The sequence below is a fragment of the Actinomyces oris genome (assembly GCF_006546825.1).
Taxonomy (GTDB): Bacteria; Actinomycetota; Actinomycetes; order Actinomycetales; family Actinomycetaceae; genus Actinomyces; species Actinomyces oris.
In genome coordinates, this window is record NZ_VICC01000007.1 from 1 (window position 1) to 57193 (window position 57193).

General features: G+C 70.1%; 51 protein-coding genes and 2 tRNA genes (1 of these 53 cut by a window edge). 33 read left to right on the top strand and 20 right to left on the bottom strand.

Features of this window, described 5'->3' with window-relative positions; translation table 11 throughout:
• From FK267_RS10820 to FK267_RS10830, 3 genes are all read left to right on the top strand, one after another.
• The coding region (locus FK267_RS10820; protein ID WP_141407208.1) for an alpha/beta hydrolase at positions 1-1238 on the top strand (1238 nt) is incomplete at its 5' end.
• A gap of 178 nt (positions 1239-1416) precedes the next feature.
• Positions 1417-3159: an alpha/beta hydrolase gene (locus FK267_RS10825; protein WP_232622448.1), complete on the top strand. Its 1743-nt coding sequence runs from the start codon at positions 1417-1419 to the stop codon at positions 3157-3159.
• Between the two features lie 87 nt (positions 3160-3246).
• A complete protein-coding gene (locus FK267_RS10830; protein WP_141407209.1) occupies positions 3247-4854 on the top strand; it encodes an alpha/beta hydrolase in 1608 nt (535 codons plus the stop codon).
• Between the two features lie 145 nt (positions 4855-4999).
• Here the strand turns inward: FK267_RS10830 and FK267_RS10835 are convergent, their stop codons facing one another.
• Together FK267_RS10835 and FK267_RS10840 are read right to left on the bottom strand one after the other, a co-directional pair.
• Positions 5000-5998 (bottom strand): asparaginase, encoded by a 999-nt coding sequence (locus tag FK267_RS10835; RefSeq protein ID WP_101558927.1) that lies wholly within the window; start codon positions 5996-5998, stop codon positions 5000-5002.
• A gap of 19 nt (positions 5999-6017) precedes the next feature.
• On the bottom strand, positions 6018-7565 hold the full coding sequence (locus FK267_RS10840) for an amino acid permease (RefSeq protein ID WP_141407210.1): 1548 nt from the start codon (positions 7563-7565) through the stop codon (positions 6018-6020).
• Between the two features lie 317 nt (positions 7566-7882).
• On the opposite strand from FK267_RS10840, the gene FK267_RS10845 reads away from it, so the two are divergent.
• The 3 genes from FK267_RS10845 (at position 7883) to FK267_RS10855 (ending at position 9908) form a co-directional block, all read left to right on the top strand.
• Positions 7883-7955: transfer RNA gene (locus FK267_RS10845), tRNA-Thr, on the top strand.
• Between the two features lie 616 nt (positions 7956-8571).
• On the top strand, positions 8572-8901 hold the full coding sequence (locus FK267_RS10850; protein WP_003787869.1) for a histone-like nucleoid-structuring protein Lsr2: 330 nt from the start codon (positions 8572-8574) through the stop codon (positions 8899-8901).
• 269 nt (positions 8902-9170) lie between these two features.
• Positions 9171-9908, top strand: coding sequence for a phosphoglyceromutase (locus tag FK267_RS10855; protein WP_075253629.1), 738 nt, complete (start codon positions 9171-9173; stop codon positions 9906-9908).
• Positions 9909-9998: 90 nt separating this feature from the next.
• Here the strand turns inward: FK267_RS10855 and phoU are convergent, their stop codons facing one another.
• Entirely contained in the window at positions 9999-10679 is a 681-nt protein-coding gene (phoU, locus tag FK267_RS10860) for a phosphate signaling complex protein PhoU (RefSeq protein ID WP_003787867.1), read from the bottom strand.
• Positions 10680-10881: 202 nt separating this feature from the next.
• On the opposite strand from phoU, the gene FK267_RS10865 reads away from it, so the two are divergent.
• The 5 genes from FK267_RS10865 to FK267_RS10885 all read left to right on the top strand — a co-directional run bounded on the left by FK267_RS10865 (position 10882) and on the right by FK267_RS10885 (position 15969).
• Positions 10882-12117 carry a sensor histidine kinase gene (locus tag FK267_RS10865; RefSeq protein ID WP_141407211.1) on the top strand — a complete coding sequence of 412 codons (1236 nt, stop codon included), beginning with the start codon at positions 10882-10884 and terminating at the stop codon, positions 12115-12117.
• Between the two features lie 95 nt (positions 12118-12212).
• Entirely contained in the window at positions 12213-12944 is a 732-nt protein-coding gene (locus tag FK267_RS10870) for a response regulator transcription factor (RefSeq protein ID WP_141407312.1), read from the top strand.
• A 142-nt stretch (positions 12945-13086) separates the two neighbouring features.
• Positions 13087-13569 (top strand): CarD family transcriptional regulator, encoded by a 483-nt coding sequence (locus tag FK267_RS10875; RefSeq protein WP_003779424.1) that lies wholly within the window; start codon positions 13087-13089, stop codon positions 13567-13569.
• Positions 13570-13616: 47 nt separating this feature from the next.
• The gene (locus FK267_RS10880; RefSeq protein WP_141407212.1) at positions 13617-14462 is read left to right on the top strand and encodes an IspD/TarI family cytidylyltransferase; all 846 of its coding nucleotides are present in this window, start codon (positions 13617-13619) and stop codon (positions 14460-14462) included.
• A 61-nt stretch (positions 14463-14523) separates the two neighbouring features.
• Positions 14524-15969: an MFS transporter gene (locus tag FK267_RS10885; protein WP_141407213.1), complete on the top strand. Its 1446-nt coding sequence runs from the start codon at positions 14524-14526 to the stop codon at positions 15967-15969.
• Between the two features lie 105 nt (positions 15970-16074).
• Here the strand turns inward: FK267_RS10885 and FK267_RS10890 are convergent, their stop codons facing one another.
• The 3 genes from FK267_RS10890 to FK267_RS10900 form a co-directional block, all read right to left on the bottom strand.
• Positions 16075-16503: a DUF2218 domain-containing protein gene (locus FK267_RS10890; RefSeq protein WP_141407214.1), complete on the bottom strand. Its 429-nt coding sequence runs from the start codon at positions 16501-16503 to the stop codon at positions 16075-16077.
• A 437-nt stretch (positions 16504-16940) separates the two neighbouring features.
• On the bottom strand, positions 16941-17270 hold the full coding sequence (locus FK267_RS10895; protein ID WP_003787857.1) for a heavy metal-binding domain-containing protein: 330 nt from the start codon (positions 17268-17270) through the stop codon (positions 16941-16943).
• A 38-nt stretch (positions 17271-17308) separates the two neighbouring features.
• Positions 17309-17863, bottom strand: coding sequence for a SprT-like domain-containing protein (locus FK267_RS10900; RefSeq protein ID WP_141407215.1), 555 nt, complete (start codon positions 17861-17863; stop codon positions 17309-17311).
• 151 nt (positions 17864-18014) lie between these two features.
• Between FK267_RS10900 and FK267_RS10905 the strand changes: the two genes are divergently transcribed.
• From FK267_RS10905 to FK267_RS13755, 3 genes are all read left to right on the top strand, one after another.
• Positions 18015-19133, top strand: coding sequence for a hemagglutinin (locus tag FK267_RS10905; protein WP_232622447.1), 1119 nt, complete (start codon positions 18015-18017; stop codon positions 19131-19133).
• A gap of 425 nt (positions 19134-19558) precedes the next feature.
• A complete protein-coding gene (locus FK267_RS10915; RefSeq protein WP_075379098.1) occupies positions 19559-21085 on the top strand; it encodes a phospholipase D-like domain-containing protein in 1527 nt (508 codons plus the stop codon).
• Between the two features lie 119 nt (positions 21086-21204).
• Positions 21205-21336 (top strand): hypothetical protein, encoded by a 132-nt coding sequence (locus FK267_RS13755; RefSeq protein ID WP_256694815.1) that lies wholly within the window; start codon positions 21205-21207, stop codon positions 21334-21336.
• A 466-nt stretch (positions 21337-21802) separates the two neighbouring features.
• Here the strand turns inward: FK267_RS13755 and FK267_RS10920 are convergent, their stop codons facing one another.
• A complete protein-coding gene (locus tag FK267_RS10920; protein WP_081379397.1) occupies positions 21803-22741 on the bottom strand; it encodes an ABC transporter permease subunit in 939 nt (312 codons plus the stop codon).
• A gap of 327 nt (positions 22742-23068) precedes the next feature.
• A complete protein-coding gene (locus FK267_RS10925) occupies positions 23069-27850 on the bottom strand; it encodes a DUF3418 domain-containing protein (protein ID WP_141407216.1) in 4782 nt (1593 codons plus the stop codon).
• Between the two features lie 106 nt (positions 27851-27956).
• Between FK267_RS10925 and FK267_RS10930 the strand changes: the two genes are divergently transcribed.
• Entirely contained in the window at positions 27957-29528 is a 1572-nt protein-coding gene (locus FK267_RS10930) for a hypothetical protein (protein ID WP_232622446.1), read from the top strand.
• Positions 29529-29597: 69 nt separating this feature from the next.
• Here FK267_RS10930 and FK267_RS10935 read toward each other — a convergent pair whose 3' ends face one another.
• From FK267_RS10935 to FK267_RS10945, 3 genes are all read right to left on the bottom strand, one after another.
• Positions 29598-30419: an alpha/beta hydrolase family protein gene (locus FK267_RS10935; RefSeq protein WP_141407217.1), complete on the bottom strand. Its 822-nt coding sequence runs from the start codon at positions 30417-30419 to the stop codon at positions 29598-29600.
• Between the two features lie 294 nt (positions 30420-30713).
• Positions 30714-31625, bottom strand: coding sequence for a copper homeostasis protein CutC (locus tag FK267_RS10940; RefSeq protein WP_178389389.1), 912 nt, complete (start codon positions 31623-31625; stop codon positions 30714-30716).
• 65 nt (positions 31626-31690) lie between these two features.
• Entirely contained in the window at positions 31691-32605 is a 915-nt protein-coding gene (locus FK267_RS10945) for a cation diffusion facilitator family transporter (RefSeq protein ID WP_141407218.1), read from the bottom strand.
• Positions 32606-32833: 228 nt separating this feature from the next.
• Between FK267_RS10945 and FK267_RS10950 the strand changes: the two genes are divergently transcribed.
• A complete protein-coding gene (locus FK267_RS10950; protein ID WP_075414057.1) occupies positions 32834-33613 on the top strand; it encodes a trimeric intracellular cation channel family protein in 780 nt (259 codons plus the stop codon).
• Between the two features lie 46 nt (positions 33614-33659).
• Here the strand turns inward: FK267_RS10950 and FK267_RS10955 are convergent, their stop codons facing one another.
• The 7 genes from FK267_RS10955 to FK267_RS13760 all read right to left on the bottom strand — a co-directional run bounded on the left by FK267_RS10955 (position 33660) and on the right by FK267_RS13760 (position 40522).
• Positions 33660-33977 (bottom strand): hypothetical protein, encoded by a 318-nt coding sequence (locus tag FK267_RS10955; RefSeq protein WP_010613035.1) that lies wholly within the window; start codon positions 33975-33977, stop codon positions 33660-33662.
• Positions 33978-34136: 159 nt separating this feature from the next.
• Positions 34137-34475, bottom strand: coding sequence for a hypothetical protein (locus tag FK267_RS10960; RefSeq protein WP_141407219.1), 339 nt, complete (start codon positions 34473-34475; stop codon positions 34137-34139).
• 241 nt (positions 34476-34716) lie between these two features.
• On the bottom strand, positions 34717-35979 hold the full coding sequence (locus FK267_RS10965) for an App1 family protein phosphatidate phosphatase (RefSeq protein WP_075379102.1): 1263 nt from the start codon (positions 35977-35979) through the stop codon (positions 34717-34719).
• 142 nt (positions 35980-36121) lie between these two features.
• Positions 36122-37480: a glycosyltransferase 87 family protein gene (locus FK267_RS10970; protein WP_373693225.1), complete on the bottom strand. Its 1359-nt coding sequence runs from the start codon at positions 37478-37480 to the stop codon at positions 36122-36124.
• Positions 37481-37540: 60 nt separating this feature from the next.
• Positions 37541-38794 carry an MFS transporter gene (locus tag FK267_RS10975; RefSeq protein WP_141407220.1) on the bottom strand — a complete coding sequence of 418 codons (1254 nt, stop codon included), beginning with the start codon at positions 38792-38794 and terminating at the stop codon, positions 37541-37543.
• Positions 38795-38898: 104 nt separating this feature from the next.
• Positions 38899-40200, bottom strand: a complete 1302-nt coding sequence (locus FK267_RS10980) for a variant leucine-rich repeat-containing protein (RefSeq protein ID WP_141407221.1) — start codon at positions 40198-40200, stop codon at positions 38899-38901.
• Between the two features lie 196 nt (positions 40201-40396).
• Positions 40397-40522 (bottom strand): hypothetical protein, encoded by a 126-nt coding sequence (locus tag FK267_RS13760; protein WP_269781165.1) that lies wholly within the window; start codon positions 40520-40522, stop codon positions 40397-40399.
• A 90-nt stretch (positions 40523-40612) separates the two neighbouring features.
• Between FK267_RS13760 and FK267_RS10985 the strand changes: the two genes are divergently transcribed.
• The 14 genes from FK267_RS10985 to FK267_RS11050 all read left to right on the top strand — a co-directional run bounded on the left by FK267_RS10985 (position 40613) and on the right by FK267_RS11050 (position 54608).
• On the top strand, positions 40613-41479 hold the full coding sequence (locus FK267_RS10985; protein WP_141407222.1) for a PP2C family protein-serine/threonine phosphatase: 867 nt from the start codon (positions 40613-40615) through the stop codon (positions 41477-41479).
• Entirely contained in the window at positions 41476-42912 is a 1437-nt protein-coding gene (locus FK267_RS10990) for a hypothetical protein (RefSeq protein ID WP_141407223.1), read from the top strand. The genes FK267_RS10985 and FK267_RS10990 overlap by 4 nt, the downstream gene beginning before the upstream one ends.
• Positions 42913-43011: 99 nt before the next feature.
• Positions 43012-43845 carry an FHA domain-containing protein gene (locus tag FK267_RS10995; protein ID WP_009405622.1) on the top strand — a complete coding sequence of 278 codons (834 nt, stop codon included), beginning with the start codon at positions 43012-43014 and terminating at the stop codon, positions 43843-43845.
• Between the two features lie 16 nt (positions 43846-43861).
• Positions 43862-44779, top strand: coding sequence for an LmeA family phospholipid-binding protein (locus FK267_RS11000; protein ID WP_075379108.1), 918 nt, complete (start codon positions 43862-43864; stop codon positions 44777-44779).
• Positions 44780-44992: 213 nt separating this feature from the next.
• Complete coding sequence (locus FK267_RS11005; protein WP_075379109.1) at positions 44993-46339, top strand: AAA family ATPase; 1347 nt, start codon at positions 44993-44995, stop codon at positions 46337-46339.
• Positions 46340-46362: 23 nt separating this feature from the next.
• Positions 46363-47364 carry a DUF58 domain-containing protein gene (locus FK267_RS11010; protein ID WP_141407224.1) on the top strand — a complete coding sequence of 334 codons (1002 nt, stop codon included), beginning with the start codon at positions 46363-46365 and terminating at the stop codon, positions 47362-47364.
• A gap of 3 nt (positions 47365-47367) precedes the next feature.
• Entirely contained in the window at positions 47368-47889 is a 522-nt protein-coding gene (locus FK267_RS11015) for an alpha-amylase (RefSeq protein WP_075414026.1), read from the top strand.
• Positions 47883-48995 carry a VWA domain-containing protein gene (locus FK267_RS11020; protein ID WP_003787792.1) on the top strand — a complete coding sequence of 371 codons (1113 nt, stop codon included), beginning with the start codon at positions 47883-47885 and terminating at the stop codon, positions 48993-48995. Before FK267_RS11015 ends, FK267_RS11020 begins: the two co-directional genes overlap by 7 nt.
• The gene (locus tag FK267_RS11025; RefSeq protein ID WP_141407225.1) at positions 48992-50095 is read left to right on the top strand and encodes a VWA domain-containing protein; all 1104 of its coding nucleotides are present in this window, start codon (positions 48992-48994) and stop codon (positions 50093-50095) included. Before FK267_RS11020 ends, FK267_RS11025 begins: the two co-directional genes overlap by 4 nt.
• Entirely contained in the window at positions 50095-51120 is a 1026-nt protein-coding gene (locus FK267_RS11030; RefSeq protein WP_232622444.1) for a tetratricopeptide repeat protein, read from the top strand. Before FK267_RS11025 ends, FK267_RS11030 begins: the two co-directional genes overlap by 1 nt.
• Positions 51117-51614 carry an NUDIX domain-containing protein gene (locus tag FK267_RS11035; protein WP_070510432.1) on the top strand — a complete coding sequence of 166 codons (498 nt, stop codon included), beginning with the start codon at positions 51117-51119 and terminating at the stop codon, positions 51612-51614. The genes FK267_RS11030 and FK267_RS11035 overlap by 4 nt, the downstream gene beginning before the upstream one ends.
• Before the next feature lie 134 nt (positions 51615-51748).
• Entirely contained in the window at positions 51749-52441 is a 693-nt protein-coding gene (locus tag FK267_RS11040) for a TetR/AcrR family transcriptional regulator (RefSeq protein ID WP_070510430.1), read from the top strand.
• A 54-nt stretch (positions 52442-52495) separates the two neighbouring features.
• Positions 52496-53203, top strand: coding sequence for a M50 family metallopeptidase (locus tag FK267_RS11045; protein ID WP_141407227.1), 708 nt, complete (start codon positions 52496-52498; stop codon positions 53201-53203).
• Positions 53204-53390: 187 nt separating this feature from the next.
• The gene (locus FK267_RS11050) at positions 53391-54608 is read left to right on the top strand and encodes a sugar ABC transporter substrate-binding protein (protein ID WP_141407228.1); all 1218 of its coding nucleotides are present in this window, start codon (positions 53391-53393) and stop codon (positions 54606-54608) included.
• A 267-nt stretch (positions 54609-54875) separates the two neighbouring features.
• On the opposite strand, the gene FK267_RS11055 is transcribed toward FK267_RS11050, so the two are convergent.
• Positions 54876-55352 (bottom strand): OsmC family protein, encoded by a 477-nt coding sequence (locus FK267_RS11055; RefSeq protein WP_060956838.1) that lies wholly within the window; start codon positions 55350-55352, stop codon positions 54876-54878.
• A 362-nt stretch (positions 55353-55714) separates the two neighbouring features.
• Positions 55715-55788 (bottom strand) — tRNA-Gly (locus FK267_RS11060).
• 167 nt (positions 55789-55955) lie between these two features.
• Between FK267_RS11060 and FK267_RS13675 the strand changes: the two genes are divergently transcribed.
• A complete protein-coding gene (locus FK267_RS13675; RefSeq protein ID WP_232622443.1) occupies positions 55956-56474 on the top strand; it encodes a TM2 domain-containing protein in 519 nt (172 codons plus the stop codon).
• Positions 56475-56557: 83 nt separating this feature from the next.
• Positions 56558-57193, top strand: coding sequence for a dCTP deaminase (dcd, locus tag FK267_RS11070; RefSeq protein ID WP_009406034.1), 636 nt, complete (start codon positions 56558-56560; stop codon positions 57191-57193).
• Positions 57190-57193, top strand: the 5' end (the start) of a protein-coding gene (locus FK267_RS11075) for a hypothetical protein (protein WP_141407229.1). Its footprint extends 1124 nt past the window's final position; 4 of the gene's 1128 nt are visible here — the first part of the coding sequence; the start codon lies at positions 57190-57192; its stop codon lies beyond the right edge, outside the window. The genes dcd and FK267_RS11075 overlap by 4 nt, the downstream gene beginning before the upstream one ends.

Genomic DNA, 57193 nt, shown 5'->3' on the forward strand with positions numbered 1-57193 from the left:
GCCCCGGCGGATCCGGGGTGGACAACGTCGGCGCGATGGCGACGACGACCTTCGCCGGAGTGCAGAGCGCCTACGACATCATCGGCTTCGACCCCCGCGGCATCGGCTCCTCCACCGCCATCACCTGCAGCACCGACGCGGAGGCGAAGGCGATGGAGGGGGTCTCTCCAGTCGATGGCGCAGGCGCCCCCGTAGCATTCGAGAAGCGGGCCGCCGTCATGTCCGAACGCTTCAAGCAGCTGGAGGCCGACTGTGCCTCCCGCACCAAGCCGACCGAGCTGCTCGACCATGTGGACACTGTCTCGGTGGCCCGGGATCTCGATATTCTGCGGGCGCTGTCCGGCGACCAGAAGCTCAACTACACGGGTTTCTCCTACGGCACCTACCTGGGGGCCACCTACGCCGAGCTCTTCCCCGCCAATACTGGGCGGCTGGTCCTCGACGGCGCCCTGGATCCCAGCCTGAGTTACAGTGAACGCAGGCAGGGGCAGGCCCGCGGCTTCGAGCGGGCGCTGCGCAACTATGTCGTCTGGTGCCAGTCGGGACAGAGTTGCCCCCTGACCGGTGACACTGACGCGGGCGTCAAGCAGATCGGGGACGTCTTCACCTCAGCCAACCAGTCGCCCGTGCCGTCCTCGGACCCGAACCGCCCAGTGACGGGCGAGGAGATGAAGCGGATCGTGGGGTTCATACTCTATTTCCCGGAGAGCTCGTGGAGCGCCGTCAGTGAGGCCCTGGGGCAGGTCATCAACGAGCACGACGCCTCGGCCTTCAGGGCCATGGCGGACCAGATCGCCGCGCAGCCCCAGGTCAACACCGGAGCGAACATCGGCATCAACTGCCTGGATTACCGGGTCGAGGGCAACATGGCCACCTGGACGGCGCAGAGCAAGGAGCTGGAGAGGATCGCCCCCCGCTTCGCAACCGTCACGGAGGCCGGCGACCTCGGCTGCCAGGCCTGGGGGCACACCGGCACTCAGCCGTCCAAGGCGCTCCACGCCAAGGGGGCCGCGCCGATCCTCGTGATCGGGACGACCGGCGACCCGGCCACTCCGTACGAGTGGGCGGAGGCGCTGGCAGACCAGCTGGACTCCGGTCAGCTCCTCACCTGGGAGGGCAACGGGCACGCGGCCTACACCAACTCCGGGCACGGCCCCTGCGTCACCCAGGCGGTCGACACCTACCTGCTCACCGGCACCATGCCTAAGAAGGGACTGACGTGCCACGGCAAGCAGTGAGCTCTCGAGGAACCGCCGCCTTCCCGCCGGAGTCCCGCTGAGGGGCGTCAGGGGCTGCGGGTACGCATCACCGTGGTTGGGGAGCCGGAGGCAGGCGCCCCAACCACGGTTCTTTTCTTCTCTCAGATGCCTGCTCATGACGCGGACACGTCCGTTTACTGTTTGTAATATAACGGTTATGAAAAATAGCGTGAATGAATTGTCTGGTCCGCGACGAGTCGGCCCGGGGCGCCGTCGGGTGTCTGCTGGGGTGCTGGCGGCGGTGGCGGGTGTGTGTCTGGGGGTGGGGGCCGGTGCGGTCCCCGCTGCTGCGCTGCCCGCCGCAGGGCCGGCTCCGGCAGCCTCTTCCAAGGCGGCGGTTCCCCAGGGGCTGGAGTCCTTCTATGGTCAGAAGGTCGAGTGGTACGACTGTGTGGGCACCGGCGGGATGGAGAAGTCGGCTGAGAAGACCGGTTTTCAGTGCGCCAAGGTCACCGTGCCACTGGACTACTCCCAGCCGGACGGGCAGACCATTGAGATCGCGATGAAGAAGCACCTGGCCACCGGCTCGGTGCGCCAGGGCACCCTCTTCGTCAACCCCGGCGGCCCCGGCGGATCCGGGGTGGACAACGTCGGCGCGATGGCGACGACGACCTTCGCCGGAGTGCAGAGCGCCTACGACATCATCGGCTTCGACCCCCGCGGCATCGGCTCCTCCACCGCCATCACCTGCAGCACCGACGCGGGCCAGCAGCCCGCCAAGGCCGCCCAGGGGGGCATGGGCGTCAACGACCTCCAGCCCGGCTCCCTCGTCGCCGACGTCGCCGGGGACGACCCCACCCCCTTCCGGGACGCTGAGAATCCTGCCGCCGACGGCGGAGTAGAGGCCAATGTCGCCTTCCCGACCCTGATCGAGGAGATCTCCAAGGACTTCAAGCAGGAGGAGGCCAACTGCGCCGCCCACACCAAGCCGGCCGGGCTGCTCGACCATGTGGATACCGTCTCGGTGGCCCGGGATCTCGATATTCTGCGGGCGCTGTCCGGGGACCAGAAGCTCAACTACCTGGGCTTCTCCTACGGCACCTACCTGGGTGCTCACTACGCCGAGCTCTTCCCCGCCAACACCGGCCGCATGGTCCTCGACGGCGCCGTCGACCCCTCCCTGTCGCTGGGGGGCCGGGCCTCCGGGCAGGCCCAGGGCTTCGAGACCGCACTGCGCACCTACGTCCAGCAGTGCCAGTCCGGCCAGGCCGTTCAGGAGGGCCAGAGCTGCCCCCTGACCGGTGATGCCGACGCCGGAGTCCAGCAGGTTCGCACCCTCATCTCCTCGGCCGACCAGGCGCCGCTGAAGACCTCAGACCCGAACGTCACCGTGGACGGCAGCACGATCCGCAGCGTCGTTCGCCGATTCCTGTACACCTCCGAGTACTGGCCCCTCCTCACCTACGCCCTCGACCAGGCCATCACCCAGAAGGACGGCTCCTACATCCAGGTGCTCTACGGCAAGGTGGCGGCCGGAGGCAGCGCTCCGACCTTCTATGCCGTCAACTGCCTGGACATCCCCGTCCAGGGCGATATGACCAGCTGGGAGAAGGAGTACCAGCAGATCCTCCAGAGCTCGCCCACCTTCGGCGCCTCCTTGGGCAACCAGGATGCGCGCTGCCAGGCCTGGGGGCACAACGGGACCCGCAAGCCCGCACCCATCCACGCCAAGGGGGCGGCCCCCATCCTGGTGGTGGGCACCGCCGGCGACCCGGCCACGCCCTACGCCTGGTCCCAGGCCCTGGCCGATCAGCTCGAGTCCGGCCGACTCCTGACCTGGGAGGGCAACGGCCATACCGCCTACGGGCGCTCGGGGGCCTGCGTCCAGAAGGCCGTCGACACCTACCTCATCAGCGGGACCATGCCCGAGGAGGGGCTGACCTGCAAGAACGGACAGTGAAGCCGGACCGTCCCCGCCCCGGGGGCCTCGATGGGAACTTCTTCCCACTCCGTCTCCAGGAGGAGGCCCCCGGCGGCACGGCAGCATATGGTTCACATCGTGACTACTGCGACCTCGCCTCGGCCTCGTATCAAGCCTCTGCTCGTGGCGCTCTCCGCGCTTCTGGTGTGCGGGGGCCTGACCGCCTGCCAGGACGACACCGATATCAAGGCAACGCCGGCAACGGCGTCGGCCACGGCAACGATTCCGGCCGGGCTGGAGAGCTTCTACAAGCAGAAGGTCTCCTGGTACGCCTGTGACAAGAAGGGGATGGGCGAGGCGACGTCGGGGAAGGACACCGGCTTCACCTGCGCCAAGGTCAAGGTGCCGCTGGACTACGACAACCCCGGTGGCGAGACGATCGAGATCGCGGTGAAGAAGCGGGCCGCTAGCGAGGACTCCGTCGGCTCGCTGTTCGTCAACCCGGGTGGGCCGGGAGGGTCGGGCATCGAGCTGGTCGAGAGCGCCGGTTCCTACTTCTCCAAGAACCTCACCAGCTCCTACGACGTCGTCGGCTTCGACCCGCGTGGCGTGGGCGCCTCCACGGCGGTCGACTGCCTGACCGACGCCGAGCTCGACGCCGAACGAGCCGGGGCGAACGACCCGGCGACCCCCTCGGCCGCCGCCACCCAGGAGCGGGCTCAGAAGATGGGGGAGGCCTGCGCGTCGAAGACCAGTCCCGCGGGGCTCCTGGACCACATTGACACCATCAGTGCCGCCAAGGACCTCGACATCCTGCGGGCGGTTGACGGCCAGCAGGCGCTGACCTACCTGGGCTTCTCCTACGGCACCTACCTGGGGGCCACCTACGCCGAGCTGTTCCCCGCCAACACCGGGCGGCTGGTCCTCGACGGCGCCGTCGACCCCTCCCTGAGCGCCGCGGACCTGGCCCTGGGGCAGGCCAAGGGCTTCGAGGCGTCGCTGCGGGCCTACGTGCAGAACTGCCAGAGCTCCAAGCTGGGCTGCCCCCTGAGCGGGGACGTCGACTCCGGAGTCTCCCAGGTCCGCGAGTTCCTCGAGTCCACGAAGGCGGCGCCCCTGCCGACCTCCGACGACAAGCGGCCGCTGACCTACGACCTGGCCGTCTACGGGGTGCTGGGCTCGATGTACCAGACCCAGCTGTGGCCCTCCCTCACCCTGGCGCTGTCCCAGGCGATGGGCAAGGTGGGCAGTCCGGACGGAAGCGCGCTGCTGGCCATCGCCGACGCCGTCTCCTCCCGTCAGAGCGACGGCAGCTACTCCGGTAACGGCGCTGAGGCCCTCATGGCGGTCAACTGCCTGGACTACCCGGTCGAGGGGGACAACACCTCCTGGGAGGAGGAGGCCAAGGCCGTCAACGAGGCCTCGCCCACCTTCGGCTCCCAGCTGCTCTACCCCGACGCCTACTGCCAGGGCTGGGGCCACACGTCGAGCCGCAAGCGCGAGAAGATCACGGCCTCCGGTGCCGCGCCGATCCTCGTGGTGGGCACCACCGGCGACCCGGCCACGCCCTACGCCTGGTCCGAGGCGCTGGCCGATCAGCTCGAGTCCGGTCAGCTCATGACCTGGAAGGGCAACGGGCACACCGCCTACGGGCGCTCCAATGACTGCGTCAAGAAGGCTGTGGACACCTACCTGCTCAACGGGACGATGCCGGCCAAGGGACTCACCTGCTGACCCTCGCCAGGCCAGCCGGCCCTCCAGGTTCCCGCAGGCCATGAGATCGGCCCCGGACGACAGTCGCGTCGTCCGGGGCCGATTCGTCAGTGGGCAGTGGAGGGAGTGGAGGGTCCGGCACCGCGAGGCTTACGGGCCGCTCGCCTTACTGGCTGAGCTCACCGGCGATGGAGCGTCCCATCCAGCCGGCCAGGTCGTCTCCCGTCAGTCCCTGCGAGAGCAGGAACTGGACCTTGGCGTAGGCGGCCTCCAGGGTCATGTCGCGGCTGCCGACGGCGCCACTGCGGGCCAGTGCGTCCCCGGCCTCGTAGTGCCCCAGGAGGACCTCGGACTCGTGGCACTGGGAGGTGACGATGACGGCCGTCCCGGCATCGATCACTCGCTCGACGACGTCGGTCAGCCCCGGCTCCTGGGACGGCACGTTGCCGACTCCGAAGGCCCGCAGGATCACGGCCTCGGGCAGCGGTGTCAGTAGCGCCTCCAAGCGGGCCGCGGTGATGCCCGGCACCAGGTCGACCACGACGACGTCGTGACGGGCGTAGGGGGCGACGTTCTTCCAACCGGCTCCGCCCCGGGTGCTTGGGGCCCACTGCCACGGGGCGCCAGTGGTGGCTAGAGGAGCCGCATTGGGGGACTCGAAACCGGTGAAGGCCCACGAGGAGGACTTCGTGACCCGGTTCCCGGCCAGGAGCCGATGTCCGAAGAACAGCGCCACCCCGCTCAGGCGCCCGGAGGTGGCGGCCTTGAGCGCCCCGGTGACATTCGCTGCGGCGTCGGTTCCCAGTTCTCCGAGGGGGAGCTGGGAACCGGTGACGACGACCGGAACGCTCAGATCCGTCAGTGCATAGGACAGGGCGGCACTGGTGTAGGCCATGGTGTCGGTCCCGTGCAGGATGACGAAGGCGGTCTGCGGGTCGGCCGCGGCGTGGGCGCGCAGGTCGTCCACGATCGCCTGCCAGGACAGCGGGGTGGCGTTCGAGGAGTCGATGAGCGGGGTCAGCGAGGTCACGGACACCGAGCGTGCCAGGGGCGTGCCCGCCAGCAGCGAGTCGAGCCACCCCTCCAGATCCGCACCGGGAACGAGGCCGTGAGGGGAGCCCACCATCCCGATGGTGCCCCCGGTGTAGATGATGTGAACGTGCATGGGCTCAGCCTCCTGTCGCTCAGGCCTCGTGCGACGGGGCGGATGCGGCTTCGTCCACCTCGTCGGCGAGGACCTCGTCGAGCAGGTCGCCCCGAATGCGTCCCCGCACCGCGTACCAGCCTGCCACCATCATGACGGCGACGATGGCGAATAGGGCCAGAGTCCAACGTCCGGCCGGGTCGGCCACGTTCGAGACGACGACGATGGTGAAGAAGGCCAGGGCCGCGTAGTTGGACCAGGGGGCCCAGGGCATCCGGTAGGCCGGGCGCACCTCCTTGCCCTCCTGCACCCGCCGCAGGAAGGCGAGGTGGGTGACGAGGATGGCTCCCCAGGTCCCGGCGATGCCGATGCCGGCCAGGTTCATGACGATGTCGAAGGCGTCACCGGGCAGGTAGGCGTTGAGGACGACGCCGAGCAGCCCCAGGGCGGAGGTGATGATGATGCCCCCGGCAGGAACATGGTGCTTGTTGAGTCCGGCCGCCACCCGAGGGGCCTCGCCGGCCACCGCCATGGAGCGCAGGGTGCGTCCGGTGGCGTACAGGCCGGCGTTGAGGGAGGACAGCGCGGCGGTGAGGACCACGACCTGGATGATGTCGCCGGCATAGGGCACACCGATCCCGGAGAAGAAGGTGACGAAGGGCGACTCGGTCTTGGAGTAGGACGTGTAGGGCAGGACCAGCGCCAGCAGCATGACCGAGCCGACGTAGAAGACGAAGATGCGCAGAATCATCGAGTTGATCGCCTTGGGCAGGATTTTCTCCGCGTCCTTCGCCTCTCCGGCCGCCACGCCCACCATCTCCGTGCCACCGAAGGCGAAGACGACGCCGAGGGTCAGGGCGAAGACGATTGGGAATCCCTCGGGGAAGAACCCACCGTTTCCGAGGATGTTGTGAGCCCCCGCGGTGATTGCGCCTCCGTCGGGATCCGTTCCGGTGTGAAGCCCGAGAACAATGGCGACGATGGCCACCACCATGAAGGACACGATGGCGGCGACCTTGATGAGCGCGAACCAGAACTCGGCCTCACCGAACATCTTGACGTTGAGCATGTTGAGGATGAAGACCAGGACGAGCGCGATGAGCGCGAAGACCCACTGCGGGACAACCTTCAGAGCCGTCCAGTAGTGGAGGTAGAGGGCCACGGCCGTGATGTCGGCCATGACGGTGACCGACCAGTCCAGGAAGAAGAACCAGCCGGTGATGTAGGCGCCCTTCTCGCCGAGGAACTCACGGGCGTAGGAGACGAATGCTCCGGAGGAGGGTCTGCGGATGGCGAGCTCGCCCAGAGCGCGCACCATGAGGAAGGCGAAGATTCCGCAGACGGCATAGGCGAACATCAGTCCCGCCCCGCCGTCCTTGAGTCGCCCGCCGGCACCCATGAAAAGACCCGTGCCGATGGAGCCGCCAATGGCGATCATCTGCAGGTGACGGTTCTTCAACGACTTGTTGTAGCCGGCGTCGCCGCGGTCCCGGATCTGGTCGTGCTGGGAAGCTCGGGAGGGTGACGGTGAAGCACCCGTCTGTGGTGATGGAGAGGTGGGGGAGTGGGTGGACGGAGACTCGCTCATGGGGATCCTTACGGAGAGGGAGACCTGTTGAATGACGTGCGGAGAATACCGGGCTCGGGTGCTGCGGGTGATGCGGGGCGGCTGTCGAGCTCAGGCGCACTCCTGTCCGGGATGTGCCACGACGTCGTCATGATCCAGTGCTGAGTCGGGGGAATCCGGGGAGGTCTGGGGGTTTGGAGGGCTCTTTGTCCTCGGCGATGGTGCCGATGCGGCGAGGCGGACGGTTAACTGTGTCGAGGAACACGGTTCTCCCCACGGTGCTGGATTGCGGTGGCGGCCGCGGGGCCGGTATGTTCGGCTCTGCTGCTTGTGCCAGCGCCGCCTTAGCTCAGTCGGCAGAGCGATTCACTCGTAATGAATAGGTCGTGGGTTCGATTCCCACAGGCGGCTCGATCAGCCCCGGGAGGTCATGCCTTCCGGGGCTTTTGGGTTTCCAGCACCTCGCCTGCGGGCTCTTGGTGTGCTGTCCGGCACATTTGATGGCTGTGGTGGTCGTTCCTGGCCCGGGTTTTGGGGATGACCGCATGGCTGAAATCCTTCGCTGCCGAGCGACAAGGGGGCGTCGCGGCTTGAATGGAAGGATTCTCCTGGGTTGACGTGATGTTCCTCAGGATGAGAGTGGTGGCGCTCCAGGCATTGTCTTCCGGCTGAGAGAATCCCCCACCGCTATCTGAGAGTCATCTGGGAGATTGGCTGCCTCGGATTGACTGGTCGTTGGATACCTCTATGCGGCTGGAGGAGGTGTGGTGCCATGCCTGGATTGTTCCGTCGGGTCTCGTGGGGATCTCCAAACAGGACCTCAGTGCTTTCACAGTTTTCGTCTCAGTCATCAAGACCTTCGGGGTGGTATGTCGTCGCGCATCACTGTGTGATTGGAGGGCGGGGCGGCTGGTAATGAGGGCGACGAATAGCCGTGTTGCATTGGGAGCAACTATTGTTTAATCTAACGTTGTCCGCAGCGGGATACATCCTTCGGGCCCGCTCCCTCCACTCAGAATGAGGAATCATGGCACAGAAGACTCAGGTCATCCTCGTCGACGATGTCGACGGGTCCGAGGCCAATCAGACCGTCACCTTCGCCCTTGATGGCGTCTCCTACGAGATCGACCTGAACGACGAGCACGCAGCCGCTCTTCGTGAGTCCCTTGAGGAATGGATTGGAAAGGCTCGTCGCACCGGCGGCCGCCGTAGTTCCGGTCGTCGTCGTTCCAGCGGCCCCTCTGACACCCAGAAGATTCGCGAGTGGGCCCGTGAGCAGGGCCTTGAGGTTTCTGACCGCGGCCGCGTCTCTGCTGACGTGCGCAAGGCCTACTACGAGGTCAACCCCGGCAACTGAGGGAACGTGGGGCGCCTGGCTCAGATGCTGCCGGCACCCCGCATCGGGTCATTCTCGAGCTGACTGCCACCTCGCACCACGACTCTGGTTGTGCGCTCAGGCGCATTACCGGGGTCGTTGTGTTTTCAATACGTGAATTCGCCCCGTGAGCGGGCGGTATCGCTGCCAGTCGTGCCTTTGGGGGCGATGCGCCGGTACCCCACCATGGAGGCGCTCTCCTGGGCCTCTTGGGCCTCGCGCCATGCCCGCGATCCTGGCAGGATAGGGCCATGGCTTACACCCTCGTACTGCTCCGCCACGGCGAGAGCGAATGGAACGCGAAGAACCTCTTCACCGGCTGGGTCGATGTCCCACTGTCAGACAAGGGCCGCGCCGAGGCCGTCCACGGTGGCGAGCTGCTCAAGGAGGCCGGCGTCCTCCCCGAGAAGCTCTTCACCTCGATGCTGCGCCGCGCCATCATGACCGCCAACCTGTCCCTGGACGCCGCGGACCGCCACTGGATCCCGGTGGAGCGCAACTGGCGCCTCAACGAGCGCCACTACGGCGCCCTGCAGGGCAAGAACAAGAAGGAGATCCGGGACGAGTACGGGGAGGAGCAGTTCATGCAGTGGCGCCGCTCCTACGACGTGCCGCCGCCGCCCATCGAGGCCGGCTCGGAGTTCTCCCAGGACGCCGACCCCCGCTACGCCGGTGAGCCCATCCCGGCCACCGAGTGCCTCAAGGACGTCCTCGAGCGCCTCCTGCCCTACTGGGAGGGCACCATCGTCCCCGAGATCAAGACCGGCAAGACCGTCATGATCGCCGCCCACGGCAACTCGCTGCGCGCCATCGTCAAGCACCTCGACGACATCTCCGACGACGACATCGCCGGCGTCAACATCCCCACCGGGATCCCGTTGGTCTACGAGCTCGACGAGGAGACCCTCAAGCCCCTCAAGAAGGGCGGCCGTTACCTCGACCCCGAGGCCGAGGCCAAGATCGCGGCGGTGGCCAACCAGGGCAAGTGAGCCCCGGCGGCCTGCCGCACCCTCCATGATGCGGGCGGCGTCGGACCTCAAGGAAGGTCCGACGCCGCCCGCGTCATTGGTTCCAGGCGCTCAGTGGAGCGCGTCGGCGTCCTCGGCGTCGTGCGTCTCGGGCATGGAGGCGCCCGAGACGAGGTAGGCCACGCGGCTGGCCACCGACGTGGAGTGGTCGCCGAAGCGCTCCAGGAAGCGGCCCATGAGGACAGCGTCGATGACCTGCTGGCGGCTCAGGTCGTGAGCCGGGTCCAGGATCATCTGGAAGGAGCGGCGGTGCAGGGCGTCGAGCTCGGCGTCGTTGGTCTGAATGACGGAGGCCAGCTCCAGGTCCCGCGTCGAGATGAGGCGGGCGACGTCCTTGCCGGCGCGCACCGCCAGGTCCGCCATCTCCAGGATGAGCCCCAGGACCGGCTCGGGCAGCGGCGGCTCGGGGTAGCGACCGCGGGCGATGGCCGCCACGTGGCGGGCCAGGTCGCCCTGGCGCTCCAGGGTCTGGGCCATGCGCAGCGCGGACAGGACGTTGCGCAGGTCCCCGGCCACCGGCTGCTGGCGGGCCAGCAGCATGACGCACAGGTCGTCGATGTCGCGCTGGAGGTCGTTGATGCGCTCGTCGGCGTCGATCACCTGCTCGGCGATGACGATGTCCCCCTGGCGCAGGGACTCCGCGGCCCGCTCGATCGCGGTGGCGACCTGGTTGGCCATGGACTCGAGGTCGGAGCCAAGCTGCTTGAGCTCCTGGTTGAAGATGGCGCGCATGAGGCTGCTCCTGTTCGGGGCGAGGACCGATGGTTCGGGCCGGTCGGTGAGGTGGCTCGGTGGTGCGGCTCGACGATCCCGCCGAGGCCGCCGCCAAGGATGTTGTCCCCAAGCACAGCAGCCCCGCGACTCCGCCGCAAGCGGCACGCCCACAGGCGGGGCCGGCCGGTGGACGCTCTGAGGACTCAACTACCCTGGAGGCGTGGGCCTGACCGTCACCGTTCTCCTCCTTGCCGCCGCCGCTCTCACGTGCCTGGGGGTGGCGATCGGTGTCGCGCTGTCCCGGCGCGAGCGCCGGGCGGCCACGAGCGCCGCCGACCTGGCCGGACTGGCCGGGACCGATACGGCCGTCCCGGTGCTGGCGGCGCTGCGCTCGACCGTCGTCGTCCTCGATGACGACGACGAGGTCCTGCGCGCCTCGGCATCGGCCTACACCTTCAACATCGTGCGCGACGACGCCGTCATCGAGCCGACCGTGGTGGCGATGGTGGGGCGCGTGCGGGCCTCGGGCCAGGCGCAGGACGCGGCCGTCACCGTGGCCCGAGGGCGGGTGGCGGGAGCGGGCCAGTTCCACCTGCAGGTGCGCGTGGCCGGTATCGGTCAGGGGCGCGTCCTCATCCTCATTGAGGACCACACCGCCGCCCGCCGGGTGGAGGCCATGCGCCGTGACTTCGTCGCCAACGTCTCCCACGAGCTCAAGACCCCGGTCGGTGCGATCCAGCTGCTGGCCGAGACCGTCGAGGCCGGCGCCGACGACCCCGACTTCGTGCGCGACTACTCCGGGCGTATGCGCAAGGAGGCCCGCCGCCTGGGCGTCCTGGTCCAGGAGATCATCGAGCTCACCCGCCTCCAGGAGGGCGACGCCCTGGCCGAGCCCGAGGTCGTTGACGTCGACGACGTCGTCGCCGAGGCCGTGGACCGGGTGCGCGTCGAGGCCGACGGCCGCCAGATCACCCTCGTGGCCGGCGGCACCAAGGGACTGCGGGTGCGCGGCGACGCCGCCCTCATCACCACCGCCGTGCGCAACCTGCTGGACAACGCCATCCGCTACTCCGAGCCGCGCACCCGGGTCTCGGTGGGCGTCTCGCTGGACGCGGAGGACCCCGACATCGTGCGCATCGCCGTGGTCGACCAGGGCATCGGCATCCCCAAGGAGGAGCAGGAGCGCGTCTTCGAGCGCTTCTACCGCGTGGACAAGGCCCGCTCGCGCGCCACCGGGGGCACCGGCCTGGGTCTGAGCATCGTCAAGCACGTGGCCGCCGACCACGGCGGCACCGTCGAGCTGTGGTCCGCCCCCGGGCGCGGCTCCACCTTCACCCTCGTACTGCCGCGCCTGGGCGAGGGCGAACCGGTGGAGGGTGAGTCGGTCGGGGCTGGGTCGGCCCAGAACGAGCCCGCCCAAGCCGCCGCGGAGCACACCTCTGGGAGCGGGTCATGAGCCCGGCAGAGCGTTCCGCAGGGACGGGTGCAGGACCCGTTGCGTCGTCGGGTTCGGGGGCGTCTGCGGCCTCCGGTGCACTGGCCGCGGCGTCGATGACGTCGGTGAGTGGCCCGACCCGGATCCTGCTGGTCGAGGACGAGGAGAACTTCCGCGACCCGCTCGCCTACGGGCTGCGGCGCGACGGCTTCGAGGTGGTCGAGGTCGAGGACGGCCAGCGTGCCGTCGAGATCTTCGAGGCCTCCCGGCGCCCCGGCGGGGTTGGCCCCATTGATCTGGTCCTGCTGGACCTCATGCTGCCCCGGCTGGACGGGACGGAGGTGTGCACCCGGATCCGGCGCTCCTCCTCCGTGCCGGTCATCATGCTCACCGCCAAGGACACCGAGCTGGACAAGATCGTCGGCCTGGAGATCGGGGCCGACGACTACGTCACCAAGCCCTACTCCTACCGGGAGCTCCTGGCGCGCCTCAAGGCGGTTTTGCGTCGTAGCCGCGCGGCCGCCCCGGAGCCCGAGCCGGTGCTGGTCGCCGGCGGGGTGCGGATGGACGTCGAGCGCCACGAGGTCAGGGTCGACGGCGAGGTGGTCGCCATGCCGTTGCGGGAGTTCGAGCTCCTCGAGCTGTTTCTGCGTCACCCCGGCCGCGTGCTCACCCGCAGACAGATCCTTGAGCGCCTATGGGGGCCCGATTACGAGGGCGACACGAAAACTCTGGACGTCCATATCAAACGGCTCCGGGGCCGGATTGAGGCCGACGTCTCCAAACCGGTTCTCATCACCACGGTCAGGGGGCTCGGCTATCGCCTGGATGGAGAATCGGAGCACTGATTCTCCAGTGCGGGTGGCGCGCAGTTCTTGCCTGCCGTCCCGGGCCGTGCCCGCCGTGACCTCTGTGAGATACGTCCCCGATCTTTGCGCGGAATGACCTGATAAACTAGAGGTCCGCAAACCAGTCTGGAGAGTCATCCTTATGACCTATGAAGTCGGTGAGACTGTCGTCTACCCGCACCACGGGGCCGCCCGGATCATTGACATCCGGCAGCGCAAGGTACGCGGTGAGGAGAAGACGTATCTGCAGCTCGAGGTGGCCCAGGGTGACCTGACCATCTTGGTTCCAGCCGAAAGCGTTGAGCTCATCGGCGTCCGTGATGTGGTTGATGAGACCGGTTTGGAAAAGGTCTTCGAGGTACTGCGAGCTCCGCTGACTGAGGAGCCCACGAACTGGTCTCGCCGTTTCAAGGCCAACCAGGAGAAGATCGCCTCCGGGGACGTCATCAAGGTCGCCGAGGTCGTGCGGGACCTCTCCCGTCGTGACACGGACCGTGGTCTGTCCGCCGGCGAGAAGCGCATGCTCGCCAAGGCCCGCCAGATTCTCGTCTCCGAGCTGGCCCTGGCCCAGAAGACCCCCGAGGAGGAGGCCGAGTCCCGCCTGGACGAGGTCCTCGCCTCCTAACGCAGCGCTCGTGCTCAGGGCGTCGGGGACGCGGTAGCGTCCTGCCCGTGAGCACCAACCCTTCATCCCAAGCATCCGCCCCGCCCGAGTCCGCTCCGGGTGGGGCGGTCGCCGTTCTCACCGCGGCGGGCTCCGGCTCCCGCCTGGGCGCCGGGGTCCCCAAGGCCCTCGTCCCGGTGGGCGGCGTCAGCCTCCTGCGACGGGCGGCGGCCGGACTCATCGCCTCGGGGGTTGTCAGCCACGTCGTCGTCACCGCCCCCGCTGAGGAGGTCGACCGGTTCCGCGCCGAGCTCGAGGGACTGCCGGACGGATCGGTCGGGGCCTCGGCGGGCCGGCGCCCTGGGATCGAGGTCGTTGCCGGATCGCCCCGCTCCCGACAGGCCTCTGTGGCCCTCGGGCTCGCAGCGGCCCTGGCCGCCGTACCGCAGGCCGACGTCGTCATCGTCCACGACGCCGCGCGGGCGCTGACGCCGCCGGAGGTGACGCAGCGGGTGGTCGCGGCCGTACGGGCCGGACACGAGGCCGTGGTCCCGGCGCTGCCCGTGACCGATACCGTCAAGGAGGTCGAGGCCCGCCCGGCGGGGGAGCCCGAGCCCGTCGTCGGCACCCCCCGACGCGACCGGCTCCGGGCGGTCCAGACCCCCCAGGGATTCTCGACCCCCGTGCTCGTCGCCGCCCACCGCGCCGGCGCCGAGCGGGCCGGGGACGAGGCGCTTGCCGCCTCCGACGACGCCGGCCTCGTTGAGGCCTGCGGCGGCAGAGTCGTCGTCGTCGCCGGAGACGAGCGCGCCATGAAGGTGACCACGCCGATGGATCTGGCCCTGGCCGAGCTGCTCCTGGAGCGGCAGTCCGCGCAGGGGGAGCGCCCTGCCGAGACCGGTGGGGAGAACTGACGATCAGGTCTGTTTCCCTTTCGGTACCGCCGCCGGCCCCGATGGCTCTATCGTCTCTTCCATGAGCACGACAGTGACTGCTCCGACGCAGGCCAGCTCCCGCACCCGGCTCCTGTCCTGGCCCGTCATCGCCTGGGGCCTGTGGGACTGGGGGTCGGCGGCCTTCAACGCGGTCATCACCACCTTCGTCTTCACCGTCTACCTGGTCAGCGACTCCTTCGGGGCCAAGGCGGACAACGAGTCGGCGCTGTCCCTCGGGCTGGCCATCGCCGGGCTGTTCATCGCCCTGCTGGCGCCGGTGACCGGGCAGCGCTCGGACCGGGGCGGGCGAACCGTCTTCTGGCTCGGCGGCTACACAGCGGTGGTGGTGGCGGTCTCGGCGGCCCTGTTCCTGGTGCGGCCCGAGCCCGGCTACCTGTGGCTCGGCATCGTCCTGCTGGGGGTCGGCAACATCTTCTTCGAGCTGGCCTCGGTCAACTACAACGCCATCCTCAACCACCTGGCCTCCAAGGACCGCATCGGTGCCGTCAGCGGCCTGGGGTGGGGGATGGGCTACCTCGGCGGCATCGTCCTGCTGCTCATCCTCTATGTCGCTCTCGTGGGGCCGAGTCCCTTGGTCTCCTTCGCGGCTGGAAGCGGCATGGGGGTGCGCGTCGCCATGCTGGTGTCCGCGGCCTGGTTCGGCCTGTCCGCCCTCCCCGTCCTCATCAACCGCTCCCGCAGGCTCGGGCGCTCCCGCGCCGAGCACGTCGCGGAGGTCGGTGAGGGGATGGCGACTGCCGAACCGGGACGGGACCGGGCCGCCATGGAGACCGAGCCGGTGGAGGCCGTCTCCCACCAGGGCAAGCGCAAGGAGTCGATCCTGACCTCCTACAAGCTGCTGTGGCGCACCCTGCTCCAGCTGCACCACTTCCAGCCGCGCCTGCTGTGGTTCCTGCTGGCCGCCGCCGTCTTCAGGGACGGGCTGGCCGGGGTCTTCACCTATGGCGGCATCATCGCCCAGAACACCTTCGGCTTCTCATCGGGCGACGTCATCATCTTCGCCATCGTGGCCAACATCGTGGCCGGCATCGCCACCATCTGGGCCGGGCGGCTCGATGACCGCTTCGGGCCGCGCAACGTCATCATGGCCAGCCTCATCATCCTGGTGGTGGCCGGGCTGCTGGTGTTTTTCCTGCACTCCGCCGGGACCGTGGCCTTCTGGGTGCTGGGCCTGCTGCTGTCGGCCTGCGTGGGACCGGCCCAGTCGGCCGCCCGATCCTTCCTGGCCCGGCTCATCCCCGAGGGACAGGAGGGCGAGATCTTCGGGCTCTACGCGACCACCGGGCGCGCGGTGTCCTTCATGGCGCCCGCGATGTACGGCATCTTCATCTACCTGGGGACGCGCATCGTCGGGCCGGGGGCGAACTACTGGGGGATCCTCGGGATCGTCGCCGTGCTGGCCACGGGTCTGCTCCTCATGCTGCGCGTGGGCAACCCCGTCGCCGAGCAGGAGTCGGCCGCGTAGACCACGTCGGCCGCGTAGACCGCCGTCGCGGTCGTGCCCTATGCCTCGAAGTCGAGGGGTAAGGGTACGACCTCGCGACCTAAGGTACGACCGAGCGGTGCTTCATCACGACGAGGCCTGGCGGGCCTCGCGTTCGGCGCGCATGCGCTCGAGATCCTCCGGAGTCAGCGGCCCCTGGGTGGTCCCGGGGGCCCCGTCCTGACGGATCCAGCTCACGACGAGGCCCTCCTTGGCGCCGAAGCGGGCCAGGTGGATTCCAGTGACCTGCTCGAGGCGTTCGAGGTGCGCGTCGCCGGCGGCCAGGTCGAGCTGGAGGATGTCATCGTGACAGGAGAGCTCGACGGCGCCGGTGGCGGCCCCCTCACGGTCGAAAATCAGGGAGCCGGTCTGTGAGGCCTCATCCCACGTGGTGGTGATCTTGCGGCCCATGTGAGAAGCCAGCTGCTTGCCGTAGCGGGAGGGGCGGTCCGTGCTCACCCGAGCAGTGGAGCGACGGGAGAAGACGGGCTGTGCTGAGTCGGCGGAGTCAGTCATGCCCTTATCCTGACGCGCTTGGTCGGCCGCGGTCCCCACGAGTTCTCTGAGAGCGCGAGAGCGGGACGGGAAGCAGACGGGGCATACCCGACGGGGCCGAGAAAGGACTCGGCCCGCGGTTCGGAAGTCCGAACCGCGGGCCCAAGCCTCGCGAGGTCCCACCTGCGACCCGGGGTCCCATGCACCCGAGGAGGCGGTTCCTCCTTCGCCGGAACGATGATGCCAGGCTCCCTATGACCCGACTCCATCTCAGAGGAGCGATCTGTCATCGGGCTCCCCAACCCTCGAGACCGTCCCTGTCCGGCGGTGACTACTATGTAACGCCCTCACCCTGTGAGGACGAGGGACAGATCCCTGGGAAAAATCTGGGAAATTCGCGGGCGGGTTGTTTCGGTGACTCAAGCCTTCCCCTGAATGGGGCTGGGGCTCAGTTTCGCTCAGGAGACAGGGGAGAACCGCACTGCGGTGCCTGAGGCGGTCACCATGAGCATGCCGTTGTCCGTCCCCAGGGTCTCGTAGTCGAGGTCGACGCCGACGACGCCTTCAGCGCCGAGCTCCTGGGCGCGCTGCACCATTTCCGCCAGGGCCGTCTCCCGGGCCTGGATCAGCTCTTCCTCGTAGGACTGGGAACGGCCTCCCACGAAGTTTCGGAACCCCGCGGCCATGTCCTTGAGGAAGTTGACTCCTGCGACGGTCTCGCCGCACACGACTCGCAGGTACTGGGTGACGGGGTATCCCTCGACGGTGGGGGTGGTGGTGACGATCATGAGCTGCTCCTTCACGGGGTGGCGGGCGATGGTGGTGGTCAGGACGATAGTGTCCTGGAGGAGCCTGCGGGATCGTCCGGTGGTTGGATATGAGCCAGCCTCAGGCGGCGGCTGTAGCGCTCGCTGATCCGATCGTGGGGGACGGACTCGCCGTCGAGGCTCCACGCCAGGAGGTGCTCCAGGCTGAATCGAGGGGCGCAGCGCGAGCACGAGACGGGTGAGGCCGGACGGCGCATGCGGTCCACCTCATGGCCCGCCGGGCACCTGCCCACCCAGCGTCCCCGGAGCCGCGGGGCCTGAGGGTCAATGAGTCGACGCCCTGTCGCCCCCAACCGGGTCGCCTCGGCGGCCCAGACGGCGTCGTGCCCGTGGCGGGGGCCGACGCGGGCGTGGGCGATCTCGTGCAGGATCGTCTCGCGGACCTGGGCCTCGTCGTACAGGCTCATGAGGTGGCGGCTGAGCGTGATCCGACGTCGAGCATGATCCGTCTGGCCGGCCCGCCGGCGCGCCCGGTCGAAGGCCAGGTCCCAGTCGCCGACGTCGGCCTCCTTCATGAGGGAGCGCGCCAGGCTCAGGACATCGGGCAGATTCACGGCCCCACGGTATGCGACGGCGGACTCACCCGGCCGACGGCGGCGCTGTGGGGCGCATCGCCTCCCGCCAGATCCTGATCGGATACTCGCCGCGGGAGGCCCGGGCCGCTTCGGGCCGTGCGTCGGCCCGTGATGTGACACGATGGCGCCGATGTCCCACCATCCCTCCGGCCGACGTTCGCGGCCCCAACGAAGCACCGCAGGAACCGGCTCGCCCCAGCCCGCACGAGCTCCGCGCAGCGCCCGCCCAGCCGCGCAGCGCGGCACTGACCGCGCCCGGCGGGAGGATGCGAGTCAGCGCCCCAGGAAGGTGAAGGGGAGTCGAGGCGGCCGTGGGCGCCTCGGGCTCCTGCGCGCCGGTGCCGGACGGGGGCGGGGGCGCAGGGGCGGCTCCGTTCAGTCCTTCCTGAAAAGCCCGATCGGCGTCGTCCTGGCCGCCTTCCTGGTCACGCTCCTAGTGGGACTCCTCGTGCTGCGTGCCGCCGGTTCCTCGCTCGGCGGCCTCGCGCTGGGGTGGAGCAAGGCCACTGATACCGGAACACCTTCTGCGCCCGCGCCCCTGGTGCCCGACGCCAGCGGCTTCAACGCTGCCCGCATCATCGATGACGAGGTCTTCTACGACTCCCAGGCCATGACACGCGAGGAGATCGCCGCCTTTCTCACCCGCGTCAACGCCGGCTGCCAACCGGGCAGTGACGGCACCGAGTGCCTGGCCGGCGCCACCTTCTCCGTGCCGGCCCGCCAGGCCAGCACCTTCTGCCCCGGAGGCATCGAGGCCGCCTCCGGCGCCAGCGCGGCCGATGTCATCTGGGAGGTCTCCCAGGCCTGCGACATCAACCCCCAGGTGCTCCTGGTCCTCATTCACAAGGAGCAGGGGCTGCTCACCGCCTCCGGTGCGAGCCTGAGCGCACGCGACTACGAGGCCGCTGCCGGCTACGCCTGTCCCGACCACGGGGCCTGCGACCCCCAGTGGGCCGGCTTCCCCTCCCAGCTTTACGGGGCGGCCTCCCAGTTCCATCGCTATCGTCTCGACCCGAGCAGCTACGACGTCGTGGCCCAGCGGCCCACACGGATCGCCTACTCGCCCGACGGGCAGTGCGGCAGCGGTGAGGTGACGGTGGCCAACCAGGCGACAGCGGGCCTGTACAACTACACGCCCTTCCAGCCCAATGAGGCTGCCGCCCACGGTGGGGACCAGTGCACCTCATGGGGCAACTGGAACTTCTACGGCTACTTCAAGACCCTCTTCGGCGCTCCGACGTCGGCCTAAGGACGCCCACGCGCAGGGGTGGATTCCGCAGTATTTCAAGGGATTCAAGGGAGGCTGCCAGCCCGCCCGGAAGGCCGTGACCATATCGTCATCAAGCGTCATCATTTAGATGCGCGATTTCCAGGCTTCTCTCAGACAGCATCGGCAGAGTCATAGTCACCGCTGAACGGTGGCGACCGTGAGGTACTGGGGAGTACCACTGACCGGCCACCACTGAGTCTGGGCCACAGCCAAGGGAATGTGCTCGGGCGTTTCGGTGAAGGAGGACCCGCTGCCGAATGGGAACCGGTAAGCGACCTCGTTGCGAAGGGCCCGACCCGGTGGTGAACCGGGGCGGGCCTTCGCAGTGCCTGGGCGTAGGACCATCCGGTCCGCGCCCAGGCGTTTTTGCGGGGACCAGTCGGCGGGCATGACATGATGCGAGCATGACGCTGCCGCCGGTACTGGCGACCACCTGGGTCGTCATCGAGTACCTCATTAAGATCGCTGCGCTGGGCACGGTTCCGGAGAACCGCCGCCCGTCGTCGTCGACCGCCTGGCTGCTGCTCATCTTCCTGCTGCCCCTCGTGGGGCTCCCGCTCTACCTGCTCATCGGCAGCCCGTGGGTCCACGGCACGCGTCGCCGCCAGCAGCACACCGTCAACGAGATCACCCTCGACTACACCCGCTCCATGCCCGACCTGCCCAAGGGCGCCCGGCCCTCGACCTACCTGGCCGGGGCACTGCGCATGAACCGCCGGCTCACCGGCCTGCCCTGCGTCAGCGGCGAAGTGGTGGCCGTCCACGCCGATCCCCGCAGCACCTACGAGGCCATGGCCCGAGCCATTGACTCCGCCACCGATCACATCCACGTCGAGTTCTACATCATGAGCTGGGACGAGGTCACCGACGTCTTCTTCGCCGCCCTGGAGCGCGCGGTGGCCCGCGGCGTCACGGTGCGCCTCCTCCTGGACCACCTGGGCAGCCGCAAGTACCCCGGCTGGAAGCAGTTCTGCCAGCGCATGACCGACGCCGGCATCCGCTGGCGCCTCATGATGCCGCTGCTGCCGCTCAAGCGCCGCTGGCGCCGCCCGGACCTGCGCAACCACCGCAAGATCCTGGTCATCGACGGCGAGAAGGGCTTCATCGGCAGCCACAACGTCATCGACCCCTCCTACCGGACCCGGCGCAATGTGCGGGCCGGGCGCCGCTGGGAGGACCTGTCGGTGGAGGTCACCGGCGAGATCGTCCTGGAGGCCCAGGCCGTCTTCGCCATGGACTGGTTCTTCGAGGCCGGCGAGCAGCTCGAGGCCTTCGACCTGGCGCTGGGGACGCCGGCCGAGACCCTGCCGGAGATGGCGGGGCTGCCGGGAATCCCGGTGGGCACGCCGGCCCCCAGGCCCGGGCGTCCGGGCGCCGTCGTCAACGCCATGCAGCTCATTCCCTCCGGGCCGGGCTACCCCACTGAGCCGAACCTGCGGATGTTCCTGGCCCTCATCCATGGGGCCAAGCGGCGCGTGTCCATCACCAGCCCTTACTTCATTCCCGACGAGGCGCTGCTGGCGGCGATGACGTCGGCTGCTTACCGGGGGGTGGAGGTCGAGCTGTTCGTGGGCAAGGAGTCCGACCAGTTCATCGTCAGTCACGCCCAGCGCTCCTACTACTCGGCGCTGCTGGCAGCGGGGGTGCGGATCTACCTCTACCCCTCTCCGATCGTCCTGCATTCGAAGTACATGACGGTTGACGACGAGGTGGGGGTCATCGGCTCGTCCAACATGGACTTCCGCTCCTTCGCCCTCAACTACGAGGTCATGCTGCTGGCCTTCGGAGGGGACCTCGACGACCTGCTCCGCAACAACGACGCCGCCTACCGGGCCGCCTGCACCGAGCTGACTCCCGAGCTGTGGGCCACCGAGCCCTGGTACAACCGCTACGTGGACAACGTCTGCCGCCTCATGTCCGCCGTGCTGTAGCGGGGGCGAGGCTGGGCGCCTCGACGAGCAAAGCGCCGGGACAAAATGTGCAGGCGGTCATATCATGGTGCCTGAGAAGCCTTGGCATGGCGACCGGCTGTCGGGAAGGGAGGTGCGCCGTGGATATCCCGCAGTGGATGTGGGGCATGTTGCTCATGTGGGTCAGCATCACGCTTGGAACGGGGATCCGTCTGTACCGGACCAGACGCTCCTGGATGCGCAAGTACCGGGAGGACCAGCCCCAGCGCTGAACGATCCGGGCTGTCAGTGCGTTGTCTCATGGCTTCTGGGAGTTTCGGATGTCATGACGTCTCAAGACGTCGGTTGGGTGGGTTTTCCAGAGGGAGAGGCGCTGTCTGTACTGCCGGTAGGGGCTGTTTCGGGCCTAAGCGAATTTGCGTTTGAGGTCGATGTACCCCGGGGGTGTTTCGGTTACTGCAATAAGCGGTCCTTTCATCAGAGGAGGTGATTTTGTGGGCATTCCTCCGTGGGTGTGGGCGCTAGCAGTTGGCTGGAGTGGAGTTCTGGTGGGAACGGGGGTCCGTCTGTACCGGACCAGACGCTCCTGGATGCGCAAGTACCGGGATGACCAGCCCCAGCGCTGACCCGAGCAGATCAACACGTATCGACGTCGTCGGCCCCCGCACCGGGAGAGGGTGCGGGGGCCGACTGTGTGGAACCGGAGAAAGGGTCTGATGGGACGCGTGAGACGGTGGCTCAGGCGTCGCGGCGGGTGAAGACGACTGCGGCGATCACCATCGGGATGATGGCCCAGGCGGCGAAGACGGCGATGGCCTGCCAGTGCTGGAGGAAGGTGGCGGTACCGGCCTGTCCCCACTGGGTGGCCAGACTGAAGGGGTCGGAGACGGCGGTGGACAGGGTGTCCGGCAGGAGTCCCAGGACCTTGTTCGCCCACTTCCAGTGGCCGGCCATCATCTGGAACGGAAGGGGGACGACGAACAGCACCGAGACCACCACGGTAATGGCGCCCGCCGTCGAGCGAGTGAGGTGACCGACCCCCTGGGCCATGAGTGAGATGACTGCGAAGGACAAGCCGGTGCCCCAGAACAGCCCCAGGTAGTGGGCGTCGGTGAGAGAACCGGCGTGGCCCTTCATGAACGGGGAGGAGGCGGCGTAGGCCAGCGCTACGCTGAGGACCCCGAGGACGAAGGAGAAGGCCGATCCGACGAGCGCCTTCGCCGCGAACAGACGCCCGCGGCGGGGAACGGCCATCATTGAGGAGCGGATCTGCCCCGAGGCGTACTCGCCGGTCATCACCAGGGCACCCAGGACGGCGACGACGATCATGCCCAGCACCGAGCCCGCGGCGATCATGGTCTTGGCCTGGTCGGCCCGATCGGGGGAGCCGGCGTAGCCGATGGCCAGGCCCGCGCCGAACAGGACCGTGATGGCGATCGTGATGACCGATGTGACCCAGGTGGAGGTCAGGGTGCGCAGCTTGATCCACTCGGCGCGCACCGCGCCGGCGAAGGACTGCCGTCCGGCTACGTGGGGCCGACTGGGGCGGTCGGCGGTCTCCAGGGTCCGATGCCGTCCGGTGCGGGATGCCCGGGAGACGGGGGTGGTTTTCTGGAGGGCCTCGAAACGGTTGACGCCTGTGGTCGGGCCGGCTGCGGCGTCGATAGTGGTGGTCATGGTGCGTCAGTCCTCGAGATGCTCGTGGCCTTTGTTCTTCCTGAACGATTCCAGGTTAGGAGGGCTGGGCTCCGGTGTGATCGTCCCGGTGGCTGAACGCAGTAGGGGCGGTCTCCTCCCTCTGAGGGAGGAGGGGTCCTCTGCGGGGACGATGAGTCGTTGCTTGGCCCGCGGGGTGCCCGATGCCTGTGGGAAGAAGACCGGGCGCTTGGGCGCGCTGGATGCCGAGCCGACGACGGAGCCTGAGCCGGCTAGAAATATGAGGTCATGACACTGATGCCGTGCGATGAGAGGCGACAGCCGAGGGGCAGGGCGCCGGAAGCGGGGTCAGATGCCGCTGAGGAGCTTGGTGATGCGCTGGAGGCTCACCTTGCGGCTCGTCCCCAGCGTCTGGGCGAATAGGCTCACCCGCAGCTCCTCCACCATCCAGCGGGCCTCCTCCAGGAGTGCCTCGCGCTGCGGGTCGGCCGGCAGCGAGGCCGCCTTGGCGCGGGCCTTGTCCACCACCTCCCGGGCCTGGGAGACCTGGAAGGACAGGGCAGTGTCCTGCGAGGCGGCCGACGGCGATGAGGCCGCCTTCTCCACCCGCATCGCCAGGGCCCGCAGATAGCGCTCCAGATGCGCCAGGTGCTCCGGCGGGGTGGCGGTGATGAAACCCTCCGGAACCAGGGTGGCCGCGTGCTCGCGCACCTCCTGGAGTGTGTTCAGCAGAGTCAGCGAGGTGTGCTCACCCACCACGCGCTCCACCTCCCGGGCCGCCGTGAGTGCCGCGGCCGCATACCGGGCCACCCGGTAGACCTCGTCCTCGAGCTCATCGCGCATGACACCGACCAGTGCCTCGAAGACCTCCCGCCCGCGCACCTCCGCCAGCGCGCAGCCGGAGGCCGACGTCGCCCAGCGCCCGGCCACGACCCGCGCGGCAGCCGCCTGCACGTCCTCCACGAGAGCCTCCGTGGTCCGGTAGGGACTGGCCGCCAGGACGAGCGACTCCTGGGCACTCCACCGGCTCGTCACCCGGGCCGTCGGCAAGGCTGTGCGCGCCAGGGCCAGCGCCGTCACCCCGGCGCCGTGAGCACCCAGCTGGGCGGCGGCGTCGGGCAGGATCCTCAAGTCCGCGCTCCTGGCCCCAATCGCCACCAGTGCCGGGTAGCCGCGCACCACCAGGCCGGCCCGGCCCGCCGACTCCACCGAGGCCGGGATCGTCGAGGCATACGGGTCACCCAGGCCCGGCACGCCCCGAGGCCAGTCGGTCAGGCCCCGGCGCTCCTCCAGGCCGGCTCCAGCACCGGCCCCTGAGCCTCCCACGCCTCTTGCGGTCCCAGCGGTGCCGCCCGGACGCTGTGCGGCAGCTGGCCGCCCGCCCTTCTTCTTACGGCCCTTGCGGCCGGGCTTCCCGCCCTGCGTGCCCTGGCGCTCCTGGGCCTCGGCCATCGCCTGGGCCAGCGCGCCGCGCACCACCGAGCGCACGGCGGCCTCCGTCTTGCCCGACAGCTGCTGCTGGAGCGCAATCAGGTCCCGGCCACGACCAATGACCCGGCCCCGCGCATCCAGGGCAGCGAAGCCCATCGCCAGGTGATCCGGCAGGCGCTCGGCTGCCTCGGCCCAGTCCGCCTCCGTGATCTCCACGCCCTTGAGGCGGAGCACCACCCGGCTGAAGGCCTCCTCGAAGGGCACCTCGGGGCAGCTCGCGCCCGGCGGCGTCGGGAACTCCTGGGCGATCTGCGCCCACACCTGGGCGCCCACGTCCGGGGCCGGCACCAGCTGGCGGCGCACCCGCTTGGGCAGCGCCCGGATCGTAGCCACGCACAGCTCGGCCCGCATCCCCGGCACCAGCCAGTCGAAGCCCTCCGGGGACAGGCGCCCCAGCACCTCCACCGGCACCTGGACACTGACCCCGTCCTCGGGGTGGCCCGGCTCGAACACGTAGTCCAGGCCCAGGGTCAGGTCCCCCTGCACCCACGTGTCCGGGAAGCCGCTCGCGTCGCCCCCACCGGGCAGCAGCAGCTCCCGGGTGAAGTCCAGCAGGTCCGGGGTGGTGCGCCGCTGCTCCTTCCACCAGGCGTCGAAGGCCGCCGCGGAGGTCACCTCCTCGGGGATCCGGTCGTCGTAGAAGTCGAACAGGGCGGCGTCGTCGGCCAGCAGCCCGTGCTCGCGCCGACGCCGCTCCACGTCCTGAAGCTCCTCGATGAGCTCCCGGTTGCGCTCCACGAAGCCGTGGCGGGCGTGCCAGCCGCCCTCCACCAGGCCCGAGCGGATGAACATCTCCCGGGCGACCTGGCGGGCCGAGTCCGTCCCCACGCTCGCCAGCGTCGCCGGCCGGTCCGCCACCAGCGTCATCCCGTAGAGCAGCACCTTCTCGTGAACCATGGCCGCCCCCTGGCGGGTCGACCAGTAGGGCTCACCGAAGACGTGGCGGGTCAGGCCCGCCCGGTCCGCCACCTGCTCGATCCACCGCGAGTCCACCTTGGCCACCGTGCGGGCGAAGAGCCGGGAGGTCTCCACCAGCTCGGCGGTCATCACCCAGTCATAGGTCTTGCGGCGCAGGCCCGAGCCCGGCCAGATCGTGAAACGTGTCCCGCGCGCGCCGGCGTACTCCCGACGACGCTCATCCCAGTTCCCCACATTGGACAGCAGCCCCACCAGCAGCGAGCGGTGGATCGCGTCGGCGTCGGGCGTGTCCGCGCTGCGCCCCAGGGCCACGACGGCGGCCGCCACACCCCCGTTGGCGATCTGGGCGGCATGGCTGCCCGGCTCCAGGGCCTCGGTGGCCGCCCGGATCGAACGGGCCGTCGGCAGCTCCACCGGGGCCGCGTCCAGGCCCAGCGGTCGGGCCAGTTGACGCAGCTGGGCGTGGACGTCCTGCCACTCGCGCACCCGCAGGTAGTGCAGGAACTCGGCCCGGCACATGCGCCGGAAGGCCGAGCCGGACAGCTCGCGGCTCTGCGTGCGCAGGTAGCGCCACAGGTTCAGGTAGGTCAGAAAGTCACTCGTCGGGTCCGCGAAGCGCCGGTGCAGGGCGTCGGAGGCCTCCTGCTTGTCCGCCGGGCGCTCGCGCACGTCCTGGATGGACAGGGCCGCCACGATGACCATGACCTCCCCGACACAGCCCAGCTCACCGGCCTCCAGGAGCATGCGCCCCAGGCGCGGGTCGATGGGCAGGCGCGCCAGGCGCCGCCCGATCTCCGTCAGGCGCGGCCCGCGCCGGCCCCGGTCGAGGGCGTCGTCGGAGCGGGCGGAGGCGGCCCCGGCCGGCTCGATGGCGCCGATCTCCGTGAGCAGCTGCAGGCCGGAGCGGACCTGGCGGGAGTCCGGGGCGTCCAGGAAGGGGAAGTCCTCCACCGCCCCCAGCCCCAGGGCCGCCATCTGCAGGATGACGCTGGCCAGCGAGGTGCGCAGGATCTCCGGCTCGGTGTACTCCGGGCGCGCCTCGAAGTCTGCCTGTGAGTACAGGCGGATGGCGATGCCGTCGGCCACGCGCCCGCAGCGGCCCGCCCGCTGGTTGGCGCTGGCCCGGCTGACCGGCTCGATCGGCAGGCGCTGAACCTTGGTGCGGTTGGAGTAGCGGGAGATGCGCGCCAGGCCCGGGTCGACGACGTAGCGGATCCCGGGAACCGTCAGGGAGGTCTCGGCCACGTTCGTGGCCAGGACGATGCGGCGCACCTGGTGGGCCTCGAAGACCCGGTGCTGCTCGGCGGCGCTCAGGCGCGAGTACAGGGGGATGACCTCGATGGCCCCCGGTGTGCGCGAGCGGCCGTCGGGCGTGTAGCGCGCCCCCAGGTGGTCGATGAGGGCCGCCTCGGTGTCGCGGATATCGCGCTCGCCGGCCAGGAAGATGAGGATGTCGCCGCTGGGCTCCCCCAGGAGCTCGTCGACGGCGTCGAGGATCCCGGTCACCTGATCCTTGGGCTCCCCGGACTCGGCGGTCGTTGAGCCGGCCCGGCCCCGGCCCTTGCCGCGAGCCCCCTGGTTGCGGGGTGTGAGCGCGGTGGGGCTGGCGCCGGAGCGGATGGCCTCGCGGCGGGCCCGGGCCGCGGCGCGCACCGCCGGGTCGGGGGAGGTCAGGGCCTCCAGCTCGGCCTCGCTCAGCTCGCCGGGTCCCGCCGGGCCGGGCTGGGCGGCGGTGGGCTTGGCCGGCTCACCGCCGGCGTCGTCGGAGGCGGGCGGGGCGTCGTCGGGAGCCAGTGGGCGGTAGCGCACCTCAACGGGGTAGGTGCGCCCGGAGACCTCGATGACCGGGGCGGGAACGGTGAAGGGCTGCCCGCGGCCGCCGATCTGCTCGCGGCCGAAGTGCTCGGCGAAGCGCTCTGAGTCGATGGTGGCCGAGGTGATGATGACCTTGAGGTCGGGGCGCTGGGGCAGCAGACGCGCCAGGTAGCCCAGGATGAAGTCGATGTTGAGGCTGCGTTCGTGGGCCTCGTCCACGATGATCGTGTCGTAGCGGCGCAGCTGGGGGTCGGACTGGATCTCCGCCAGCAGGATGCCGTCGGTCATGAGCTTGACCAGGGTGTTCTCGCCAACCTCCTCGGTGAAACGCACCTGGTAGCCGACGACGCCGTCACGCCCGATCGGGGTGCCCAGCTCGGAGGCGATGCGCTCGGCCACGCTGCGCGCGGCAATGCGCCGCGGCTGGGTGTGGCCGATCATCCCGGTCACGCCCCGACCCAGCTCCAGGCAGATCTTGGGCAGCTGGGTGGTCTTGCCGCTGCCGGTCTCACCGGCGACGATGACGACCTGGTGCTCGGCGATGGCGGCGGCGATCTCCTCGCGGCGGGCGGAGACCGGCAGCTCCTCGGGGTAGACGATCGTCGGGACGCCGGCGGCGCGGGCGGCGAGCTGCTCGGGGGAGTAGCCCTTCCAGGCGTTGCGGCGCCTGCCCTCGGTGCGACCCGGGCGCCGGCCCCGACGCCTGCCGCCACCGCGCGGGGCATGCTGCCTCTGCTGGTCCGGTGCGCCGCCTCGTGCGGGGTCGGCGGCGTGCCCGGCCGGCCCGTCAGCGGGCGCCTGAGTGCTCTCGGTGCTGCGCGCGCCGAGGTCGCTGTCCTGCTGGCCGCGATGGCCCCCGGCGTGATCGTCGCCCTGGTTCTGCGTGAGGTGCTCGCCCTGTTCCATAGGTGGCCCATTGTCCCCCATGCGCGCCCCTCGCCCGATCACCCCGCGACAGGACCGCCGGCCAAAGGCCGAGCCGGTGGGGGCCCCGCGTGAAATACTCACCGACATGACGGATACTCCCCAGTGGCCGGGCCACTCCTCGGGGCCCTTCCCGCACGGTGCTGGCGGGTCTCAGCCTCCCTACGGGCCTCAGCCTCCCTACGGTCCGCAGGCCTCTCAGGCCGTCCCGGCTCCCTACGGTCCTCAGGATGCGGTGGGTTGGCAGAATCCGCCTGCGGCGGGCGGCCTTCCCGGTCAGCCGGTCATGCAGCAGCCGGCCCAGGCTCCCTACCTCCCGACAGGGGCGCCGGCGTCGTACCAGGCAGGTCCGGCCTATCCGGGTGCCCCCGACGGCGGGGCGCACAAGCGCAGACGGCGCACCGCCGTCATCGTGGCGGTCGTGGTCGTGCTGGTCCTCGCGGTTGCCGGAGGGGGAGCAGCCTACTGGTGGCTGCATGTCCGAGGCGGGGCTCGGGCTGACCTGACGAAGCCGACATCGGGCTGGACCAAGGCCTGGGCCAAGGGCTACGAGGAGGTCTGGGCTCTCGATGCCCCCAAGAACGAGCCCGGCCGTGAGGGGCATGTCTCGGTCGAGCACGTCGGCGACTATGTCATCCGGGCGGTCTCCGAAGACAGTCAGGTGCATGTCGAGGTGTTCTCACTGACGAGCAAGACCCCCAAGCTCCTGTGGGAGGAGGACTTCGAGTCAGAGGCCGAGTCGTACTCCCTCGACGTATGGAACGGAAAGCTGGTCGAGGCAGGCAAGCTCGTCGACCTCGGTTCCCAGAAGCACGAGGATGCTCCCTGGGAGGCGGGGGCCTCGGTCGCCATCAACGGAGACAAGGCGATCTCCTGCGAAGGCGCAACCTGCACCATGTGGTCCGCCTCCAAGCAGCGCCTCTGGCAGAAGAAGCTCCCCTTCGACGACCCCGGCTCTGCGAACGCCACCATCTCGCCCCGCTTCGACCACTATGCGGTAGCGAGCATCTTCTGGGGGAGGCAGACGCAGTACCTGCATGTCGACCTCAACACCGGCCAGGCCTCCCCGATTGAGGGCGCCTCGATGTCCACCTCGCCCACTGCCTTGCAGAACGGCTGGATGCTCTTCGACCTCCAGCCCCCGTCCTCGGGGCGGCCCGATACCGTGACCCTCATCAACCCCGATGGCTCGGTCAAGGAGACCTTTGATGTAGGCGTTCCTGAGGACTTCACCGACTACCCGTGGTCGCCCCAGGACTTCACCCTCGACCAGGCGCGCGCCTGGCTCAAGAACGGCGACACCTCCTGGGCGCCGTCGACCTACTCGATCAACAAGGATGACAAGGAGTGCACGTCCATCACGGTGGCAGGCCAGAGAATCAACCTCGGTGAGGACAACTCGCTGTCCGTGAAGTTCCCCGGCGTCGGCGGCTGCCAGGGCGTGCCCATCCAGGGCGTCCACCACTCCGGAGACGGGGAAATCGGCGTCTTCTTCGAGCACAAGAGCGAAGCTGAGACAGATCTGCACCTCGTCGACATGTCCACCGGTGAGAGCCCCATACCGCTCCCGCTAGGGAACTGGGCCGGCTACAGACCCGAAGGCGACTTCCTCATCACCTTCGAGGAGAACGGTGCCGTCAAGGCCTACCGCCCGTCCTGATCCGCCCCAGCCCTCCTCGCGCACGCCGACGGCGATGCCGCCGCCTGGCACAAGGAGCCGGGCGGCCGCTCAGCGCAGGCGGCGCTGCGCCCACTCCACGCTCAGGCGGGCGACCTCCTCCTGGGCCTGCTCCAGGGACTCGGCGTGGACATGGACCATCTGGCTGGAGTCGGGCAGCAGCGGGAAGCCCTCGGCGGTGGCCTCAGCGGTGTCGGGCAGCTCGTTGGACAGCACCCCGTGCACCATGAGCACCGGCCAGGGCAGGTCCGCCAGGGTGCGCTGCGGATCCTGCATGGAGAAGTCCGCCAGCGTCTCCTTGGACAGGACGTTCCACTCGCGGGAGTTGGGATTGTCATCCACCAGGCGCGTCAGCCCGTGCTGGGCGAGCTCATCGAGCTGCTCGGGGGAGAAGATCTCCTCCCACAGGATCGACTGCGGCCCCACGATGGCCCCCACGAGAACCGCCGTGCGCACATGCTCGGGCCTCGCCAGAAGCGCCGCCGTCGCCCCGAAACCGTTGGCGTGGATCATCTGCCGGGTGAAGCCCAGGCCGGCCAGCCAGCTGGAGGCCGCGCGCAGGTCCTCGGCCTCGCCCGCCAGCGTGATGACGTCGTCGTCGGACTCACCCAGACCCGAGAAGTCCAGGTTGAGCGTGGCCAGACCCGCCTCGCGGTAACGGGCACCGATCCAGTCCAGGCGCCCGCTCTGGCCGTGACGGTCGGTGAGGAAGTCGTGCGCCAGCAGGACCACGCCCTCAGGTCGCGCCTGTGGGGGCTGGGTGTCCTCCGACGTCGTAGAAACCTCCAGATCGATGGGGGCGGCTCCGGTAGGCAGCTGGAGGGTGCCGGCCAGGGTGATCCCGCGTGGGGTATCGATGCGGACGTCGTTCATGGGGTCAACCTAAGACAGAAAATAGGGGTGAGCATGGGGGATGCATCGGTAGTTCTTCCGATTGCGCTTCGAGCGTGACTGAGGCGTCGAGACCTCCGGACGCTCGCCGGGCTGTAGATATCTACGAACCGTGAGGATTCTCCGCGAACGGAGGATGCCGAACCGGGGACCAAGGGCCGAGGAGAGTGACAAGGGTGCCAGGCCGGGTGCGCACCCCGAGTCGCCAGGGGTGCGCACCCGGCCTCGGCTCCGCCGTCGGGAGGGAGGAGGGCAGGGACGGGCGGGGCTGCCGAGCTACGCGGGAAGCGGCACCGCGCGGACCGTCTCGACGGCGCGGCGCACCAGGGCCTCATCGGTGCGCTGGGGCTCGTCGGGGGTCAGTCCCTCGCGGGGGCAGCGCATGTGGACCTCGCGCACGCCGGTGGACTCCACCAGGTCGACCAGGCCGTCGGGGCGCACGGCCCCGGCCGCGACCACGGTCGGCCCGCCACTGGCCACCAGCCCGGCGATCACCGAGGCGCCGTCGGCCGCGGTCTGGGCCGCCCCACTGGTCAGGACGTAGCGCACGCCCAGTCCCTCCAGGTCCCCGTAGGCCTCGACGGTGTCGCGGCACTGATCGAAGGCCCGGTGGAAAGTGACGGGGGCGCCATTGGCCATGTCGACCAGCAGGCGCACGAGGCCGCGGTCAATGGTGCCGTCCTCGGTCAGGGCGCCGACGACGAAGCCCAGGTCCACCGCCGGCGGCAGCGTCGTGCGCCCCCCGCCCGTGGCCTGGGGGCGGGTGAACTCGGCCATCTCCAGGGCCAGGGTGGCGATGCGCCGCACGTCGGCGATCATCGCCCGGCCCTCATCGGCGTTGTAGACGAAGGACCCGCCCCGGGGACGGATGAGGATCCGCAGGCCGAAGGGGGCGGCGGCCTCGGGCTTCTCCGCCCAGTGGGCGCCGGCCTGGGCACGGCGCTGCTCGACCTGCTCGGCGGCGGCGAAGATGGCGGCCTCGATGGTGCCGATCGAGGGGGTGGTGCCGGCGGCGGTGAGGTTCGCGCCCAGCTCGGCCCGGTCAGCTCCGGCCCGGGCGGAGATCCTCACGCCCTCGACGTCCTCGACGCAGGTCTCCAGGACGACGTGGCTGGGGTGACGCCAGGCGGGGACGGGAGCGGTGATCGTGTGCTGGCGCAGCGACGGTGCTGAGCCGGTGAGCCTCATTGCATTCATGGGGCTGAGTCTGACATGTCCGCACGATGATGGAAACCGACTTGACCTGGGAGTTCTTAAATGTCCTCCAGATCCTCGTAGGACTTGGGGTCCTCGATGGGCTCCAGGTGCGCCGAGATGCGCAGGCTGGTGTCGGCCTCGATGAGCTCGTCGATGACCTGCTCAGTGAAGTCGTGCCCCTTCTTGACGCTCCAGGCTGCCGGAACCAGCACGTGCAGCTCCATGAAGCGCCGATTGCCGGCCTCGCGCACCCGCACCGCGTGGAAGTCGATCATGCCCACCTGGCGGTGGCGCGCCAGAACCTCCTCCACGCGCTGGAGCACCTCAGCGGACGGGGCGATGTCCATGAGACCGCCCACCGAGTCGCGAATGAGCGTGAAGCCGGTCCACATGATGTTGAGCCCGGCCCCCAGGGCGACGACGGCGTCGAGCACGGCCGAGCCGAAGACGGCCACTAGTGCCACCCCGACCAGGACCGCGGCGGAGGTGACGACGTCGGTGGCCAGGTGTTTGGCGTCGGCCACCAGGGTCATGGAGCGCTCGCGGCGCCCGGCCCGGTAGAGCACCCACGCCACCGCAGCGTTGAGGAGCGAGGCGATGACCGAGACCGCCAGACCCACCCCCAGCTGCTCGGGCATCTGCGGGTGGATGAGGCGCTCGATGGCGGAGATGATGATGACGGCGGCGGCCACGAAGATCATGACGCCCTCGACGACGGCCGAGAAGTACTCGGCCTTGGAGTGCCCGAACTGGTGGTCGGCGTCGGCCGGCTTGGCCGCGATCTTCAGCACGATGAGGGCGACGACGGCGGCGATGAGGTTGACCACGGACTCGGCGGCGTCGGAGAGCAGACCCACGGAGCCGGTCAGCCAGGCCGCGGCCCCCTTGAGCGCGATCGTGGCCAGTGCGGCACCGATGGACAGCCACGCGTAGCGGCTCAGGTCCTTGGGGGGTGAGTAGCGGGAGGACACGCCCCGATCATGGCGCGGGCCTCGGCGCCCTGACCACCCGAGGTTTCGTGTCGCCGCAACGCGCGGTCCGCGGCGGTCGGGTGTCCGCCCCGCGCTGTGCCGTGCACTAAGGTGCCCGGTAGCGGCGGGCTGCCGGTCCGACACCGGGATCGACGGCGGGACAGCCGCCATGACAGGAGCGAAAGGCGGGCAACCGGGGTGCTGGACCTCTCTTCCCTCACGCTTCACATGCCGGCGTCCCTGACCGACACCTTCCGGCTGCTGGACCTGTGCGGGGTCCTGCTCAACGGGATCCTGGGCGGGCTCATCGCCCGGCGCAAGAACTTCGACCTGGTGGGCTTCGTCGTCCTGGCCATGCTCACGGCCACCGCCGGCGGCATCCTGCGCGACGTCATGATCCAGGCCGGCCCGCCCTTCGCCCTGACCGACCCCTACTACCTCTACACGGCCTGCCTGGGTGCGACGGTGGCCTGGTTCGTGCCGCTGACCTCGCGGCCCACCCGGCGCCTGCTCGTGGTGGCCGACGCCGTCATCCTGGGCTGCTGGGCCGCCACCGGGGCCTCGAAGGCCCTCACCTACGGGCTCGGCGTCATGCCGGCGCTCCTGCTGGGCTGCCTCACCGCCATCGGCGGCTCCATGATCCGCGATGTCGCGGTGGGGGAGACCCCGGCCGTCTTCGGGGGCAACAAGCTCTACGCGATCCCGGCGCTCATCGCCGCCGGCACCCAGGTCGTGGCCGTCAAGGCGGGGGTGGCCGACGCGCACGCCATGCTCGTGTCCACCGTGGTCGGCGCGGGCCTGTGCGTGCTCGCCTACTGGCGCTCCTGGCAGCTGCCGGTCATCTCCGACCGGGAACGGCGCCGGGCCGGGCGGCGCGCGGCGAACGGCGCGCTCGTGGGCTGGCGCCGGGGGCTCATGATGGGGCCGCTCAAGGCCCCCTCCTGGCGCGGCCGCGGCGGGCAGACGGCGCAGGAGGGCACCTCCTCCCAGCAGCCCGAGCAGGGCTAGGGGCGGACTACGGGGTTAGCCGGGCTCAGCCGGCCTTGAGGCGGCCTCAGGAACTCTCGCCGACCGGGCGCACGCTGGCCTGCCCGGCGTCGACGGGCTGGGACTGGGCGCTGCCCTTGTTCGAGGGCGCCCCGAAGAGCCGCTCCTTGACGGCGTCGGCGACCTTCTCGGTGACGGCCTCGCCCTGGGTACGCACGGCCTGCTTGACGTGGCTGGAGGCAGCGTCGACCCGGGTGCGCACGAAGGGCTGCTCGGCGACCTTGGAGGCTGCGGTCTTGATGCGCTCGTACTGGGCGCGTCCCGCGCGGGTCCCGAGCACGTATCCCGCGCCGAGTCCGAGGATGAAGGGGATCTTGCCGGCCATATCGTCTCCTGAGCTTGAAGGAAGCACTGCTGGGTGCGCCATCACCATACCGGCCGGGGGCCGGGGCGACTGACGTGAAGGGGGCGCGGGGACCGCGTGATCGCCCACAGCGTCACGCGCGGGGCCGCCGCGGGGCTGAGGTGGTCCTCGCCCCTGGAATCACACGGTTTCCTCCGAGGAGTCGCCGGTGGAGGGAGTCGAGCTCGCCGCGGGGTCCTGGACGGTGGTGCCGTGGGCGCTCGGCTGGGAGGCGATCAGGCCGTCCGGCGTGACGGTGGTGATGTAGGAGCGGCCGCCCAGGATGACGCCGAGGGTCACCAGGAGTCCGGTGCCCATGAGGGTGGCGACCTGCAGCACGTTGAGGTCGGCCAGGATCGCGTGGCGGCGAAGTGAGGCGGTCGTTGAGGTGGCCGAGCTGGTGGGGCTGGTGGGGCCGGTCGGGCCGGTCGGGCCGGTGGGCTCTGCCGGGCCGGTGGAGTCTGTGGAGAAGGGGGACATGTGATTCCTCCTGTTCGCTGGGGATGGGAACGGGGGCGTTCGCCCCGATGAACCCAGGTAACCGCCGGGGCCTGTCGTCCTTGTAGGGCGGGCCTGTGCTGTCCCTGTGAACCGGGCGGGCTGCGGGTCGATCCGCATGCTGGCGGGGATCCACGCCGGTGGAGGGGCCTGCGTGAGACATGCCGCATGGAGGGGCCGGCCGGGAATCGGCCCGCTCTCAGCGGTGGCCGCCGTGAGGTCGTCAGCGGCGCGGCGCCGCCTCCAGCAGCTCGCGGGGCAGGCGCCGGGCCAGCTCATAGCCGTCGGCGCCCACGACGACGGGCACGTCGGCCTCGGCCAGGGTCCGGGCCTCGGGCCCGATTCCCATGGGGTGGGCGGTCAGTCCTCCGGCGAGCATCTGCTGGGTGGCGGTCAGGCGGCGGATGGCGACGGCGGCGATCCGGTCGGCGTGGTGGCGGGCGGCCTCGCCGTAGATGTGCGGGTCGTGCTGGCCGTCGTCGCCGAAGAGGATCCAGGTGATCTGGGGCAGGTCGATCATGAGCCGGCGCAGCTCGGTGCGCTTGTGCTCGATGCCCGAGCGGAACCAGCCGGTGTTGGTCGGCCCCCAGTCGGTCATGAGCGCGGGCCCCGAGGGGAAGCCGTGGCGGGAGAAGAAAGAGCGCAGGGTGGGGACCACGTTCCAGGCCCCGGTCGATAGGTACATCATCGGGGTGCCCGGGTGGGCTGCCTGGATGCGCGAGTAGAGCTCGGCCATCCCGGGGACGGGCTCGCGCGCCGAGGAGTACTTGACGAGCTGGTTCCAGGCGGCCACGAGGACGCGGGGGACGTGCGTGACCATGGCGGTGTCGTCGATGTCGGAGATGATGCCCAGGCGCGGGCCCTCGGGGATGATGAGGACCTTGGCGGCGACTGCGTGCGCCCCCATCGCCTCGATCCTGGCCTCGTGCCAGCCGGGCTCCAGACCGTGATCGCGCACGACGACGTCGATGTAGCCGCTGCGGTCGGCCCGGGTGCGCACACTGGCCCGGCCCACGTGGACCGTCACCGGCAGGAAGGCCACCGGCACCTCGATGAACAGACGCCAGCCGCGTTGGGCGTCGCTCAGCCCGGTCATGGCGAAGCTGCGGGCCTGGGCGGCGCTGAGAGGAAGAGAGACGGGCAGGGAGCGGAACAGCGGCCCCTCGGCCGGGGCGTCCTGGGGGCGCATCACCATGCGGGCCAGGACCCGGGCCATAGGGGCGGGCCGGGAGGGCTGAGTGGGCTGGGAGGAGCTGGAGGAGGCCCCGCGGGAGGCTGAGGCGGGGCGCCGGCGGGCTCCGGCCGCGCTGCGCTGGGCCGCCGTGTCCTGGTGCCGCGGCGCCGTCGGGCCGGGCTGAGCCGGGGCGCTGGTGCCGTAGCCGTCGTAGGGAATGACGCGAGGGCGCCAGCCCTGACGCTTGAGGACCGGGACGGTGTCGCGATGGAACCGGTCCTCGACGGCGCGGGCGATGTCGGAGAGGGGCACCTCTGGATCCTAGACGACTCAGGGGTTCCAATCGTTGCGTTCGTCGGGTGGATCGCGCGGTCGTAGGGTAGGTCGCGGGGTCGTGCCTTGAACCCTCGACGGCGCGGCATAAGGCACGATCGCGAGCGACTGTCAGCGGCTCTCAGTGGTGCAGGGCCTTGAGCCGCCGGCCGCTCGCCCACCATAGGACGGCCCCGCAGCCCAGGGCCCACCAGGTGTAGCTTGAGCCGACGGCCTTGGCCCAGGCGGGCCAGTTCTGCTCCACGTGGTTCTGCTCGGGGAACCACCACTGCATCGCCAGGACGAAGACGAGGAACCCGGCGGCGGCGGCCACGCCGAGCGCGGTCGAGCGCCAGCGCCAGGCCGCCGCCGCGACCGACATGAGCACGGGCAGGCACCACACCCAGTGGTGCGACCAGGAGATGGGGGAGATGAGCAGGCCGAGCACCATGACCACGCTGATCTGGAGGGACAGGATCAGGCCGTCGTCCTGGCCGGGACCCCCGGCCGCGCCGCGGGCTCCCCGCAGCCGGTCCAGCCGGCGGCACAGGAACCAGGCCGCCACCACGGCGAGCAGGGAGCACACCGCCCAGGTGAGGTTCCAGGCGGCCTCCGGCAACCCCCGGGCGATCGCGCCCTTGAGGTTCTGATTGCCCGAGTAGTCGGCGAAACCGGCGCGCCCCGGATCCCACATGGCCGAGGTGAAGAACTCCCAGGACTCGGTGGGGGCCGCCAGGGCGGCCAGGAGCGTCAGTCCGACGGCGCTGCCCGCCATGGTGGCTGCCGCCCGCCACTCCCGGCGTGCCAGGAGCACCAGGATCGCGACCGCCGGCGTCAGCTTGATCGCGGCGGCCAGGCCGCTGAGGGCCCCGCGCCAGCGCGAGCACTCAGGAACCAGGAACAGGTCCACGGCCACCAGCTCCATGAGAATGGCGTTGACCTGCGCGTACTCCATGGTCTTGGGGAAGGGCTCCAGGGCGATGACCCCGATGAGCGCCAGCCACGGTGCCAGGCTGCGTGCCATCCGGGGCGCGACGGCCAGCCGCCTGAGAACCGCGTAGGCGGTCACGGCGGCGCACAGCGGCGTGGCCACGATCAGCAGCACGGTGGTCGACTGGTACGACATCCAGGTCAGGGGCGCGATCACCCAGGCCGCCAGAGGCGTGTAGGTGAAGGGCCACAGGTGCTGACCCGGGTTGGCGTACCAGCTGTAGAGGTCTCCGCCGTCGAGCCACTGACGGACGGCCTCGTAGTAGACGAAGGAATCCAGCTTGAACAGCCACTGGCCGTGCTCATCCACCAGGGACCAGTAGGCGGGCACCAGCAGGGCCAGCCATCCCAAAGCGGCGACGACGAGCGATGAGGCGACGGCGTGCGCGGCCGCCGCCAGCCGCGGAGGTCGGGCGGCAGGCATCCCGCTCCCACGGCCGGGGTGCCCCGTGGGGCCGGTGCCCGACTGGGAGGGAAGGTGGGCGTGTTGTGGATTTCCTGCGATCGGCATCGTGCTGAGTGTAGAAGAGTCACCAAGAACGCTGGGAACTGAGTCGCCCGCCGAGGTTGTTCAGTGACCACCCAGCGAGCCGCTGGTCCGCGCTCGCCTGAGCGCCGGCAGCCCCAGGACACCAACCACGACGGCGCCCCAGGCGAAGGCGGCCACCGCCAGGTACCCGGCGCGCGAGCCACCGGCGTCGGTGGCCTGCCCCGCCAGCAGGGACCCGATCGAGACCCCGATGTTGAGGGCCGTGCTCACCCAGGCCAGACCCTCGGTCAGCTGCGAGGGGGCCACCGTCACCTGCACGATGTTGTTGCCGCTGGTCAGGGTGGGGGCGATGGCCAGCCCCGTCAGGAGCGCCAGGACAGACAGCACCACCAGGTTCGGCGCGAAACCGAAGGTCGAGGCCCCCACGGCGAGCCCCACCAGCCCGGCCATAAGCTGCTTCCACAGCGGCCACCCCCACGTGCGCGAGCCGTAGAGGAGGGCCGCGCCGAAGGAGCCCACGCCCCACACCGCCAGGACCAGACCCGAGGCCGACTTGTGCCCGGCCTCGGTGGCGAAGGCCACTGCGGCGACGTCGTTGGCCCCGAACATGGCCCCCAGGATGAGGAAGACGATGGCGATGGACACCATCGCGCCGTAGCGCATCACCGGTGGGTGCGCCGTGGTCTGATCCGACTGCTCGGCAGCCTCAGCGGTGCGCCGCGGCCGAGTCGGGTGCGGCGCGGGCTCAGTGGCGCGCTGGCCGAGGAACCACAGCCCCCCGACCAGCTGCATCACCACACAGCACACCCAGCCCGAGATCACCGGCAGGAACGGCGTCGTGCACAGGGCCGTGGCCAGCACCGGCCCGAGAATGAAGGCCACCTCGTCCAGGGCCGCCTCCAGGGAGAAGGCCGCGTGAACCTCCTCAGGGCGGGTGAGCATCGCCGTCCAGCGCGCCCGCACCAGTGAGCCCATGGAACCGGCCAGGCTGCCGGCCAGGGCTGACAGGGCGGCCAGGATCCCCAGGTGCGCGTGCACGGCGGCGGCGCCGGCCAGCCCCACCAGGCTCAAGGACGACACGAGCACCGCGGGCAGCATGACCCGCGACTGGCCGTAGCGGTCGACGCAGCGGGCCAGGATCGGCGCCCCGATGGCCATGGCCACGAAGTTCGCGGCGCTGACCAGGCCCGCGGCCGTGTAGGAGCCGTAGAGCTCCTCGACCGCCAGGATCGTGGAGATCCCCACCATGGACATGGGGAAACGGGCGATGAGCCCGGCGCTCGTGAAGGAGCGGGCACCGGGGTGAACGAGGATCGTTCGGTAGGAGGTGGCCATATCGGACGTCGTGCGCTGCTGGAAGGTGCGGTTCAGAGGAAGTTCAGAGTAATAGGACGGGTCGGAGCCCCGGCGGGCGGGGCTCCGACCCGGGGTGAAACGGATCAGTTACCGCCGTGGGTGGTGGGGGTCACGCTCTCGCGGCTGAGGATGAAGCCCTGACCGGTGACCTGGCTCCAGCACTGCATGCCGGAGCTGGTCGACTTGCAGGCGAAGGTGGAGTTCTTGGCAGAGGAGTCGTAGCTGAGGCTGACGCCCTTGGTGGAGAAGGTGGACCCGCAGCTCTGGCTGGACTTCCCGTCCGTGCCGATCGTGACCGTCAGCGGCTTCGAGGACGGGCAGGAAGCGGTCGAGGCGTGCTCGTTGATGACGCAGGTGAGGTTGTTGTCATTCAGGGTGCAGCTGATGTTGCCGCTGGGGGCGTCGAAGGCGGACAGCTCCTGAGCGTTGGCGGGTGCCGGCGCCTTGAGCGTGGGGGTTGCCGAGGCACTCGGGGTGGCCGAGGCCGAGGGGGAGGCGGACTGGGCGGCCGGGGAGGAGCCGTCTTGAGCCGCGGCCTGGCCGGAGTCCGCCGGGGCCTCGGTGCCCGAGTCGGCGGCCGAGCCCTTGTCACTGCCCCCGGAGAGGTACCAGGTCGCCAGGAAGACCAGGACGGTGGCCACCAGGAGCGCCAGGATGAGCAGGATGCGGTTGGAGGTCAGGAAGGAGGACGGGGCCTCGGAGTCGTCGTCCTCAGTGCCGACGCCGAAGACGCCGTCGTTGCCGGCCACTGCGGGGGCCTGCTGCACGGGGGCCGGAATGACCGGGCTCTGCGCCTGAGAGACGTTCGCGGACTGCTGGAAGGTCTGCTGCAGGGCGGGCTGAACCGGCCGGGCCGGTGACTGGGAGGCCATTGCCTGGGCGGGGTGGGACGTGGGCACCGAGACGGTTGGGTCACCCGCGGCCTGGAAGCCGTCAACCTGCGTGTTCGCGCCGGCCGCGTTGAAGGCGCTCGGTGCGCTTGCGGCGCTCCTCGAGCTGGTGGCGGAGATCGCAGAGGCGCCGGAGACCGCGCTGCCGGGCTGGAGCGAACGGGGCAGGGTCACCTGCGTGGGGGCCTCGGAGGACCTGGCCGACGGCGCGCTGTGCTGGGCGCCGGGGGGCGAGACCACCGCCAGCTGCGGCGATGACTGCGCCGACTGCGCCGACGGCGCTGACTGGGGCTGGCTGTTGCGAGAGGCCAGGGCTGCGTCGACCGCGGGGTCACCCAGGGTTCCCAACCACTCCAGGAGGGCGGGATAGGTGCGTGGGTTGGCGGCGATGTAGGGGCGCAGGCCGGGGTAGTTCTGCGCCAGCTGGTGGAGGGTCTCCAACTCTGCATTGGGATCCTGCGCTCGCGCGACAAGCTCGTCCTTGGCCTGAGACATGCTGGGTCCTTCGAGGGTCGGGAAAACGACGTCGGTCCAGGTTGTGACCGGCACCTGGGGCCGTCGCGGGTCGGGTGTCGGGCCGCCCGTGATACCGAGTCAGGGAACGCAGTACCACCTCGGCGGCATAAGGGTCGGTCAGCCGGCCACGTGGGAAGACTACCTGAGGACACCGTGAATCCGACTGCCTGACGGGTCACGGCCGCAGCTCGTCAGTGTCCGACGACGGCGGATCGTCGCCGATGGCGGCGGTGAGGCAGGCCCGTTCGGCGGGTGCAGCGGGGCCGGCGCCGCCGGCCTCCGATCGGGTGTGGGCTCCCACATGGTGGAATCAGGGCGGTGGCGCGGTGGTTCCGGACGGGGTGCTGGGGTTTACTAGGGGAGTGCACGCGACGCAAGTGAAAGGGAGCCGATGACCGAGCACGTTCGTGCTGATGCCGATGCCATCGTGATCCGCGGTGAGGACGGCATCAGGGCCTCGGAGGTCGTTGTCGGTGCGGCCACTGACGTGGGGCGCCTGCGGACGATCAACGAGGACGGCTACCTCGCCATCGCTCCGGCCTTCGTCGTCGTCGACGGCATGGGCGGGCACGCCGCCGGCCGCATGGCCACGCAGGTGGCCCTCGACTCCCTGTACTCCCTGGCCGGGGCGACCATCACCGACATCGACACGGTGGTTCGCGCGGTGGTGGCCGCGCAGGAGGCGATCATCGCCATCCCGTCCCACGCCGCCTACCTGCCCGGTGCGACGATCGCCGGCGTCATCTTGACCTGGATCGCGGACGAGCAGGGGGTGACGCGTCCCACCTGGGTCATCTTCAACATCGGGGACGCCCGGGTCTACCTGCTGCGCGGTGACATGCTCTCCCAGGTCACCCGCGACCACTCCCGGGTCCAGATTCTCATCGAGACCGGCGAGCTCACCCCCGAGCAGGCGCGCCGCGACTCCCGCCGCAACATCGTCACCCGGGCGCTGGGCGGTGGCATCGCCGACTCCGGCGTCCCGGACCTCTACAGCGTTCCGGTGGCCGCCGGGGACCGACTCCTCATCTGCTCCGACGGACTCAGTGACGAGCTCGACGACGAGGCCATCGCCACCGTGCTGGCGGCCGGGTGCACGGCGCAGCGCACGGCCGAGCTCCTCGTGGCCGCCTCCCTGGAGGGCGGGGGGCATGACAACACCACCGCCGTCGTCGTCGACGCCCTCCAGGTGCCGGATCTTCCGCCGACGGCGCACACGTCCCGCCCCTGTGGCGCGAGCAGTCAGGGGGCGCAGTGACGATCTCCCCGGTTCCCTCCCCATCCCTGCCACGCGAGCGGATTCCGCTGCCCGAGGGGCTGACGCGCCTGTCGGACGGTGCTCTGCGGGTCGACGGCGTTGACGGGACCGCCGTCATCAACCCGGCTGCCGGCTCGCAGGCCGGTGGCGTCTCCGTGGAGACGGGCCTGCGGGTCCTGCAGGCCCTGGGCGGCACCTACCTGCCGACGGTGGGGCCGGCGGCCCCCGCGGCCCTGAGCGCGCCCTCCCCCCAGGACGCCGCGCCCTCGCGGGCCGCAGCGCTGCGGCGCTCGGACCTGCGGTCCATGGCGCTGCAGCCCAGCGGGATCGTCCCGGCCGAGCCCAGTGACGAGACCACGCTGCTCAGACCGATCACCCCGATCTCCCCGATCTCCGGCTCGCCCCAGGAGGCTGCCCCGGAGCCGGAGCCGGAGCAGGAGCAGGAGCCGCAGCCGGCGCCGGTGCCCCTGGAGGTGCCTTCTCCCGCCGCGGCCGATTCTCCTACCGAGGTCGCTTCCCCCGCCCAGGCCCCTCCCTCTGACGAGGCCCCTTCCTCCGCCGAGGCTGCGACTCCTGCCGAATCCGACAGCTCCACGGACTCGGCTCCCGAGCTGCTGGAGACGGGCGTCTGGGAGGACCCCGACGACACCATCGAGCCGCAGCAGCAGCTCTCGCAGACCACTGAGGGCGCTGCAGAGGGCCTGGAGACCGGTGATGTGAGCCCGTTCCCGGACTACCCCGAGCCGGAGCCCGGCTCGGGGCGTCGGCGCCGCGGCGCCCACCGGGCCCCCACCGCCCCCTCGGCGAGCTCGGGCGGCAGCCCGACGGCCAACACCCCCACGGCGCCGGACAACTCCAAGAGCAAGCAGCCCCAGCCCGTCCGGGAGCCCCAGCCCTTGGAGGCCCTGCCCAACACGGAAGTCGTCTCCGCCTCCGAGGCGGCGCTGATCGCGGCGCCCCCCGTGCGGGCCTCGATCTGCCCCCAGGGGCACCCCAATCCTCCCGAGCTCCGGGAGTGCCTGATCTGCGCCCAGCCCCTGACGGGAGTGTTCTCCTACGTGCGCCGGCCGGCTCTGGCCACGCTGACCCTGTCGACCGGCGCCGCCGTCGAGGTCGCCGGCGACGTCGTCATCGGGCGCGCCCCCCAGGTGCAGGCCGGGGGTGATCCGCACATCGTGGCCCTGGTCCCGGTGGCCAGCCCGCAGCACATGGTCTCGCGCTCCCACCTCATGCTCACGACCTCGGGGTGGAGCGTCCTGGCTCAGGACCTGGGCTCGTCCAACGGCACCGTCCTGGCTCGCCCCGGTGCGACGCCGGTCCTGCTGGGATCGGGAATGCCGACGCCGGTCTTCATGGGGGATCTCATGGATGTCGGTGACGGAGTGACGCTCCGTATCGATCCGCCGTCGTGGCTGAGGCTCCGTAGTGGCTGAGGTCACTGTCCGAGTGGTTGTGCTTGGCCGGTGCGGTTCCGGCATCTCAGCGAGACTGGACCCGGCCGATCATGAGCCGGGACCGTGGAAGGAGAATTCATGAGCGACCTGACGTGGACGGAGATGCCGGAGGTCGATCCTGAGCAGCCCGACGAGCTCGTCCTGGACTTCTCCGGAGAGATTCACCGGGTCGCTCCGGCCGACACCTTCGTCATCGGCCGAGGCGGAGACCTCGATATCGACGACAACCCCTACCTCCACCGCCGTTTCCTGGTCTTCGCCCACTCCGAGAACCTCTGGTGGATCGCCAACGAGGGTTCGCGGTTGTCGGCGACCCTGACCGACGGCGAGGGGCTGGTCCAGTCCCGGCTGGCCCCGGGGGCCCGTATGCCGCTGGTCTTCCCGCGGGTCATCCTCACCTTCTCCGCAGGCCCCACCACCTACGAGATCAACCTCATCACCTCCGGGGAGGACCGTTTCTCCGGGATCGACGGCGTGCGCCAGTCCTCCGGCCAGACCACCATCGGTGTGACTCCGATGACCCGCTCCCAGCTGCTGCTCGTCCTGGCGCTGTCCGAGCCGGTGCTCAAACGGGCCGGGACCGGGGCCGCCGAGATCCCCTCCTCCGCGGCGGCTGCGGCGCGCCTGGGCTGGCCGCTGACCAAGTTCAACCGCAAGCTCGACAACGTCTGCGAGAAGCTCGACCGGGTGGGGGTGCGCGGGCTGCGCGGCGGCCGGGTGGCCGGAGCCGCCTCCAACCGGCGTACCGCCCTGGTGGAGCACGCCGTGTCCACCCTCATGGTCACCGCCGAGGACCTCTACATGCTTGACGAGGAGTGGGCCGCCAACCAGGCCCCCGCCGACCAGACGGCCGAGCGCTCAGTGAGCACTGCCCCGGTGGCCCAGAGCTCGCCGTCGGCGCCGAGGCGATGACGTGACGCGAGGAGCGATGAGTCACCACAGTGACACGGACTCGCCTCGGGCGCAGGATGAGGTGACCGAGGAGGAGTTCTCTGATCGGGCCCTCCTCGATGAGGTCCTGGCGGACGATCCCGAGGAGGATGACCTCTCGCAGGAGGAGTTCTTCGAGGATGACCTCTCCCGCCATGCCGGCCGACGTCGCGCTCGACGGTGGGTGGCGGTCCTGGTGGTGCTCGTCGTCATCCTGAGTGCCGGGGCTGTCGGGGCGGAGTACCTCGTGCGCGGGCAGGTAGACTCCGCCGTGCGCTCGGCCCTGCCGGGGCTCAGTCCGGACGCCCGGATCGCCACCAGGGGAATCGTTCTGAGTCAGGTTGTCGGCGGCTCACTGGACAGTCTGAGCGTGGACTCCCCGAGCCTGACGATCACCTCCAAGGAGCAGAGCAACGCCTCGGTCACGCTCAGCGACGTCGACGTCGATCTGAGCCACATCAGCCTGCACAAGCCCTATCAGACCGACACGGTGGCGGCGTCGGGCACCGTCAGCTGGCAGCAGGTGGCCACGCTCGCCGCCGCATCGCACCCCAAGCTCAAGGGCATCACCCTTCAGGCCAAGCGCACCGGGACGAGCGCCCAGGATCCGGGAGTCATCCAGGCCTCGATGTCCGTGCTCGGTCTGAGTGGTGAGGCCGAGATCGCCCCGTCGCTGGGTGCCGACGGCAGCCTGATCCTGACCATCACCTCCACCCGGATGAGCGGGAACACCCTCGGCGTCGACGTCGGCACGGGGCAGGACAGCATGCTCAGCTATGTCGGGCTGGACTCCCCGCAGATCACGATCCCCGCGAAGTCCCTGCCGTCGGGGCTGCGTCCGACCAGCGCCATCGTCACCAGTGACGGGCTCCGGCTGAGCCTGGCCGGAAGCCGGGTGAACCTCGGCCAGCTCTGATCGCGGGGCGGGCACCCCATGACGACTCGTCTCACATTTCCTTCAAAGTGGCGCGAATCCGGTGAAAAGTGGAGGCCTGCCGGTGCTGTGGGGAGGACTTCCCCGTCGCTCGCGCCACAGGTGGCCCCGGCTCGTATAGCCTGCCAATGCGTCGCCTATCCAGGCGCGAGCACGTGGCGCGAGGAATCAAGCCAGAACTGAGCGAGGAGAACCATGAGCATGCAGCCCGAGCACCGCGCCCAACCCGGCAGTCAGCCGGGTGGCTGGGGCAGTGGCCAGCAGTACGGTCAGCCCAGCGGCCAGCCGGCGGGGCAGCCGGCGGCCCGACAGGCCGGTCAGCCCGTCGGCTCCTCCGCCGGGCAGGGGACTGCGGCCTCGGCGCAGCAGCCGCCCTCGGTCCCTCCTCAGATCGACCCGCAGACCGCCGGGGCCGGCTCCGTGCCGACCGCGTCATCCAGAATGACGGTTCCCGGCTACCCCTCCGGACCGGCGGCGCCGGCTGAGGAGAAGGTCGACACCGGCCCCCTGCCCTCCCGTGAGACGCTGCGCCGCGAGGCCCGGGCCGCCTCCAGCCGTCGAGGCGCCGGGGATGCCGACGTGGAGCGCGCCGGCGAGCTGCTCAAGTCCGTGGCCAACATCTTCTCCCAGCGCGTCGTCGGTCAGGAGCAGCTGCGCAGGGCCCTGGTGACCGCCCTCATGTCCAGTGGGCACATCCTGCTGGAGTCGGTGCCGGGCCTGGCCAAGACCACCGCCGCCCAGACGCTGGCCTCGGCGGTCTCCGGCTCCTTCCGGCGCATCCAGTGCACGCCCGACCTCATGCCCAACGACATCGTGGGCACCCAGATCCTCAACTCCTCCACCGGCGAGATGACCACCCAGCTGGGGCCGGTCCACGCCAACATCGTCCTGCTCGACGAGATCAACCGCTCCAGCGCCAAGACCCAGTCGGCCATGCTCGAGGCCATGCAGGAGCGCCAGACCTCCATCGGCGGCGTCGTCTACCCCCTGCCCCACCCCTTCATGGTCCTGGCCACCCAGAACCCCATCGAGGAGGAGGGCACCTACGTCCTGCCCGAGGCGCAGATGGACCGCTTCCTCATGAAGGAGGTACTCACCTACCCGCGGCCCTCCGAGGAGGCCGACGTCCTGGACCGCATCTCCAACGGAACCTTCGACCAGCCCGTGACTGGTCGGCCCATCTCCACCGACGACGTCGAGTGGCTGCAGCGGGCCGCCGAGCGGGTCTACGTCGATCCCGTCATCAAGCAGTACATCGTCGCCCTCATCAACACCTCCCGCGGCGGAGGACCGCGGCCCGTGCCCGGCCTGGACCGGCAGGTGCGCGTGGGGGCCTCCCCCCGTGGAGGCATCGCGCTCATGAAGGTGGCCCAGGCCGTCGCCCTCCAGGAGGGGCGCACCTACGTCATCCCCGACGACGTCCGCCTGCTGCGCCACGGGGTGCTGCGCCACCGGCTGGTGCTCACCTATGACGCCCTGGCCGACGGAGTCGCGCCCGAGGCGATCATTGACGCCATCTTCGCGGCCGTCCCCACGCCCTGAGCCCGGTGGGGACCAGCACAGCGATGAGCACGGAGGTACACGGCGCTCCCGGGGCGCCCGAGTCCGATTCCGGCGAGGGCCGGCGCGGTTCGCGGATCGAGCGTCTGCGCGCGGCTCTGAGCCTGCCGACCCTGCGCCGCGCCACGGGGCTGCTCGACGGGCGCCACAAGTCGGTGTTCGTCGGACGCGGGCAGGACTTCGACGACATGTCCTTCTACCGGCCCGGCGACGACATCTCCGACATCGACTGGAAGTCCTCGGCCCGCCTGGGGCAGCCGGTCATCAAGCGCTACCAGCGCGAGTCCATGATGCCCATGGTGCTGGCCGTGGACACGGGCCGGACCATGGCGGCGATGACCCCCTCGGGTGAGGACAAGCGCGACCTGGCCCTGGGAGTGGCGGAGGTCTTCGCCTACCTGGCCCGGATGCGGGGGGACTCGGTGGCGCTCGTGGCCGGTGACGCCGGCCGGATGATCTCGCGCCCGGCCCGTTCCGGGGCCAAGCACGTGGAGACCCTGCTGGCGCTGCTGGCCCGCACCTACGAGGACCTCGACGCTCCCGTTGAGGGGGCGCCCGGCGTCTTCGAGCTGGCCCCCGGGGCCCCTCCCTCCAGCCTGCCGCGCCTCATGGAGCGGGTGAGCACCTGGCACCGCCGCCGCAGCCTGGTCATCCTCATCACCGACACCGCCCACCCCGGCCCCGACGCCGCGACCTGGCTGCGGCGCCTGTCGATCCAGCACGAGATGATCGTCGTCCAGATCGAGGACGACGACCCACTGCGCCCGGACGGCGGCCGCGGGCGGGACATCGACCTGCCCTTCGAGATCCCCGCCTTCCTGCGCGCAGACTCCTACCTGGCCGCTCAGGCGGCCGTGGTGCGCGAGCAGTGGCGCACCAGCGTCGAGCAGGTGCTCGACGCCCGGCACCTGGAGTACGGCGTCATCTCCTCCGAGGAGACGCTCATCGACTCCATCGCCGAGCTCCTCCAGCGTGAGCGCGCCGCCGTGGCCAGAGGGAGGCGGTGACCCATGCAGATCATGCCCCCGGTCCTCATGCCGATTTGGATGGTCATCGTCATGGTCGTCGGCCTCCTGCTGGTGACCGCCTGGCTGCTGCGGACCTTCCTGGTGACCCGCCGCGACATCTCCCAGGAGGTCGGAGACATCCCCATGGCGCCCCGTGAGCGCCGCCAGTGGGGTGAGCGTCTCGATGAGATCTCCCAGCGCTGGGACGCCGGTGATCTGGACCTGCGCGAGCTGCACCTGGAGCTGGCCGCGCTGCTGCGCGGCTTCGCCGAGGCCCGCAGCGGGGAGGAGATCACCACCGCCACGGTCTCGGAGATCCTCGACATGGCCGCGACCGCCGGGCCGAGCTCGGTGGAGGAGCGCCGGCGCAGTGTGCGCGCGGCGGGCCGTCCCCTGGACATCAACCCGCTGGGGCACGTCGGAGAGCTGCTGGCCGTGTGGGAGCAGCCCTCCTTCGACCGTGAGCCGCAGGCCGCCGCGCAGGAGGCCCTTACCCACGCCAGGGAGGTGGTCACCCGATGGTGATGCTCTGGTTGTTCATTGTTCTTGTCGTCATCGCCGCCGCGGCGATCATCGCGGTGTTCATCATCGACCGCCGCTCCGGCCTGGGCCCCTCCACCGGGGCGCCCAAGCGCTCCGGGCTGTCCTGGAGCCGGCGGGGGAGCGAGCAGGTCGTCGAGCTGCCCCGCCGTCTGGCCAACTCGGCGAGCCTGTTCCAGCTGCCGGCGGTGCGCAAGCGCATCCGGGCTCAGCGCTGGCTGCACGCGCTCCTGGCGGTCCTGCTGGTCTCGGGCCTGGTGAGCGCCGCCGCCATCGCCGGTCGGCCCGTGCGCGTCACCGAGCGCTCCGACGCCCTGGCCAACCGAGACATCGTCCTATGCCTGGACGTGTCGACGTCAATGGTCAGGATCGACTCCTCGGTCCTGACGACCTTCTCCGAGATCCTGGAGGATTTCGACGGCGAGCGGGTGGGGATCGTGGCCTGGAACTCGGCCGCGCAGACCATCGTGCCGCTCACGGACGACTACGAGTTGCTGCGTGACCAGCTCAGCGAGCTGGGCGACGTGCTGGACATCGACCCGGAGAACGTCACCTACAAGCAGCAGCTCGCCTACCAGGAGGCCTTTGGCGGCACGGTGAACTCCAGCATCAACGGCTCCTCCCTGGCCGGCGACGGGCTCGCCTCGTGCGCCCAGGCCTTCGACAACCAGGGCCTGGAGCGCTCCCGCTCCATCATCCTGGCCACCGACAACCAGGTCATCGACCCCGACAACGAGCAGATCTATCCCCTGCCCGACGCCGCCAAGCTCCTGGCCGAGCGCAAGATCCGCCTGTTCTCCATCTACGGCGCCGACGAGGACCAGCCCTACCAGGACCTGCTCGACAAGACTCCCGAGGAGTCCCGCGAGGAGCTCAAGACCGTCACCGAGGAGCAGGGCAAGGGGCGCTTCTACGACGTCGAGGACTCCGGCACCGGGGGCCAGATCGTCAAGGAGCTGGAGAAGACCGAGGTCTCCGCGCTCGGGGGGCGCAAGCAGACCCGTCGCACCGACGTCCCCCAGCGGCTCGTCATCACGCTCTCACTGGTGCTTCTGGGCTACCTGGGACTGACTACCTGGAGGCGAGCATGAAGCCGGTTCCGATCATCGGGGACTTCGCGTTCATCCCAGTCACCTGGTGGATCCTCGTCCTCCTCGTTGCGGCCGCCCTGACGGGGCTGCTCATCGTGGCCCGACGCCGCCTGGTCCGTGACGATGCCGAGCCGGCCGCCCGCCGGGCCTGGTGGAGGCGCCTGGCCATCGTCGTCGTCATCGTGCTGGCGCTGGCGGGGCCGGCGATCCGCGGCAGCGAGGCCATCAGCGTCTCCAACGTGGAGATCTACATGGTGGTGGACCGCACCGGATCCATGGCCGCGGAGGACTACCAGGGCAAGGGGCCCGACGGCGTCGACCAGTCGGCCTCCACCAGGCTCGACGGCGTGCGCGCCGACATGCGGGCCATCCGCGAGGCCTTCCCGGACTCGCGCTTCTCCATCATCGCCCTGGACAACACGGCGGCCAGGGAGCTGCCGCTGACTCACGACACCAACGCCGTCGACGCCTGGATCGGCTCCTTCAAGCAGGAGGTCTCAAGCCACGCCACCGGCTCCTCGCTGGAGGTGGCGCTTCCGGTACTGGGGCAGACGCTGGCGCAGGCCCGCCAGTCCGAGCCCAAGGACATCCGCCTCGTCTACATCTTCTCCGACGGCGAGGCCACCGACAACGGCCGCGGCGCTCAGACGGCCGACAACGCCGGCATCTCCTGGCAGTCCCTGGCCGGTCTCGTCGACGGGGGAGCAGTGCTGGGCTACGGCTCGACCGAGGGTGGCAAGATGCGCAGCTACGACGGCTCGCCGTCCACCGGCGAGCACACCCAGTCCGACTACATCACCGACGGCCAGGGCGGGCAGCCCGGGGTGTCGAAGATCGACGCCGACGAGCTCCAGAAGGTGGCCAAGGACCTGGGGCTGCCCTACTTCCACCGCACCGGCGGCTCGGGGGATGACCCGACGAGCAAGTTCACCAACCTCGACATCGAGGCCGTCACCTCCGACGGGCGGGCCAAGACCAACGCCCGGGTGTACCTGACCTGGCCGCTGGGACTCATCGCCTTCGGTCTGCTGCTGTGGGAGATCCTCGACCTCATGCGAGCCGACCGTCGCCTGCGTCTTCTCATGGGAAGGGGACGATGATGACGACAGGACACATTCCCGGCGAGGTCCCCGGGCAGGGTGGCGGCGAGACACAGCCCGGTGCTGCCGACGGTGCACAGAATGCCCCGGGTGCGCCAGAGGCAGCCGGTGCCCCCTCGGAGCAGGAGGTCGACTACCTGCAGAATGCGGACCCGAAGGACGATGCCTCCTCCCCGGCCCCCGAGGACCCCAGGCGGCGCGAGGCCCGCCTCAAGCGTCGTCGTCGGCTCCTGACGATCGGTGGGGTGCCCGCGGCTCTGGTCACCATCATCTCCCTGTGGCTCGGCTCGATCTTCCTCATCTCTCTGGCCGGAAACCGTGCCGCGGCAGCCGGCCACTACGACACGGCCCTGTCGCGCTACCGCACGGTCGCCAGGATCAATCCGTGGCTGGAGCAGTGGCGCGTCCACTTCAACCTGGGTACCGGTCAGCTCGCCGCGAAGGACCCGACCTCCGCGGTGACGACCCTCAAACAGGCTCTCAGGGAGGCGCCCAAGGCCAAGGTCGACCCGGAGACCAAGGTGAAGGAGGCCGGCTCCCCGGAGTGCATGGTGCGCACCAACCTGTACGTCGCCCACCTCACCCTGGCGACCCAGGCCCAGGAGAGCGGAAGCCTCGCGGCGGTGATTGAGCACACTGAGGCGGCTATGAAGGCGGCCGATACCTGCGAGGTGCCGCCCCCGCCCGAGCAGAATCCCCCCCCGAGCCCGAATCCCTCGACCACGCCCAGCAGTGCCCCGAGCTCGACCCCCTCCTCGCAGCCCAGCAGCGACCCGAGCTCGACCCCCTCGGCCACGCCCAGCAGTGACCCGAGCTCGAGCGCCTCCTCCCAGCCGAGCAGCGATCCGAGCTCGAGCCCGTCGTCGTCGAGCTCGCCGGGCGAGACCTCCTCCAGCACCCCGAGCGCCAAGCCGACCCCGACCCCGGTCGATGACCGGGCCAAGCGACTGCGGGACCGCAACAACGGCAGCCCGGGAACCTCCGAGGAGTCCGGTGGCAGCGAAGGAGGGGGAAAGCCCTGGTGAGTGACTCGGATACGGGGCGGGCCTCCCGCCTCGTCGTGGCGGCCGCGGTCCTGGACGACCTGGAGCATCCGACCACCCTGCTGTGCGCGGCCCGCTCCTACCCGCCTGAGCACGCCGGTCAGTTCGAGCTGCCCGGGGGCAAGGTCGAACCCGCCGAGAGGCCCGAGCAGGCCCTGGCCCGCGAGCTGGACGAGGAGATCGGTCTGGGTGTCCGCCTGGGGCCCGAGCTCGTCGTCCCCCGACAGCTGGCGGTTGCGGCGCCACCGAACAGCAGTCCCGGCGACGACGCCCCGGCCTGGCCGGCCATGCACGGCTTCAGGATGCGGGTGTGGCTGGCCGAGCCCGCCCGCCCCGAGGAGCGGGGCAGGGCCGGAGACGACCACCAACGCCTGGAGTGGGTGCGCCTGGATCCGCCCGACCAGCTGCGCCGGCTGCCGTGGCTGGAGGCGGACCTGCCGATCATCGACGCGCTCGTGGACGCCCTGGGGCGCTGATGGACACCGGGGCGCAGGCGGGCGGCCCTCCCCGGGGCCGCGGGCCCGAGGACACCGGCCGCCCCACGGCGCCGGCCCGTCCCAGTTTCTGACACTTCTATCGTCCGCGTCATCTCGTAAGTTAGGGTTACCTCATGCCGAAGATTCTGGGTTCCTCACTGGCCGAGCATCGAGAGCGCACGCGCACCGCCCTGTTCCAGGCGCTGTCCGAGCTCATGAGCCAGCGCAGCTTCGACAAGATCACCCTGTCCGACGTCGCCAACCACGCGGGCGTGGGGCGCACGGCCGTCTACAACCACTTCGCGGACAAGGAGGACCTCCTCCTGGCCTTCATGGAGCACGAGGCCGGCCGCTACGCCGAGGAGCTCTCCCGGGCGCTGGCCGGCACCCAGGACCCGATCGACCGCCTGCGCATCTACGTGCGCCAGCAGGCCCTCATCGCCCGACACTTCCACTTCCCGACCTCGGGGCCCCTGTCCGGGGCGGTCTCGCGCGGGACCGCCGGCCGCCTCAAGGCCCACGGGGCGCTCGTGGCCCAGATGCTCTCCTCGATCCTCACCGACGCCATGGACCAGGGGCTCATCCCTGCCCAGGAGCCAGAGCAGGTCATCCCCCTCATCCACGCCACCGTCATGGGTGGGCGCCCGACCCCCACGGATCCGGAGCAACGGCGGGCCTACCTGGAGAGCCTGGACGCCTTCGTGCTGCGGGCGGTGGGGGCCCGCCAGCCCGCCCACGCGGTGCCGACCATTGCCCAGCCCCGCGCCACCGAGCCCCTGGAGGGTGCCCAGGCCCCCGGTTCGCTTCGTCACAGCGCGGTCGGCTGACAGCGTGAGCCACGGCCTGCCGTGCACGCGGGCGGGCCTGGCAGACTTCCGCTCGTGAACTTGAGCTGGACTGACACCTGGAACGACCTGCTGACCCGAGCCTCGAGCGTCGTCGGCCTGGATCCCGGCGTGCTGTGGCCGGCGCTGGCGATCCTCCTCATCGTCCTGGTCTGGGCCCCGGCCCGCCGCTGGGGACGCACCCTGGTGACGATCGTCCACGAGGCCGGGCACGCCGCCGTCGGCCTCATGGTGGGACGGCGCTTCCTCGGATTCGTGGTGAGCCGGGACCTGTCCGGGCACGCCGTCACCGCCGGTAAGCCCACCGGCCCCGGCCGGGTGGCCACCTCCTGGGCCGGCTACCCCGCCCCCGCCGTTCTGGGTGCCGTCGTCGTGCTCCTAGCCCTCAAGGGCTGGGCGAGCGCGGTCCTGCTACTGGGACTGGTCCTCCTGGCGGTCCTGCTGGTCATGTCCCGCTCCGTGCGCACCGTCCTGCTGGTCCTGCTCGTGGCCGCTTTGACCGGGGCCCTGTGGTGGTGGGGCGGGCAGTGGCGCGACGGCGTCGTCGCCGGGACCGGGCTGGCCCTGCTGGTGGGGGCCTGGGACTCCCTGCGCGACGTCGCCGCCTCGCGCGATCCGAGTCAGGACCACCGCACCCTGGCCCACCTGACCCGGGTGCCCGCCGGGGTGTGGCTGACCAGCTGGTTCCTCGTGGACGCGGTGGCCACCGGCGTCGTCGTGCTGGCCCTGCGCGATCTCCTGTGAGGTGAGGGCGGAGGCTCGAGTCCGAGCTCGCCGCGCACATGGCCTACGCTTCCTCCTGGCGACGCGGGGCCCGCAGTGCCCTCCCGCCGTCCCCGCCCGACGTCGCACATCGCGAGCCCACAGGCGCCGTCGCGGCCCCAGGCTCATCCCGCTCCCGGGTACTCCGGGATTCCCTCAAGGAGATCACATGATGCTCACCCGCAGGACGTTCGCCCTGACCTCTCTGGGGCTGGCCGCCGCGGCCACCCTCGCCGCCTGCTCGTCGAAGTCGAAGGACGAGGCCACCGAGGAGGGCAAGATGGCGCTCATCGTCCCCGACGCGGGCGAGGCCGCCGCGGAGGCGCTGTCCAAGGCGGTGGAGGCATTCACCAAGGAGACCAAGGTGGAGGTGGACATCAAGCCCGTGTCCGACGTCTCCCAGGAGCTGGCCCGCGGGATCACGGCCGAGCCGAGCATCGACGTCGTCGTCCTCGACCCGGCCCAGCTGTCCAGCTACGCCGGTGCCCTGCACTCCTGGGACAAGGGGGCGGCCGCCGTCAAGGACGCGCACCCCGCGCTGCTGACCAGTGCCACCCGGCAGGAGAAGATCGCCGCGGCGCCCCGGGACGTCTCCACGCTCGCCCTGTACGTCAACACCTCGCTGTGGTCGGCCGCGGGCTTGAGCGAGTCGGACTACCCGACCACCTGGGAGCAGCTCGACCAGGTGGCCGCCAAACTCACCTCCGGCGGGGTCGTCGGCCTGACCCTCGATGCCTCCTACGCGCGCGTGGGCGCCTTCCTCGTCCAGGGCGGTGGGGGACTAACCAGCGCCGACGGTACGAAGGCCATAGCCTCCTCGGAGGGCTCGGTGGCGGGCCTGACCCAGGTCAAGACGCTCCTGTCCTCCGGGTCGGCCGGCTGGGGCGCCGACCTGCCCGCCGGATCCGCCGCCGACGCCTTCGGCCAGGGGCAGGCCGCCATGGTGATCGAGACCGAGGCCCTGACCAAGACCCTGGCGGACACCTACTCGGGCATCTCCTACAAGGTGGTCGAGCTGCCGGCCGGCAGCGGCGGCAAGGGGACCCTGCAGTTCCCCACCTTCTACGGAGTCGTGGAGGCCTCCAAGCACAAGGCCGACGCCATCAAGCTCGTGGAGTACCTCACCGCCGCAGAGCGGCAGGTGGCCCTGGCCGGTGCGGCGGGCACGGTCCCCGCCGGCAAGTCCGCCGGCGAGACCTGGAAGGGCAAGCACGCCGACCAGGCGGCCTTCCTGGCCGGCGTCGAGTACTCCCAGCCCATGCCCTCCGCCTCCGGCACCTCGGACGTCATCGCCACCTTCGACAACGAGCTGCCCGGGCTGGCCGGAGGCGACCCGGCGAGCATCCTGGGCAGCGCCCAGGTGAACCTGCAGGCCGTCCTGTCCTGACCCTGGCCGGCAGGGCTGGCTGGCGCCGCAGGGGCCACTCCACGCGGCCGGGGACTTTCTCTTCCGGTCGGGGACGTTCCACGCGTGCGGGGACAGGAATCCTGTCCCCGACGGCGTCGACTGTCCCCGTTCGGAAGGACACGCACCCTGCCGTACAGAAATGTCCCCGGCCGTGCAGCCCTGTCCCGACGGCGCCGCCCGCCGGCCTCGGCCGACGCTGCCCCGAAAGGTTCAGTTGAAGAACAGGGAGGCGAAAGGCCTCGTCTCCTAGTGCTCGGTCGTGATGATGACTTCGTGGTGAACCGGGAAGCTCACCGATCGAGCAATGAAGCAGTACTCGGCGGCGCGGTCGTGGAGCGTGGCGGCACTCTCAGGATCATTGCCGGGAGCGATGGTCACTGCGGGACGAAGGGTGACTGACGTGAACTCCCCGGTACCGCCCGGGTGCTCGGCCATGATGCCGGTAGGGGTATCCGAGTAGCCGGTGACGGTGACGCCCGCGTCTGCCGCGAAGTGGAGGTACCACAGCATGTGGCACTGTGAGAGCGAGGCGAGCAGGAGCTGTTCCGGGTTCCACTTGCGAGCGTCCCCTCGGAATGCTGGATCCGCCGATCCACGGATCACCGGCAGGTCGGCGGTGGTTCCCCGGACATCGTGATCGCGCGAGTAGTCGCGGTATCCGGATGTGCCCGTACCCAGGTTGCCCGTCCACTCCACGCGCACCGAATACTCATGATCTGGCATGCAGAAATTCTAAGGATGAGCCGGTTTGACGTCTACGGAGTGGCGAGCTCGGTGGGGGAGGACGGTGTCAAGGGGTGGTGTCCTCCGGTGGGGCCACTCCACGCGGCCGGGGACTTTCTCTACCGGGCGGGGACATGTTGCGCGTGCGGGGACGGGAATCCTGTCCCCGACGGCGTCGACTGTCCCCGGCCGGAAGGACACGCACCCGGCCGCACAGAAATGTCCCCGGCCGTGTAGCCCTGTCCCGACGGCGTCGAATGCCCCCGGCCCCACAGGCTGCCACCCCGAGGCCGCCTCCGCGCGCGCCAACCAGGGCCGCGCAACAACGAGGGCCCGAACCGTGATGGTCCGGGCCCTCGGGCTGGAGCGGGTGACGGGAATCGAACCCGCGCTGTCAGCTTGGGAAGCTGAAGTTCTACCATTGAACTACACCCGCGTGGCACCAGTGGACGTGCGTCCCAGGTGCGTGCGGAAGTCTAACCCAGACTCCGGCCGTCTACGCAAATCGGCCTGCGCAGGGGCCTCGCGAACCGCGTCGGCGACGCCTTCACCCACTACACTCGCCAGCGGATTCCCTGACGTCTTCATAGGTGTGATGAGCGCATGACCGATCCCTCCAACCCTCACGAGCCCACTGATCCGACTGGGCTCACTGCGAGTCCTTGGCCGGACGTGCCGGCGCTGCCCGCGGGGCCCGCCCCCACGGACTACCCGTCAGGTGGGTACCCGCCCTACGGCGGTCCCTACGCTCCCGGAGCCCAGCCGGGGTATGACCCGCAAGGCGCTTACGGGCCCCAGCCCGGATACAACGCGCCCCCTGGCTACAGTGCTCCTCCCGGCTACGGCCCCGTTCCCGCTTACGGTCCTCCCGGCTATCCGAGCAAGTCCAAGGTGGCCGCAGGCATCCTGGCGCTGTTCCTCGGCACTCTCGGGATCCACAACTTCTACCTGGGCTACACGGGCAAGGCGCTCTTCCAGCTCCTGGGCACGCTCTTGAGCTGCGGGTTCTTGGTTCCTCTGATCGCTATCTGGGCCTTCATCGAGGGCATCCTCATCCTGGTGGCCCGCCCCGGCGAGGCGCCGTGGGGCGTTGACGCCTCCGGTATGCCGCTGAGCGGCTGAGGGGCAGGGCAGTCCGGGCCTCCGGATTCCCCAGGGCCGGAATCCGTGTGACGCCTCCGGGAGGACCTGGCACAATCGGGCCCGTGCTGCTCTCAGACCGCGATATCCGCACCGAGCTCGACGCCGGGCGGGTCGTCCTCGACCCCTACGACCCCGAGATGATTCAGCCGGCCTCCATCGACGTGCGCCTGGACCGCTGGTTCCGTCTCTTCGACAACCACCGCTACCCGGTCATCGACCCGGCCGCCGACCAGGAGGGGCTGACCCACCTGGTCGATGTCGGGGCCGACGAGCCCTTCGTCCTGCACCCCGGGGAGTTCGTCCTGGGCGCCACCTACGAGCGCATCACCCTGCCCGACGACGTCGCCGCCCGTCTGGAGGGCAAGTCGAGCCTGGGGCGCCTGGGGCTGTTGACCCACTCCACTGCCGGATTCATCGACCCCGGCTTCACCGGTCACGTCACCCTGGAGCTGTCCAACACGGCCACGATGCCCATCAAGCTCTGGCCGGGGATGAAGGTGGGGCAGCTGTGCTTCTTCCGCCTGTCCAGCCCGGCCCAGGCCCCCTACGGCTCGGGCGCCACCGGTTCGCGCTACCAGGGGCAGCGCGGACCGACGGCCTCCCGTTCCCACCAGTCCTTCCACCGCACCCGCATCCCCGACACCCCGGCGGCCCCCGCCGACGGCGCCGCTCCCATCTCCCAGGAGAAGCACCTATGA

Excerpts from the sequence above, each read along its gene's own strand:
- FK267_RS10875 (WP_003779424.1), top strand. The coding sequence starts at position 13,087 with ATGACCTATGAAGTCGGTGAGACTGTCGTCTACCCGCACCACGGGGCC.
- FK267_RS10850 (WP_003787869.1), top strand. The coding sequence starts at position 8,572 with ATGGCACAGAAGACTCAGGTCATCCTCGTCGACGATGTCGACGGGTCC.
- FK267_RS10905 (WP_232622447.1), top strand. The coding sequence starts at position 18,015 with ATGTCCCACCATCCCTCCGGCCGACGTTCGCGGCCCCAACGAAGCACC.
- FK267_RS10925 (WP_141407216.1), bottom strand. The coding sequence starts at position 27,850 with ATGGAACAGGGCGAGCACCTCACGCAGAACCAGGGCGACGATCACGCC.
- FK267_RS10930 (WP_232622446.1), top strand. The coding sequence starts at position 27,957 with ATGACGGATACTCCCCAGTGGCCGGGCCACTCCTCGGGGCCCTTCCCG.
- FK267_RS10960 (WP_141407219.1), bottom strand. The coding sequence starts at position 34,475 with ATGTCCCCCTTCTCCACAGACTCCACCGGCCCGGCAGAGCCCACCGGC.
- FK267_RS10995 (WP_009405622.1), top strand. The coding sequence starts at position 43,012 with ATGAGCGACCTGACGTGGACGGAGATGCCGGAGGTCGATCCTGAGCAG.
- FK267_RS10935 (WP_141407217.1), bottom strand. The coding sequence starts at position 30,419 with ATGAACGACGTCCGCATCGATACCCCACGCGGGATCACCCTGGCCGGC.
- FK267_RS10950 (WP_075414057.1), top strand. The coding sequence starts at position 32,834 with ATGCCGGCGTCCCTGACCGACACCTTCCGGCTGCTGGACCTGTGCGGG.
- FK267_RS11025 (WP_141407225.1), top strand. The coding sequence starts at position 48,992 with ATGAAGCCGGTTCCGATCATCGGGGACTTCGCGTTCATCCCAGTCACC.
- FK267_RS11050 (WP_141407228.1), top strand. The coding sequence starts at position 53,391 with ATGATGCTCACCCGCAGGACGTTCGCCCTGACCTCTCTGGGGCTGGCC.
- FK267_RS10840 (WP_141407210.1), bottom strand. The coding sequence starts at position 7,565 with ATGAGCGAGTCTCCGTCCACCCACTCCCCCACCTCTCCATCACCACAG.
- FK267_RS10830 (WP_141407209.1), top strand. The coding sequence starts at position 3,247 with ATGGTTCACATCGTGACTACTGCGACCTCGCCTCGGCCTCGTATCAAG.
- phoU (WP_003787867.1), bottom strand. The coding sequence starts at position 10,679 with ATGCGCGCCATCTTCAACCAGGAGCTCAAGCAGCTTGGCTCCGACCTC.
- FK267_RS10895 (WP_003787857.1), bottom strand. The coding sequence starts at position 17,270 with ATGATCGTCACCACCACCCCCACCGTCGAGGGATACCCCGTCACCCAG.
- FK267_RS10915 (WP_075379098.1), top strand. The coding sequence starts at position 19,559 with ATGACGCTGCCGCCGGTACTGGCGACCACCTGGGTCGTCATCGAGTAC.
- FK267_RS10955 (WP_010613035.1), bottom strand. The coding sequence starts at position 33,977 with ATGGCCGGCAAGATCCCCTTCATCCTCGGACTCGGCGCGGGATACGTG.
- FK267_RS11010 (WP_141407224.1), top strand. The coding sequence starts at position 46,363 with ATGAGCACGGAGGTACACGGCGCTCCCGGGGCGCCCGAGTCCGATTCC.
- FK267_RS10890 (WP_141407214.1), bottom strand. The coding sequence starts at position 16,503 with ATGACTGACTCCGCCGACTCAGCACAGCCCGTCTTCTCCCGTCGCTCC.
- FK267_RS11040 (WP_070510430.1), top strand. The coding sequence starts at position 51,749 with ATGCCGAAGATTCTGGGTTCCTCACTGGCCGAGCATCGAGAGCGCACG.
- FK267_RS11020 (WP_003787792.1), top strand. The coding sequence starts at position 47,883 with ATGGTGATGCTCTGGTTGTTCATTGTTCTTGTCGTCATCGCCGCCGCG.
- FK267_RS10825 (WP_232622448.1), top strand. The coding sequence starts at position 1,417 with ATGAAAAATAGCGTGAATGAATTGTCTGGTCCGCGACGAGTCGGCCCG.
- FK267_RS10870 (WP_141407312.1), top strand. The coding sequence starts at position 12,213 with ATGACGTCGGTGAGTGGCCCGACCCGGATCCTGCTGGTCGAGGACGAG.
- FK267_RS10985 (WP_141407222.1), top strand. The coding sequence starts at position 40,613 with ATGACCGAGCACGTTCGTGCTGATGCCGATGCCATCGTGATCCGCGGT.
- FK267_RS11055 (WP_060956838.1), bottom strand. The coding sequence starts at position 55,352 with ATGCCAGATCATGAGTATTCGGTGCGCGTGGAGTGGACGGGCAACCTG.
- FK267_RS10835 (WP_101558927.1), bottom strand. The coding sequence starts at position 5,998 with ATGCACGTTCACATCATCTACACCGGGGGCACCATCGGGATGGTGGGC.
- FK267_RS10970 (WP_373693225.1), bottom strand. The coding sequence starts at position 37,480 with ATGCCGATCGCAGGAAATCCACAACACGCCCACCTTCCCTCCCAGTCG.
- FK267_RS11005 (WP_075379109.1), top strand. The coding sequence starts at position 44,993 with ATGAGCATGCAGCCCGAGCACCGCGCCCAACCCGGCAGTCAGCCGGGT.
- FK267_RS11015 (WP_075414026.1), top strand. The coding sequence starts at position 47,368 with ATGCAGATCATGCCCCCGGTCCTCATGCCGATTTGGATGGTCATCGTC.
- FK267_RS10920 (WP_081379397.1), bottom strand. The coding sequence starts at position 22,741 with ATGACCACCACTATCGACGCCGCAGCCGGCCCGACCACAGGCGTCAAC.
- FK267_RS10940 (WP_178389389.1), bottom strand. The coding sequence starts at position 31,625 with ATGAGGCTCACCGGCTCAGCACCGTCGCTGCGCCAGCACACGATCACC.
- FK267_RS10975 (WP_141407220.1), bottom strand. The coding sequence starts at position 38,794 with ATGGCCACCTCCTACCGAACGATCCTCGTTCACCCCGGTGCCCGCTCC.
- FK267_RS13675 (WP_232622443.1), top strand. The coding sequence starts at position 55,956 with ATGACCGATCCCTCCAACCCTCACGAGCCCACTGATCCGACTGGGCTC.
- FK267_RS10855 (WP_075253629.1), top strand. The coding sequence starts at position 9,171 with ATGGCTTACACCCTCGTACTGCTCCGCCACGGCGAGAGCGAATGGAAC.
- FK267_RS11000 (WP_075379108.1), top strand. The coding sequence starts at position 43,862 with ATGAGTCACCACAGTGACACGGACTCGCCTCGGGCGCAGGATGAGGTG.
- FK267_RS10885 (WP_141407213.1), top strand. The coding sequence starts at position 14,524 with ATGAGCACGACAGTGACTGCTCCGACGCAGGCCAGCTCCCGCACCCGG.
- FK267_RS10980 (WP_141407221.1), bottom strand. The coding sequence starts at position 40,200 with ATGTCTCAGGCCAAGGACGAGCTTGTCGCGCGAGCGCAGGATCCCAAT.
- FK267_RS11030 (WP_232622444.1), top strand. The coding sequence starts at position 50,095 with ATGACGACAGGACACATTCCCGGCGAGGTCCCCGGGCAGGGTGGCGGC.